Here is a 57,671-nt window from a genome sequence, read left to right as displayed (position 1 = left end):
ACCAGTTGATTATCCAACAAACCTTGGACCGACTCGATGGTTCCGCCAGAGACTTTGAGGTCATCCAACTGAGGCGATTGCGAGCCGAAGATGTGGCGGGAACGATTAAGTTCTTGATGGGAAAAGAAGAACCCAAACAAGACGATCGAAATCGCCGCATGTTTTTCGACCCCTTCGGATACTCGCGACAACAAGAACCGACCAACGAAGATACCTTCCGAGTCGGCGCCAATAGCCAAGACAATCAGCTCTTGCTTTGGGCCAACGAAGTGGAAATCCAAGAAGTGAACAAGCTGCTTGTGAAGCTCGGCGAGATTCCACCCCAGGGATTGCAAAGAAGCCGGGTTCGCACCATCGACGCTTCTCGCTCCGCCGAGACAAAAGAGTACTTGAAACGCCTCCAGGAAGCTTGGTCGAAGGTTTCTCCCAACCCGCTTGTTCTGCCCGACGAAACCGAGTTTGAAAAGAAGGATGCCCTCAACACGCCGCCGGAAACATCGGCAGAGGCCACGTCCGCCACCTCGCAGAGCAAAGCCAATTCCCAAGACAAATCCAACATCGAGAATAAAGTCGAGGGGGCAGGCAAAACGGAAGATGCGGGAAAAGCGGAGGAGACGGCCAAGCCCAATGCAGAAGAGAAGCCTGCCAAGAAATCAGACGCCGATGTCACCCTGAAACAACGAACCGCGAACGATGCCATCCCGGGAGGGCGGCTCTCGATTCATCAGGAATCCGAGGGAGAGACTCCGAAAGGGAGTGCAACGAGTTCCAAAGAGCCCAATTCGTCAGAGGTCACTACTGCATCGGGCACGCCCTCGAATGCATCGGGCACGCCTGCGGAAGCATCGGGCACGCCTGCGGAAGCGATCCGTATGCAATTTGACGAGCGTGGTAATCTAGTTCTTACCGGCAATGATCTCGACGCCCTCGACCGGCTTGAACAGATGATGCTCACCAATGCGCCTCCGCTCAAACGCTATGAGGTTTTCTATATCCAGAATGCCCGGCCATCCTGGGTAGAGCTGAACTTGAAGGATTACTTTAAAGACGACGAACCTGAGAAAGACTCCAACCCCTTCGCGTTCATTTTTGGTTTTGATTCCGGGCCAAAGAGCAAAACGGAAGATCCTCAGCTCGGCAAAAAACGGCAGCTGCGATTCATCAGCGACATCGACACCCGCTCGATCATTGTGATTGGAGCCGACGAACAGCAATTGAAAACCATTCGCAGCTTGATCAAGCTCTGGGACGTCCCCGAGAAAACGAATCGTCAAAAGTTGCGATTTACCAAATTGGTTCGGATCGAACATTCCCGTGCGGACTCCATTGTCGAGGCGATCAAGGACGCATACCGTGATCTTCTCAGCACAAACGATAAGGCCTTCAGCAAAGAAGCGGCTGGGGGCAACAAAGAATCCAAGCACGAAGCATCCACAGAAACGGTAAGCGACAGCGGTGGATTGAACTTCAGTTTTACGGGCCGCCTTTCGATGGGGATCGATCGCATCACCAATTCGGTTATCGTGTCCGCCGAAGGGGAAGATTTGCTCAAACTGGTGATCGAGATGATCAAGGAGTTGGATCAAGCGGCTCAGCCATCGGGGGCTGTTCAAATGATTGAAGTTGGTGGTACAAATTCGGAAGCGATGGAGCGGGCGTTGAAGGCTTTGATTGGACCGAAAGATGTCCAGCGCGCTCCGCAGCAGCCAGGTATGGAAGGGCAACAGCAACCCAACATGCCAAATCAATTTCAACCACCAGAATCGCAGGGAAATGCGAAGGGACGCAGTCGACGAAATGGGTAACAGCCAGGAAATTGCATACGGTCAATCCAACGCCCTCCAAGGGCAATTGGCCTTGGTTACAGGCGCCGCGCGCGGCATCGGGGCAGGGATCGCCAAAGCTCTGGCAGCAGCCGGAGCCGATGTGGCCATCAACGACATCAATCCTGCCGACGAAACCGTGGCAGTTTGCCAAGCCATGGGGCGCCGAGCGGGAGCGTTTCTTTGTGACGTGTCCGATCGTCAAGCGGTCGAGGCGATGGTGGATCGGGTCGAAAAGGAGATGGGACCGATCTCCATTTTCGTCTCCAATGCGGCGTATAGCGATCGAGAATTGTTTTACCAAGCGTCGATGGAGGGATTCCAAAAGACTATCGACGTGTGCATGTGGGGACCTTTTTACCTCACACGCGCTGTTGCCAACCGAATGATCTCGCGTTCCCTCGCGGCTGAACCCGATACGTTCCGCGGGAACATTGTCGTCGTGAGTTCGCCTCACGCTTACAAACCGATTCCTGGCGCGATGGCGTACAACATGGGCAAAGCAGCCATCGATCAAATGGCCAAAACCGCAGCCGTCGAATTGGCGGAGTATCGCATTCGTGTCAATATTATCCATCCTGGCTGGACCGACACCCCTGGCGAGCGCAAGTTCTTCCATGAAGACGAGCTGATGGAACGCGGCAAGTCGCTACCTTGGGGAAGGCTGGCCCAGCCCGAAGACTTAGGGCATGGCGTGGCGTTTCTTGTCGATCCTCGCAGCGATTACATTACCGGTGCGACTCTTTCCATCGATGGCGGTATCGTGCTTCCATTTCAAGAAATGTTCCGCGTCAAAGACCGACCCGCGGGAAACTCCTAATACGATCGCGTCCCAAAAATTTCGTCTCTTCGCAGAATCCCTTCCAAGATCTGCCTATTCCCTTCGAATCGCTGGCACTATGAATAACAGACTTATCCTCACGGCATTCGGTGCCCTATCGTTTTTCGGATCTTGGAGTTGGGCTCAACGTCCCACAGCTCCTCAGCTTTTCTCGGGAAAAGCGGTGGCGTATGCCCGCGTCAACGACACCCGAGAATTGAAAGACAAGCTTGCTGAGACTGCGACCGGCAAGCTCGCCAACGACAAGGACCTCAAGCCGATCCTCAGTTCGTTTTACGGCAGCTTCTCCCAACTCGTGCAAGGGATGCAGAATGAAATCGGACTCAATCTCGACGAACTCCTTTCGATTCCGAATGGGGAGCTCGCCGTGGCCGTTGTTCCGACAAAGACTCAGCCCGTTTTCTGCTTTTTGCTGGAAGCAGGATCGGAGATGCCGGCCGTCGAAATCTTGCTCAAGCGGGTCGAGGCCCGGGGGCTGGAACGAGGTAATCGAGAACGCTTGACCAAAGAAGTCGGGCGATTGGAAGTTGTACAATTCAAAACACCCAATCCGAGCCGGCAATTCGGATACTTCATCGACTCCGGTGTCCTCGTTGGATGCGCATCGGCGGATTATGTGGAGACCCTCGCTCAGATCTGGCAAGGAAGTGGCGTGGATCACACCCCGCTTGCCGAGAATCGCAACTTCACCGACATCTTGAGCCGCTGCGTCGGTACCGAAGGAGAACGGCCTCAAATTTCCTTTTACGTCGATCCCGTGGGAATCGCTCGCGAAACCCTCAAACAATCGAGTTCGGCATCGACCTTCGTTGCGTTGACTGCCATGAAAACACTTGGTCTCGAGGGCTTTAAGGCTCTCGGGGGGAGCGTCATCATGGCGACCAATGAGTTCGATTCGATTCTCCACATGCACATGCTCATGGAGACCAATCGCCAAGGCGTCCTTCGGGCGTTGCGTCCGAAAAGCGGATCGACAGAGCCTGAGGCTTGGGTTGATGATTCGGTCGTCAGCTACAGTACGATCAACTGGGATTTCCAAAAGACCATGCAAGCGGTCCAGGAAATCGTCGATACCTTTGGCGGCGAGAATGCGTTCGAGGAAAACTTTCTAAAGAACGCGTCTCGCGCGATGGGAGTCGATTTCCGTAAGGACTTCCTGGAAAACTTGGCAGATCGCTTGACGCTCACTCAAATGGTCCTCCCCGATAAGAAGATCAATAGCCAATCGAATTTGATCGCTTTGCACATCAAGGATGAAAGCAAATTCAAAAACGAAGTACTGCCGAAGATTTTTGAAAAGGCGAAGGGCTCTGATTCGCGATGGACCACCCGGCAAGTAGGCGAGTTCGACGTTCACTATTTGGAAATCCGTTCCAACAGCGCATCGATTCGCGCCCCACAACCTTCCTTCGCCTTGGTTGGAAAGACGCTGCTATTCAGCGACTCCTCCGATTCGATCGAACGCGCAATCGGCGTTTATAATAGCGGCGAAAATTTGCTTTCGGATTCGATCGAATTCAAACTGATTCGGGACAAGATCAAAGCCCAGCTGAAAGGGCAGGATTTTTCGATCATGTCTTACCAACGTCCCGATGAGCAGCTTCGCCTTTTCTACGATCTGGCAAACGATCCGAAGAACATCGATCGATTGGAGGAGATGTCGGAGAACAATCCCGTATTCCAGGCATTGGTTTCAGCTCTGAGGAGCCGACAGCTCCCTCCGTTTGAGCAGATCTCGAAGTACATCGTGCCTACAGGAGCCTTCATGACCGAGGAGGAAAACGGACTCCACTACACGGCCTTCTCTCTCAAACGCGAATAGTCACTCGCGCTCGGGCCGACTGGTCGATCCCAGTCGGCCAATTTTATTGGTGCTAGTAGTTCTGTCCTGTTTGCTACTTGCCAGATACCAACGTACGAATGCGGCAAATGTAACTGTCGGCGGTTACAAACAACGTCGAACCGTCTTCGCCAAAGGTGCAGTTGCTGGTGCGCTCACCCGTATTGATTCGCCCGAGAAGCTTTCCGTTCGACGCGAAAATCCATACGCCCCCCGGACCGGTTGCCCACAAGTTCCCTTTCTTGTCAACGGCGAGACCGTCGGGTAGACCCGGCATTTTGCCTACTTCCGCGGTGGCGTTGTGGAAGAGGCTCCCCTTTCCAAGCGTCCCGTCCGCTTGGACAGGAAAGCTCATCCAAATGGCATTCTTCGGATCGCTCTGGGCTACGTAGAGTGTCTTCTCGTCGGGGGAAAACCCGATCCCATTGGGACGCTGCAATTCGGTGGTGAGGAGGGTTACACTGCCGTCCTTTTTCGAGATGCGATAAACCCCATAATGATCCAATTCTCGGCGTGGATCGTTTTCGCGAGCAGGCAGTCCGTAGGGTGGATCGGTGAAATAGATATCGCCATTGCTTTTGAGAACGCCATCGTTGGGACTGTTCAATCTCTTCCCTTGATAATGGTCTGCCAGCGTTCTCTTTCCACCACCCGGAGTCAGTACCGAAACGCGTCGATCACCATGTTCACACAGAACGAGATTCCCTTGATCGTCGAGCAATAGTCCATTGCTTCCCGGCTCCAAACCGTAATAGGTGACTCCCGTGTAGCCAGAGGGGTTCATGAACAACTCGATGCCCCCTTTCGGCGTCCATTTGAAAATCGAATTACGAGGGATGTCGGAAAAGAGCAAATGTCCGGAGTCGGGCTTTCCAATCCAAACCGGACCCTCCGTCCAGGTGAAGCCATCGGCGAGGATCTCCAGTTTGGCATCGGCTCCCAAAAGCGAGTCGACTTGCGAATCGAAGCGTTCGATCTTTCCGAGGACTCGCGGGCTCTGCGCTTGCACGCTCATGGGGACACTCATACCCGATGCGAAAAGGGACAATGATATACAAAGGTTACGGAGCAAAACGCGACGGTTCATGATGCCTCAGCAAGAAGGGGGGAGGATGGATGGAGCCCCTTATGATAACGCACGAAGGAACGAAGTGGGGGGAACTACTTCTTGCCCGTTTTTGGCCCCGGAGCAATGGTCCACATCGCAAGGGATGCTAGCCAGACTGGCCCTAACAGGAGCCAAAGCCCGGTCCCAACTTTGTTAGGGTTCTTTTCGTCGGAAACGATATTCGGTTCGAAGGTCGAATGCCCATGCGCCATGGGATCGAGCGATGGGGGGGAACGAGGCTGGGTTGCCAAGGATGGGGGAGCGATCGGTGCCGGGGTACCTAGCGAGGAGTTGGGAATACTCGTGGCGATCGGCAACCCTCCTTGAGCACTTTGCCACCCCCCCGGCGGCACCCCATCTGGCCCCGGAGGGGACATGGTGGAGGGAAGATCGGAGTTCTTAATCAACTGTTGGGGAAACGAGACGACCCCCAGTGCGGGCAAAATCAACGCTAGCGAACTGGTCGCGCACAGGAGGATCAAACTTGCAAACTTCATCGATTTCATGATCTATTGCTCCTTCCGTCGAATCTCGGACGCTTCCAATTTTTCGGACTTTGCCGATCGCTCGAAGGCGATGGTAGCACAATCCTGCATTCCAGAGCGACACCGAGTTCCCCGTTCCTCTCCGAGAGCTATGGCATGCCAGCTATGAAAAATACCGTTCGACTCGCTTGGAAAGGGATTCTTCGCTTTCTTCCTTTCCGCTCCCCTTTCGTCTTCTTATTAGCAATCCATTCACTCTCGATTGCTTCCTCTTTTGCCGTCCCGCTCCGCGGTGCGGAGTGGGAGGATCGCGTGGCTTCGAGCCTGGCCTCAATCACTGAAAAATTTGGAGTGCCCGTCGTCATTCGCGATCCCGGTTTTCCCGTTCGAATTTCAACCGGTGTCATCGATGGGAAGGAGTCCAAACCGGAGCGAGCCATGCAATACGCATCCATCTTCGTGCCCGAGTTTTCCCGCTATCCCGTAGAGTTTGTTCGTCGCACCGGACTGAAACGGATCGTGTTATGTGAAGCACTGTCTTTTTCCGGACAATTGCGGACAGCGTTGCCTGATTTCGAAAACCAGACTCTCTACCTGGATATCGCACGCGGGGCGAACAACACGGTCTACGCGCGGACGGTCATTCATCATGAGTTCTTTCATCTTGTGGATTACGCAGATGATGGAAACGTGTATCGGGACGAGGAGTGGGCGTCGCTAAATCCAAGCTCGTTTCGATACGGTGACGGTGGTAAGAACGCTCAGTCGAATCGAAATACGTCCGTTCTAACCAATCGGTACCCTGGGTTTTTGAATCACTACTCGACGACAGGCGTCGAAGAAGACAAAGCGGAGATCTTTGCCAATCTCATTATTCGTCCTGCGTATTTAGAAACGGCAGTCCAAACCGATCCGCTCCTTGCCTCCAAAGTTACGCGGATGAAGCGACTTTTGAGCCGCTTCTCGAAGGACCTCGATGAGTCCTTTTGGACTGCCGCGCGGAATGCTGCAGCGCCCTAGCCAGTTCCCTAGCCAGTTCTTCAATTGCCAATCCTACCTACGGAACAACGACGTAGGGACGGATTTGGTCGAGGCGAGTTTGCTTGATACCGGGGACCGCGAGCAAATCCTCAACACGCTCGAACTTTCCTCGTTCGTCTCGAAGTCGAAGAATCTCTTTGGCTAGTTTTGGACCGACTCCCGGCAAGAGGTTGAGTTCAGACTCGGTCGCAAGATTCAGATCCACCACAAACGGTGCTGAGCTTAAGCTGTTTGCTTCCTTTCGCCGATCCCGCCACTCGACATAGATCATCCAGGGGATACACAATAACATCCCCATTGCAATCGAGACCGTGGCCCGCGCTAGCGGCCGAGGGTAGACCGTTAACGTCGGTGCATCGGCGTGTTTTTCTGTGGGGGTAGCTTCGGTGGGCGTCGGAGCGTTCATGCGATCTCGTCGCGATCAGCTGGGAGTAAGTTGCTGCAGGACTTCTTGTACGATTCGCGAGATGACTTTGTCGTCGATAGGTGATTGGATCCTCTGCGGTTCGGATTGGATGAACTCGAACCCTGAGAGTAATTGCTGGATCTTCGCTTGTGCCCGATCAGCAGCAGACGCTTGTTGCGCCGTGAGAGGAGTCCTCGACTCACCCAAATTCCAGCCCCGAACCTTGGCCCCTCTTCGGAATCCTTCCGGAAACTCGGAAGTGGTGAGCATTGCGTCGAAAAGAGGGAGCAGTTGGTACTGGAGCTTCATCGCATGGTCCCAGTCTTTGGCTCGGCAAGCATCGTAAATGGCTCGCGTCAATTCCGGCACCACACCACTGGTAGCGTTCGTGCCTCCGTCCGCACCGATCATAAGCATGGGGACCAAGGACGCATCCCAGCCGGTCATGAAGAAGAAATCGCTGCGAATGGGCCGAACCTCGGCGATCATGCGCATCATGTGTGGAATGTCACCCGAGCTATCCTTGATTCCGACGACGCGCGGACATTCCTCCGCTAAACGCTTGACCGTGGGTACGTCGATGGGAGATGCGAATAGTGGAATGTTATAAAGCGTGACGTCGACGCTCACACGATCGGCAATCTCTTTGAAATACGCATAAACTCCGTCGGGAGCGAGGCGGTAATAGAAAGGTGCAACAATCGCAACCGCGCGACATCCCAAGGCCCCGTAGGTGTCACAAGCCCGAATGGTTTCTTCGACGTTGGCCTCTGCAGCGCCGGCCAAAATGGGAACGCGACCTCGCGTCTGGTCCGCGACGATCTGAATAACCCGCTTCCGTTCTTCCGGAGTAAACCGAACGAATTCTCCGGTGCTTCCATTCGGATAGAGGCCGTGCACACCATGATCGATCAGCCAATCGACGTAGGCTCGCAGCTTGTCCTCGTCGAGGCGACCATGGACATCAAGAGGGGTGATATTAGGGGTGAAGATTCCGGCGAGAGGTTGCTTGTTCATGCTTCAAAAATACCACATTCTCGGCGCTTTGGGAAAATTGGGTTGAATTTTCCTCCAGGGAGAATGGGGGGGAGAGGTGTACGCGATTCCAGGAGTTTCAACGGACCTAAGGCTTTGGGGCTCGCTCGTACCGAACTTTGTACTTGTCGTACAGCTGCGTATGTTTGCTCGACAGATCGACCTTGCGCCCCTGGATCCACGCATGGGTGACCTGCGTTGGAATTTCGAGGATGTTGCCATCGGTGATGAACAAGGTGGCGTCTTTGCCTGCATCGAGCGAACCCAGGGAATCCGCCACCCCAAAAATCTCTGCAGCAGACAAGGTCACCGCGCGGAGGGCTTGGGACTCGCTCAACCCAAATGCGACCGAGGTCGCAGCATGGTAGGGGAGATTGCGGACCATCGAAGCGCCGAAGCGGCCATCGGTTCCAATGCAATAACGAACGCCGGCGGCTTCAAGCTGTGCGGGAAGTGCATAGATGGCGTCGTAGGGTGCGTCCCGGCGCGAGGGCAATCGGTAGACGCTGGCGATGACAACAGGAATGTTGGACTCTTTCAATAGCGGAGCACAGAGATGCGCATCAGCGCCTCCAACCAAGACCATCTTCAACTGGTACTGGTTGCAAAAGGCCACGGCGGTTTGGATTTGCTTTACGGTGTTGGCGATCACCAACATGGGCATCTCACCCCGGATCACCGGTTGCATGGCTTCCAGTCGCAGATCCACCGCTTCCACCGCTTCCGCATCCAATAGCTGACCATAGGCTTTGGATTCGCGAATCAGATTGTGAAGTGGAGCCAGCCGATCTCCACCTTCGGACGATTCCCCTTCTCCTGCGGCACCGCGTCCCGTTCTCACGGCACCAAAGCGAGGCCAATTCACAATCATGCCAACATCTGGTTTGAAGGTCATATCCTCCCAAGTCCATCCGTCGAGCATCATCATGGCAGCTCGCCCGGAGACCAAACCCCCGGAGGGGACCGTAACTGCAGAGAGGACTCCGTTCGCGCGGGCAACGGGAATCGTCTCGCTGTCTGGATTGAAGGCAACAACAGCTCGGACATTGGGGTTGAGATTCCCCACCTCGGTGGTATCGACGCTGGCTCGGATCGACTCGACTTCGACCAATCCGATACTGGAGAGGGAATCGATCATTCCTGGGTAGATGTGTTTGCCGGAAGCATCGACAACTTCCGCTTTTTCTGGAGCCTCGATGTCCTTCCCAATTTGCTTGATTTTTCCGCCATCGAAAAGGAGATCGCCTCCGACCACCACATCGCCGGAAATAGTGTGGATAGTGCCACCGCGCAACAAAACCGGTTTGCGTTGCGGTGCGCCAGGGATTTGATCGGATGCGATCGCACATGGCATCGAAGCGAGCAAGAGCCCGAGAATCGCGTACGAGCAGAACAATCTGCAAACAAAGAAATTCATCGTTCGAACCTGAATGAAAATTGAATTGGAATGGATGAAGAAGGAATTCGTCGTGGATTAATGATCGTGGTCATGCTCCTGACCATGATCATGGTCTTCATCATGATGATCGTGGCAGAACTCATCATGATGAGGCCACAACCGCGAAGGGTCGTCCGCGAGCAGACTTCGCTGCGACCCTGGCTCTCCAGACTCGATTACTTTTTGAACCAATGCTCGATGCAAAGTTGCATCGCGTTTTCGATCCTCGACGTCTTGCGAGCGGTCGAAGTACTTTCGACCATCGATCCATGTTTGTTCGCATCGGGACATGGGAGAAAGGGGAGACCCTGTCCAAATGGCCAGATCCGCATCCTTGCCCACTTCGATGGAGCCAACGTGTTCATCGATTCGTAGTTGAATCGCTGGGTTCAGCGTCACGAACTTCAATGCTTCCATCGGTTCTACGCCGCCATACTTCACCGCCTTAGCCGCTTCGTGATTCATATGGCGACCCAACTCATTGTCGTCGGAGTTGAAGGAGACGACGATTCCTCTTCGGTGCATCAATGCGCCATTGTATGGGATGGCGTCGAAGACTTCGAATTTGTAATTCCACCAATCCGAAAACGAGCTGGCCGTAGCGCCATGCTTGGCCATTTCGTCGGCGACTTTGTATCCCTCCAGGATGTGCTGGAGTGAACCAATCGTGATCCCGTATTCGTCGAGAACCCGTAATAGCCCCAAAATTTCGTCTTGCCGGTAACTGTGGCAATGAATCCAGCGTTTACCTTCGACGATTTCGGCGATGGTATCTAATTCCAGATCCCGACGAGGAGGCAATCCTTGTGGGTTTTGGCGATACCGTTCCCAGGATTGCGAGTATTGGCGCGCGGCATTGAAACGTTCTCGGAAGAGCTGTTCGACTCCCATTCGACTTTGGGGATAGCGAGACCGAGTGCTCAGTTCCCAATTGCTTTGCTTGACGTTTTCTCCCAAGGCGAACTTGATCCCCGCCGGAGCTTGTTTGAATTTCAAGTCCTCATAGGGGGCTCCCCACCGAAGCTTGATCACTTGATTCTGACCACCGATTGGATTGGCCGAACCATGGAGCACGTTTGCCGTCGTGAGACCGCCGGCAAGCTGTCGATAGATGGTTATGTCCCCTGCGTCGATGAAATCCCCGATCCGCACCTCGGCCGTGACCGCTTGGGTGGCTTCATTGATTCCACTGTCGGTTGCCATGTGCGAGTGGCAATCGATCAGTCCGGGGCTGATCTGCCATTTGGAAGCGTCCACGACGTGCGCGTTTTCAGGAATGTCTAGCCCCGTACCGATCGCATCTATCTTGCCGCGACGGACCAGCAAATCGACGTTCTTGAGCAGTCCCTCGGGCCCGCACGTCCACAGGGTCGTGTTCTTAAACACAATCGCTTCGTGCTGCTCCGGTATCGACTGTCTTCCCATCGTTCCGGGTGGGTAGAGCGTGGGCGAAAGAATCTTCGCGACGACAGTCTCCTTCGCTTCCTCCTTCTTCGGCTTCGAGTCGGATTTCTCGGAATCCTTGGCTAGCTCCGACGTCGAATCCGAACTGAATTCGCGTTTTGCAGAAAAGAACCCGGTCGTTCCATTGGGCCAAACGATCGATCCGAGCAGTCTTGCTTCGGACGGGGAATCGGAGTTCAGGAACGTGGCGCTAACGTATCCATTCCCCTTGTACGAATCGTCTAAAACTCCGGCCGCGATGACCCCGGTAAGCGTGTTGCTTTCGACCTTCAAGTTCTTCAGCTTGGATTCTTTTTTTGTCTCGCTGGACGCTTTTTCCTTTTGAGGATCGGCAGATTTCTCCGGTGCATCTTTTAGCTCTGACTTGGCGGGCTCGCTGTCGGACGAAGGAACTCGAACGAGAGCGTTTGCTTTGCCGAGCGAATCTTTGATTTCCAGTTGAAGCTCTAAATTCGGATGCTCCCCGCTTGCCCATGCAATCTGCCACTTGCCATCCATGGAATTCGTGGTCTTTTCTGCATTTTCAGGGCGTCGTCCGCGTGACCAAACCTCCTCTACCTTGCAGGCTTCCTCGAACAAATCGGCGGATGCCACGATGAGATTCGCCCACTGGCCTTGGCGAAGCGACCCGCAGGTGGCCTCGACTCCTAAGAATTTCGCAGGTTCAACCGTGATGGCTGCGAGGGCATCGTCTTTGGAAAGCCCTCGTGATACCGCCTTGCGAACATTGGGGAGAAACTCGCTCGGGTCCGTTAGGCCGAAGGAAGTAAGGAGGATCGGGACGCCGGCTTGACGAAGACGTGCGGGGTTTTCGGGAGCCAGCTCCCAGTGGGTGAGCTCCTCCAATTCCACGTCGATCGATTGCTCAAAGGATTGGACGGCGGGTGGTTTGGGGAAATTGACCGGGACGATCATTGTTCGAATCAATTTCGCGATCGGTTGGAGCAATTGGTACTCTTGCCCAGAACCTTTCAAGACTACCTGTAATCCGAATTCACGCCCGAAGCTGTCTGCGCGAAGGGCATATTGTTCATTCAACGTATCGAAAACAACAGGTTGCCCCGAAGCGATCGACTGAGTTAGCGCATGCAGGGCGGCGTTGTCGTCGGGTTTCGGAAGCCCCGATTGCGTGCGATAGGCTTGCTGCGCCGCTGCGTACCACTGGGCATCGAGAAATGTCTGTCGGGCAAGAGCGACGGCCCCCATGGGACTGCTCGGGTAGCTATCTCGTCCCCGGCCTCGGCTCACTGTAAGTCTAACGTGAAGCGCCGCATTCGAACGCAACAGAGCTTCTTGAGTTGGAAGGTCGCCAGTCGAGAAAACAGCGCTCTGTCCTTTGATAATTCCATCGCGTGGGGAGACCAGTGCGGTAGTGATCCCGGCTTTTCGGAGCTTCCCGAAAAGCGATTCGGTAGAGGCCGTGGTGATTTCGTTGGCGAGGGAACGCTCGGGGGTGATTTCTCGGCTCCAGTGCGCCACGCCGGGTGCGGTGGCTGCGGGGGGGAGATCCGCTTCGATACCTGCATCGACCAATCCAGGGTAAATGTGTTTTCCTTGGAGTTTGATCACGCGAGCTTCCGGCGGGATCGCGATCTCCGATCCCACATCCGAAATCTTGCCATCGCGAATAATCAACGTGCCATTCTCAATTTTCTTTCCGGGCTCGACGGTGATCGAGGCCCCGACAATGGCATAAATTTCGTTGGGATGCTCGCTGATTCCAGCTTCTGGAAGGGTCGAAGTGGTTTGTTGTGCTTGGGTCCAGGATGTCGCCGGGACGATCATCGCCGCGGCAAAAAGAAAGCCAAGAATTCGAGGGAGCTTCATGGATGTTCAAACCAATGGAAACGGATGAAGAATCAGAGCTAGGAGGCTGGCGAGGAGAGGTTGCTAGCCGGAATGTAGTGCCTACGAGGACCAGGCGCGGACGGAATCCGAGGAAAGCATCGTGCCATCCTGTTGGAGAGGAGCGGTCGTATCGGTTGTAGCGAACGCTGTGCGCATAGTAGTTGCGGTGTACAATTCGGAAAGGGATTGGCGAGTGAGAATTTTTAAATCCGAATCCCGAGCGGACCTCCCTGCGAGATGACTTCCTAGTTCGGAGGTACCTCTCCCCTCCAGTTCGATAGCACCACGAGCTCTTCTGAATGGCAAACGATTCTCCCTCCTCCAACACCCTACAAGAGCATGCCGACGAACTCCGTCGGCAGTACAACGAGCTGGCCGAGTTGGCCGGGTCCCTCGCCCATGAGATCAAGAATCCGCTGTCGGTGATTCATATGAACACGGACTTGCTCTGCGAGGAATTGGAGGAGTCCCCGTTCCCGGGGCAACGACGAGCGATCGCCAAAGTCGACATGATCCGGCAGCAGTGCAACCGCTTGGAGAATCTTTTGCGCGATTTCCTTCGCTTTGCGAGGATGCGAGATCTCGAGATGACCATCGGATCTCTCAACGATCAGATCCAGCGAGTCCTATCGCTCTACCGCGCGCAGGCGGACAAAACCGATGTCCACCTCCAAACCTATCTCGACTCCAACCTTCCCAATATCAAGCTACACAGCGACTCCCTGCAAGCCGCGTTGCTAAATTTGGTGAAAAACGCGTTGGAGGCCATGCCCGATGGTGGGGAGCTGTTGGTGCGGACCTACTCCACACCGGGAGGCGTCGCACTAGAAATGATCGACACCGGCTGCGGGATGGACGAAGTCACCGCGATGCGAATGTTCGAGCCGTTTTATTCGACCAAACACGGTGGATCCGGGTTGGGGCTGCCAACCGCCCGGAAAATCGTGGAAGCCCACGGTGGCCGCATTGCCGTCCAAAGCGAAGTTGGACGAGGGACCAAATTTGTCCTCGAATTTCCAACCCCCATTCGCTTGGCCGTCTAACCCGCCGCGTCAAAAATCTTTTTCGCGGATCCCTATGCTTGGTTATCTTTTCATCCGGATAGGCGGATGATATAGTGGTGACGGCTCGGGCGAAGAATCCGATGGATGCTCCGGGCCAGTTTTGTTGGAATCATTGCGGACAATAGTGAGCGGGAGTAGCGAAATGAGTACAGTAGCCAAGGCACCGAAGCAGCTGAGTGGCAGCGCGAACAGCGATCGTTTGCCATTCAAGGTGAAGGCTTTTGATTTGTTGGCGGATGGGAACCGAAGCGAAGCCGAGGCGTTGGCGAGCTTGGGCCGCAAGGAAATTCAGCTTGCCGAAGACGAGATGCCCGGCTTGATGGCCCTCCGCGCTCGCTACGGAGCCGAAAAGCCATTGGCCGGCGCCAAAATCATGGGCTCGCTTCACATGACCGTCCAAACGGCTGTTTTGATCGAGACGTTGGTCGATCTCGGTGCAGACGTCCGATGGGTCAGTTGCAATATTTTCTCGACGCAGGACACCGCAGCAGCAGCCGTCGTTGTCGGTCGCGGCGGCAGCTTGGACAACCCCATTGGAACTCCTGTCTTCGCGTGGAAAGGTGAAACGCTGCCGGAATACTGGTGGTGCACCGTGGAAGCATTGGTTTGGCCAGACGGATCCGGTCCCGATTTGATCGTGGACGATGGCGGCGATGCGACGATGCTCATTCACTTGGGTACCAAGTACGAAGCGACCGGAGTGGTTCCTGACTTCAACGCGGAATCCGAACCCGAAGAATGGGGAGTGATCCTCGATACCCTTCGAAAGGAACTCGTCGTCAATCCCGGTCGTTACACAGCGATGGGCAAAGTGATTCAGGGTGTATCGGAAGAGACCACCACGGGAGTCAAACGCCTCTACGGCATGGCGAAGACCGGAGAGCTTTTGTTCCCCGCGATCAACGTCAACGACTCGGTCACTAAGAGCAAATTCGATAACCTCTACGGTTGCCGTCACTCGTTGATCGACGGACTAAACCGAGCTTCCGACGTCATGCTATCGGGCAAAGTCGCAGTGGTTTGCGGATTTGGAGACGTGGGGAAAGGCTGCTGCCAATCGTTGCGTGGTCAAGGCTGCCGCGTCATCGTCACCGAAATCGATCCGATCTGTGCGTTGCAAGCGGTCATGGAAGGCTACGAAGTTAAGACCCTCGAAGATTATCTCGAGTCCGCTGATATCTTCGTCACGGCGACCGGTAACTTCAACATCATCACTGCCGAGCACATGGCAAAGATGAAGGACAAAGCGATCGTCTGCAACATCGGCCACTTCGACAATGAAATCGATATGGCAGGTTTGGAGAAGCTCCAAAAGACCGGTAAAGTCGAACGCCGCAACATCAAGCCGCAATTCGACCAATGGTACTTCCACGAAACCAAGCGAAGCATTCTCGTTCTCGCCGAAGGTCGATTGATGAACCTTGGTTGCGCGACCGGCCACCCCAGCTTCGTGATGAGCACCAGCTTCACCAACCAAGTTCTCGCACAATTGGAACTTTGGAAGGAACGCAAAAATGGTACCTACAAGAAGCAAGTCTACACGTTGCCCAAGCACCTCGACGAAGAAGTCGCGCGACTCCACTTGGAAAAGCTCGGGGTCAAACTGACCACGCTAAGCAAAGCACAAGCGGATTACATTTCGGTAGACGTTAACGGCCCATTCAAGTCGGACAACTACCGATACTAGGCCCGACTGCTATGAGGCCCGACTCCTACAAGGTCCGATCCGTGAGTGGACGGATCCAATAAAAATTGTGCACGATCCTTCGCACCCGCGAAGGATCGTGTCGTTTTATGGGGAAGAATCGCTCCTCCCGTCACATTTGCTCCTCCTTTCGCTCCGATCCCCATCCTGCAGCCACGTCCCTCGAGGAGTGAATCTATTCCTGAGAGACGCAGGTAGGTAGAATGGAGGCGTGCCACTGTTCAAACTTCACCATGCGCGGGGCATCACTCCCTCCAGTCCTGCCTCCCCTCCCTCCTAAAAGTCTTGATTTTCCAGCGTATGAATTGCCAAGCCTTGAATCGCCGCGGACTTTTGACACAGTTCGGCATCGGTATGGGGGCATTAGCTGCCCAGTCGATGCTGGGGGAAACCCTGTCAGCCGGCGAGATTGACCAAATCAACCCGCTTGTTCCCAAAGCTCCCCATTTCGCCCCGCGAGCGAAGCGGATCATCCATATCTTTTGCAACGGTGGCCCTTCGCACGTCGACACGTTCGACCCGAAACCGGCATTAGCGGAGTACGCAGGGAAGCCAATGCCAGGAGAAACGCCTCGAACCGAGCGTCCAACGGGGGTTCTTTATGGCAGTCCATTCAAGTTCCAGAAGTATGGCGAGTCAGGGCTGGAAATCAGCGACCTCTTTGCCAAAACCGCAGCGCACGCAGACGATCTGTGCGTGATTCGGTCGATGCACGCGAATGTTCCCAACCATGAGCCCTCCCTTTTGCTCATGAACACAGGCGAAGCGAGACTGGTACGGCCGAGCATGGGGTCATGGCTTACCTATGGTCTTGGGACAGAAAACCAGAACTTGCCTGCCTTTATCGCCATGTGTCCCGGCGGGTACCCCATTCAGGAATCCCAAAATTGGCAATCGGGATTCTTGCCTGGGATTTTTCAAGGCACTTACATCGATACCCAGCACAAAGAGATCGACAAACTGATCGAATATGTGGCCAACAAAAAATTGTCGCGAGAAGCCCAGCGTCGGCAATTGGATTTGATCCAAGCTCTCAACGACGAACATCGAAAATCGAGACTTGGCGACCCGATGATCGACGCGAGGATTCAATCCTTTGAACTGGCCTATCGCATGCAGGGGGAGGCGTCAGAAATCTTCGATGTCACGCGTGAACCACAACATGTGCTAGACAAATACGGTCCTGGCGTCCAGGCAAGGCAATTGCTTATCGCGCGGCGTTTGCTCGAACATGGCGTTCGATTCATCCAGCTTTGGCACGGACAAGGTCAACCGTGGGATAGCCATGACCATTTGGAGAGGGAGCATGGCAGATTGGCCAAGGAGAGCGATCAAGGCATTGCGGCTCTCCTGAGCGATCTAAAAGAACGCGATATGCTTAAAGACACGCTTGTGATCTGGGGTGGTGAGTTTGGAAGGACCCCCACCGTCGAGATGCCAAAGGAAGGCTCGAATCAAGGGACGATGACCGGTCGCGATCACAATCATTATGGATTCACCATGTGGATGGCAGGTGGTGGAGTCAAAGGCGGAACGGCCTACGGAGCGACCGACGAGTTCGGCTTCAAAGCCGTCGAAAACAAAGTGCATGTCCATGATCTGCACGCCACCATCCTTCATTTGATGGGGTTCGATCACGAGAAGCTCACTTATCGTTGGGCTGGACGAGACTTCCGATTGACCGATGTGCATGGAAACGTCGTCCATGACCTTATCGCTTAGCGTGATGGGAGTCTCGGCGAAATTTGCTTACCCCGCTATACTGCGGGGCGTTTACCACTGAGTTCGTGTCCGAGGAGAAAACGATTGAGTCGCAATGCATTTCGCACGATGGGGATTCTCGCGGGAATCGCATTGGGAACGATATCGGCGATGGCCTACAGGGCTTATCGCATCGTGAACGCTCCCCAACTGGCGCAATCGCAATCCGATGCCGAGTTGCATGCTGAAGAGGAGGAAGACCCTTGGGAGATTCGCCAGGCCGAGAAAGACCCTGGCCGCCGCAAGGCTCTCTCCAGCTTGGTGCAGTCGGCCAAGGAGCAACCGAAGTGGCTCACCGAATTTGAATACACGGACCAAAACGGGAACAAAGTCACCAGTGAGTCCCTTCGAGGGCAGCCCTATGTCGCTTGCTTTTTCTTCACCACTTGCCCAGGTAGCTGCCCACGGCAATCTTCGCAAATGCAGTTGCTGCACAACAAGTACAAAGACAAGCCCATCCGCTTTGTGAGCATCACCGTCGATCCGGAGATCGACACGCAAGAGAAGCTGGCGGAATACGCAACGTCATATGGGGCCGATCCAAAACGCTGGTTCTTGTTGTATGCTCCGATCGAATACACCATGCGTGTGGGGATCGAGAAGTTCTTTTTAGACGGCGTGGAGAAGCGAGGACACCCCGATCGGTTTGTCCTGGTGAACGCGGAGGGAGATGCCGTCGGCTCCTATGTCTGGCTGGACATCGAAGAGCGAGAATTGCTGCTGAAGCACATCGACGAAGTGCTTGGGGCGAGCGGGAATTAACTGGCCAGGGGATCGAACCTCGAACTCGATCCTTCGATTGGCAGCTATCGGTCGTTCAACCAAGTCGCTACATCGCACGCGAAGTAGGTGAGGATGGCGGAAGCTCCGGCTCGACGAAACGCGATCATGCTTTCCAAGACAACTTTCCGTTCGTCGAGCGCACCTGCTTGGGCCGCGAACTTGAGCATCGCATATTCACCGGAGACTTGGTACACCGCGAGGGGAACTGGAAAGCGGTCATGAAGTCGCCGGACGATATCCAAATAGGGCATGCCAGGTTTGACCATGATCATGTCTGCCCCTTCTTGGATATCCAACTCGACTTCTCGCAAGGCTTCGTCCGAGTTGGCGGGGTTCATTTGGTAAGTCTTCTTGTCGGCACCACCTAGATTGGACGCGGAACCGACTGCGTCGCGAAAGGGTCCGTAGTAAGCGGATGCGTACTTGGCGGCATAAGACAGAATGGGAATGTGTTGATACCCGTTGGCGTCGAGTGCATCTCGGACCGCCCCGATACGACCATCCATCATATCGGAAGGGGCAATCATGGTTGCACCCGCGCGGGCTTGATTCACCGCTTGGTCGCAAAGCACCGTGATGGTTTCATCGTTCACGACGTATCCATCCCGGACAATTCCGTCTTGACCATGTGTGGTATACGGATCGAGCGCAACGTCGCAAACAATTCCAATCCGTTCTCCAACGGCGGACGCGATACTGCGGGTGGCTTGGCAGATCAAATTATTGGGATCGACTGCGTGCTGTCCCGAGTCCGACTTGAGTTGGCTCGGCGTGACCGGAAAGATCGCGACCGCGCCGATTCCAAGTTCAGCGGCTTTGGCTGCAGCCGCGGTGGCCAAGTCGATACTCATCCGTTCGACACCGGGCATGGAAAGGACTGGTTCGCGGCGATTATCACCTTCAATGACAAAGAGAGGCCAAATCAAATGAGACGGAGCCAACGACGTCTCTTGCACCATATCCCGTAGCCAAGGCCACCTGCGATTTCGCCTGAGCCTTGTTCGCGGATAGGAAGCCGAATTCGCCCGATTCTCGCATCGGCTATTGAGAAAATCCGTCATGGCAATTCGTCGCATCCGCGAAAGGGTGGGAGATGGTTGGCTCGTAAACAAACGTTTTGTGGGGTACACTCCAATAACGTAGAGCGTGACTATTTCCTCGCTTGAGTCCCCAAAATCGTATTCCCCCACCTTCATCCCGTCGAGGACCTCTCCATGCAATTATCTCCCAGGCCAATAACGCTGCGAGCGAAGCTCGCGATTGCGATCGCCGCCTCTGCCATGACGTTCGTATTGGATACTGAAACGCTGTTCGCTCAAGAAGCAAAAGTCGTTCGAAATCAAGACTCCCCGGCCCCTGCGGCACCTAGTGGAGAGGGGTGGACACGATTGTTCGACGGAAAGAGCATCGCGGGTTGGACGCAAAAGAATGGTTGGGCAACGTACCGAATCGAAGGAGATGCTGTCGTTGGGAGAACGGCGACCGGCAGTCCCAATTCCTTTCTTTGTACGGAGAGAGTTTTTGGTGACTTCGAACTGCGGTTTGAAGTAAAGGTCGACAACGGACTCAATTCAGGCGTGCAGATTCGATCTAAGAGCTTGCCGGAAAAAGACAGCGGTCGCGTCCATGGTTTGCAGGTCGAGATTGAATCCAGCCCGGGAGAAGCCGGATACTTGTACGGCGAAGCGACGGGGCGTGGTTGGGTATCTCCTACACAACCTCCTCACAGCGAACTCAAAAACAACGAATGGAATCAATATCACGTGAAAGCGGTCGGTCCTCGCGTTCAAACTTGGATCAATGGCAAGTTGATTGAGGATTTAACGGATCCCATCTCCTACGCAGAAGGGTTCATCGGTCTTCAAGTGCATGGCATTGGAAAAGATCAAGGTCCATTTGAAGTCCGTTGGCGCAACATCGAAATCAAAGAGCTATCGAAAAAATAGCCGCTCCGCTCCAAGGAACTTATTTTCCCGCAGGATTTATCATGTTCAACACCGTTCCCAATAGATCTCGTCGCCATTCTCTCGCACTGCTTCTCGTAGGAGGACTGTGCGCGGTCGGTTGCGATCAGAGCGCCAATCGGATTGCTCAGCACGAACCGAACTTGCTTTACTCGCATTCTCTTGAGATTGCCGAGGATCTCCCGTTGGAGCAGCCAACCCGTGACGCGCAGGACTTGCTGATCGAGTGGTTTGGAACATTGAACGATCCCAAATTGCCACCGATTTTCGAATCGGACTACCCGGACCTAATTTCTCTTGAGAACCTCAAGATGGCGGCAGGTATGCCCCCCGCCTCGGCCGAGCCTGGCGCAACCGGACTGTATCGACAGCAATGTGCCTCGTGCCATGGCGAGAGCGGGCAAGGAAGAGGGCCAGTCGCCGCTAGTCAGAATCCCTACCCCCGTGAATTCCGACACGGCATTTTCAAATACAAGAGCACGTCACGCACCGGGAAACCTCTCAAGTCAGATTTGAAAGGAATTCTCTTGGAGGGGCTTGGGGATTCCCAAATGCCCAAGTTTACAAAGCTCTCGGATAAACAACTCGATGCACTGGTCGACTACGTTATCTTTTTGTCGATACGGGGCGAGTTCGAACGCAAGCTCCTTTATACGGCTGCCTACGATTTAGACTTGGAAGAAGGGCGACTCTACAACGCTTCGTTGAAGGTGGCCGGCGCAGAGTCCCCCAGCCCCGAGCTTAAGGAACAACTCGATCTGGCGGAAGAACTTCTAATCGATATTGCAGACTCTTGGGCCGAGGCGGAAGACAAAGTCGAAGAACCCGAGATGCCTGACTTCCCGCTCTTTGGAAGCGAAACCGACGAGAACAAGGCCCAGTTGGCAGAGTCCATCGAGAAGGGCAAAAAGCTTTTCGTTGGAAATGATGCCGCATGCGCGAAGTGCCATGGAGAGTCCGCAAAAGGGGACGGTCCACAGGCCCCCGATTACGACGACTGGACGAAAGACTGGACAGCAAAAATTGGGATCAAACCCACTGACACCGAAGAACTATTGCCCCTGCTCGCGCGAGGCGGATTGAAGCCCCAACCACTCAAGCCACGGAATATCGTCGCAGGTTACTTCCGAGGCGGACGCGAACCGATCGATCTCTATCGACGCATTCGCTATGGTATCCCCGGCGCGACAATGCCGGCGGCCGCGCTGTCGCAAGGTGAAGGTCTCCCAGGGCTCACGAACGACGACCTGTGGCACTTGGTCAATTACATTCTGAGCATCGCAGAAATCCCCGCCCCTGCCCCAGCGGAAGGTGCTGTCTCAGTAGCCCCTGAAGCACCTGCCACCACTGCGGCCAAGTAAGGCTACCGGATGGGAAAACAATGCCAGGGTTTGACTCGACAATACCCTGGCTCGCGTTTAGCCATTCACAAATTGAGCGATCGACTGAGCGGTTTTCTTGGCCAGACGAATGCATTGCGGAATCCCAACTCCCTCGTAGGCATTGCCCGTCAGGAAGACTCCAGGATGCCGCTGTAAGCCGTCCCGGATGCTTTGATTCAGCTCGCAATGCCCGACCAAGTACTGTGGCATCGCTTGATTCCATCGCACGAGCTTTTGCCATCGCGGCAAACTGGTAACGCCCAACAATGCCTGGATCTCTCGGCGGGCGATTTGAAGAAGTTGCTCATCTGTTTGGTCGAGCAATTCGGGTCGGATTGCTCCTCCCATAAATACGCGAGCCAGAACGGTATCATCCGTGCATCGACCAGGATACTTCTCACTGGATAGACTGATCGCTAACGCATCTCGGGACTCGGTTTTGGGGACCACCACGCCAAAACACATCGCCTCCGGACGAATCTCAGATTTGGGTATCGCCAAGATAGCGACGGCGGAAGAGGCATACGGGATGCGGTCTAGCAGGGCTGCGACATCCGGTGCCGTATGGATTAGCAAATCAGCGCTGACCCAACTGGGGGTCGATAAACAAACGGCGTCGTAGCACGCGTTCGGATCGGGCAGATTCTCGCCGAGAAGGGCCCAACGTCCATCGGTACGAACTTCAATTTCGGAAACGCGAACATTTAGATGCACCGAAGCCGTCAAGCGTTCGCGAAGGGCGTTCATCCACCAACCCATGCCTTGCCGAGGTGCTAGAAATTGATCGTACCGGGCCCCTCTCGCCTTGCGAGCAGATTGATCCGATTTGGCCTCGCTTCTTTTTTTCGCAAGGGCTCCCCGAATCAAACCGCCATGCTCTTTCTCCATCCGAAGAAACTGATCCATGGTCGCTTTCATGCTGAGGGTCTCGGCGCGTGCGGTGAAGATACCTCCGATGATGGGCTCCACCAATCGGTCAAAGCATTCTCGTCCGAGCCGTCGGACCGCAAAGGATTCCACGCTTTCGTCTTGATCGCCCGTTTTGGGTCGGATGAAGTACTCGCTGAGGACTCTTAATTTTCCTGTCCAGCTCAAGATGGGGGACCAAAGGATCGCATCCATTTGAGTCGGTTGCATCAGCGAAAACCCGTTCGGAATCGGTAGAATCCGCCCCGAACGCACGACTTGAGCAAATCGGTGTTCCGGATTGGGGGTGATGAAATCACCGCGCAGACCTAATTCTTGGACCAGTTCCAAAGCGTCGGGTAGGAGGGTGGCAATGTTGTCCGCCCCAAGTTCCGCCAGGTAAGGAGATTCGTTGTGGGTTTGGATGACCCCACCCACGCGGCTCGACGCTTCCAACACATCGACCTGTGCTTCGGGCGCCTCTCGCTGCAGATACCAAGCGCATGACAATCCGCTAATGCCTGCCCCGATGACGGCGATTCTCTTCACACGAACGCTTTCCAATAGGAGAAAGAAGATGGAGTCCGACCTGATAGTATAGCGAAATCATACCGCTATTCGGTCGTATGCCATCAATCCTTACCGTAGTGCTTCACTTGCTCCCAATACTCTTCGAACGCATTGTCCTTGTGAAAGTCAGGGCTGTTGTCGATGTCATGGCACTCCAAACATTTGTCGTGGGCTTTAGCCAATGGCAATTGCATCTCCTGTCGCAGTTTTGCCAAAAGCTCCTTGGTTGCCTCGATATCACCCGATTCCGCGTCCGCATGATTCTTTCCGGGACCATGGCAGTTTTCACACCCGTTCCCGGTCATGTGTGGCGTTTTCTCCAACGACTCGTACCCTGTCTTGTAGGGCAAGAAATCCTGAGGATTCCATCCGGTGGTGTGGCAGGAAATGCACTCCGGGTCGAAGTGACGGGGGAGGGATCGCTCAGGGGGTTCGACAATGGAATCGGTGGCATGGGCGTGCGGAGTGTTCTTCCAAATGTCATAGGCCGCGGTGTGGCATTCGCCGCATTTCTCGGAGCCCACGAACTCGCGCTGCGTCGGATGATTTTGGGGGCGCTTCCCCAAACGCTCCATCCCTTCGGCTTTGAGCTGGTCCTGGTACTTGCTGAATAACTCTACCATGCGTGGAGAATCCTCAAACTGGGAGCTCAAGGCCAGGCGTTGGTATCGCAGAGGCTCCTTTGCATCGTTGAAGAGGCCGACGAGCCCTGCGTACATCCCCTTGGTGCCTACCTGCACCATTTGGGTTTCCGTTCCCGGGATCAGCTCTGGCCTGTAAGTCGGTTCACCATAGCCCCCCGCTGTGATCACCATCGAGAATCCTGGTACGCTCTTCGCTAGGAGTCTCGACTCCTCAAGCGAAGCATGTGCGAGAAGGACAGTGAAGTCACATCGTTCCGCATCCAGCAATTTCTTCACCGCAGCCAACGATTCCTTTGCAGGTTTGATCGTCAACGAATCGGCGACTGTTTCGAGCTTCGACGCGTTCTCATCTCCGAGAACTCCGGTTATCCCTATCTTCTTGTTTCCAACACGAATGACTTTGTGTGTCGTATCAAGGTCCGGGAAAATGGAGACGTTGGCGGAAACAAAAAGAGGACCATTGCTTCCGTTCGAATCCCCTGCGTAGCTAACCAACTGATAAACCAGGGTGTCTTGACTCAATTTCAAGTCATCTTCACCGAACGTAACCGCCCCGTACCCCATCATGGAAAATGCTTTGGAAGTCCAGTCGAACTTGATTTCCGACTGCTTCCCTCGCGATCGGACCTGGTTTCCGGCGTCGAGAGGAATCACATTCCAACCTCGATTGCGAATCCCTTCGAGGAGGGAATCCCTTCTCATCAGTCCTCCCTTTTGATTCTCCAGCCCCGTACAGCCACACGGTTCCATATATCCAAACTGACGCCCGGTCACGAAGAAAACCGCCCAGGGATCTTTCCAGTCCGGTGCAATGACTTGATTTCGCTCCGCTTCCGTTGCGACATTGACAGGTGGCGCTGTCGTTGCCGATTCCTGCAACGAAGTCTGGGCGCGATCCACTTTATTGGTGGGGATCTGTGTCTGAGGTGTATTCACCGGAATCCCTACCGGCTCCCCCTCGTGAGATTCTTCTGAACGTCGCTCTCCCGCTTGGACAGTCTTCTCTCTCGCTATTTTCTCAGTCGACGAGTTCGGTGCGGACGGCAGATCGGGACGCTTATTCCCTTGCCACAGGTTTCCCAGCTTTCCCTTCCCAAGCCCCGGGAAGAAACGCTTCGGCGGATCACCGGCTGCAGTTAGGATCGGTAACCCCAGCGAAGCTCCGATAAGGAGCGAGAGAATTGCTGCACGCCGAAGGAATCGTCGCTTCTCGATGGATTGCTGTCGTTTTGCCATGGTTCGCTAGCTTGAGATCGGCGGAACGAGAAGACGATGCGCGATCGTCATAATCGATTTTACCGTTGCATCGGCTATTGACGCAAAAATCGTTAGGGGAATCGAATCCTTCGCTGCTATTGCTGCGGGAACGACGCCCGGAGGTCCCTCCCATCCAAGCATGGAGGGGCCTGATGCATACATGGAGAACGCTTTGCGACGAGACCGGAATTACTCCGAGATCTTGAATTGGAGGAAGATCGACTCCTCAGGGGAATTCTCCATATTCGTATCGAAAACGACTTTGCCAAAGTCCTTGCCGAACAACCCGTTCAGTTCCACCGGCTCGGTCCCCGCGGGGATTTCTATGGTGATCGGGAAGATCTTTTGAGACTTGGTCACCTGAGGCTCGCCGATCATCACCCGAACCTTATCCACAATGGCGTCCGGCGTCACCCGTTTGAAGGTGATGTTGGCATCGGGGTAGTCGTTGGTTTTCACCGCGAGCAAGAAACTCTTTTTGAGACCCTCTTTCTTTGTCCCATTTCCCATCTTCAAAACATCTCTCTCTTCGTCGTAATCATTGCCCGCGATGATTCGAATGGGATTGATGCATCGACCGATGATTTTCAACGGAATGGACTCCGATTCGCCATCTTTAAAATGCCGGACGAACATCAAGTTCGTATTGATATTTCCAGAGGGGACCCCTTTGTTGACCGTCACCTTGAATTCCAACACCTGTCTCGCTTCGTCGTAGTTGGGAAACTCGCCAGGTTCAGGTTTTCGGGGTTGCTCGAGCGAAACCGAAAACTTGGACGAGATCGCGGAATCACCGACCGAAGCGGTGGGTACATCCAAAGGGATTTCCTCGAAACTGAAAAGTCTCCCTTTGAACTCGTGCGACTCATTGGACATGAACTCGCCGAGATCCAGCATGGATGGTTCGAACATGAGGGATTCGCCCACCCGGCCCTTGATCGTCAGCTTGATCTCCTCTTGGTTGGGAGCCGATGTTCCGATCGTTGCAGTCTGGGCAAAGTCGCTGCTAATTCCTTCGACGATCCACTCGAGCTCAACCTCGGTCGTGTCTCCCGGCTTAAGGGTCGCTTTCTCGAATTTCCCGACCGTGCATTTGCAACTGCTCGCCTTGAACCAAACGTCCGCGGTGGATTCCCCAGCATTCTTGAAGACAAATTTATGGCTTCGGCGAGTCCCTTTTTTCATGGTGCCGAAATCGAGTTCCGTTCCGCCCACGACCTCGATTTTCGCAAGATCCGCTACTTCCACCTGCGTCGATTTGGCCAACGCGGCATCCATATCCTCCACAACGCCGTAGATGTGCTTCAGCCCGGCGGTTCTTCCGCTCAGTTCGCTCGTCGCGATTCCAAAACCGAGCCCAACGCACAATAGAATGAGGATCAACGCTGTTTTCATGGGTCTCAAGCCGGCAAAAGATCGGTCGATCAAAGTCGCGACGCGCTCCGGGCGTCAGCCAAACAAAATGCTATTCTGACAATTGCAGCGAACTACGCAACCTCGCGAAAGCCGGTTCAGCGCGGACAAACCCGCTCGGATCCCTCCCCCAACTCGGATTTCCATCCACGCCCCAACCCGCATGCAGCCTATCGGGCAAGTAAACGGTGGCGGCTGCCAACTTTCTGTCCGCATGGGGCGTGGTAGACTCGATCGCGTCGACTTGCCTCCATCCTTCGATTGCCCCCTCCACATCGCCATCGGAGAAGGCGAACAAGGCGTATTGCAATTGCACGGGAATGGACGAAGGGTACATGGCAGCCGTTTCCCGACTCGCAGCGCTAGACCGACTCACCAATGTCGCAGCCAACTCGGAATTCGCCTGACTCTCGTCGGCCAACATGCGGTTCCATATCGCGCTTTGATACGCAATATTCCAGCTCCGAGGCGACCGCTTTCTCATGGCGTCGTCTGCCTTGAGGAACAGGTTGATCCACTCCCGACGGGCTGACTCTCCCATCCGTCTGTCCATGGATTTGCCCAGCGCATGCTTGGCAATCTCTTCCGGTATCTGAGGTGCCCACGGATGAACTTCGAGCATCGTTTCCCACTCCGAGGAAGAAGCCGATTTCCATTTCCCCATGGCCAAATCGGTTTCCCAGGTAGCGAGCCGATTCTCAGGACCATAAAAGAAGATCAAGAACACTCCCACTAACCCAATCCACGCGACCAACGGGATCGATGGACTCCAGACATACAACTCTTCCCGTCTCATGGCACGACGAGTGGGACCGATAAAACCAAGCACGGCACCGATCACCGCTGTGTTCATGTTCCCCGGCTGCATCCACCCCCCGGAGAACAGAAAATGAATCCCGAGAAACGTGCAAAGGATCAACCCTATCTTCATGCCGTTCTCAAAAACGAACCGCTCCCACGTAGGGGACGCGAGGGTTAGATAGGTGTAAAAACACCCACCTGCAAACAAAAGAGCGGTCAGTTGGGTATCCAATTCGGGAGACAAAAAGGAGAAGGCAACCACCGATACTAAACCAAAAGATGCGCCGAAGTCCGATGCCTTGAGACGCCGAAGCCCCTTGTCCTCTTTGCGATCGTGGTTCTCGGCAAGTAGAGATGCTTGGATAGGCATCAAGGCGAATCGCTGCAGAAGACCAAATCCAATACCTGCTGCGATCACGAGGGTAGGAAGTCCCGCCCACACTCCGATCTCCATCCACATGTTGTGGGGATCCGCGGGGGTTTCGGAGGCCGAAAGTTCCTTGACCCGGACATACATGTCTTGGAATTGGAGTGGACCATCTCCTAACCAAGGCGATCGTTCGATCAATTGCCACGCGCCTCGCCAATACTCCATGCGATACGCCAAAGACTTTCCCGCCTCGGTGAGCAATTGAGGATCGCGCCAAAAGATATAAAGTGCAATCAAGAACAAACCCAAGAGCGACGGTGCTGCGATCGACCAATAACGACTGCCGCGATCCCAAGAACGACGTACCACGGGATGCGCGATCAATCCTAACAAAGCGCACGAAACCGCGGATGCGATCCAAGCCGTACGGCTTTTGGTCAGGACGAGCGTCCAAGCTGCCAGGACAACGAGCAACCAAAGTGTCAGAAAATAGGAAGGGAATCGCCGCGTCCAATGCCGACTCCGACGCTTGCCTCCACCTTCCGGTCCCGTGTCAGGAAGACATAGCCACACAATCGCACCCAGCGCGACCACGAGCCAGGGACCGATGAATCCTGCCAACGAATTCGTCAATGCAAACGGCCCCATTGGTTCAGTGCTCATCAAACGATTTGCAAACTGCATCGCTTCCCCTGTCCCGGGGACGATCCCTTTCCCCTGCAATATGGCATCGGGGTTGGCTGCAAACTGCTCTCGCAATCGAGGCATGCTGATCAAGTATTGGTACAAAGCATACAAGACCGTTCCAGCCGCCGTACCGAGAACCCACCGTAGATGGGACTCCATGCGTCCCGGCTTCGTGAACTGGTAATAGGCAGCGCTCGCTACCCCCAAGAGAGAAACGGATTGCCAAAATCCTAGCGTCGCGGATCGAAAATTCCCTCGATCAAACACTTGGTACGTAGCTAATAACAACCAAGCAAAGAATCCGGTGATTGCTAACTTCCAAGGCAATGAAATAGTGTGGCGACTCTCACCCAGCAATCGGTCGATCGACGTGAAGAAACCCAATGCCAATCCAATGAGGATCAGGTAAAGAGAGCTTCCCATCGATACACTCGTCGAATCGCACGGATTCCACTGCGACATGACCCAATAAAGCCCCAACAGAAATTGGGTCACGCGATCCGGGAGCTGAATGACCCAGTTTTCATGATTCTGCAACTCCTGGTTCGACTTCACGAATCACCTGGTCCTCTTCGCAAGATCCCTTCAATTTGGCTCACCAAAAACAACATGCAAATCACAATCAATAAAACCAACGACGCGCCCACCAGATCGGTTCTTGGCAAGAGCAATGCCCCTAATGAGCAAGTGATCGTAGCCAAGTAAATTGCCCAGACCGCTTGCTTCTTACTCAAGCCCAAGCTCACCAGACGATGCGAAAAATGCCGTTTATCGGCTTGAAAAGGACTGCGCCCTTCGCGCAATCGAATCAAAACCACACTGAGCGTGTCATAGATAGGTATCGCCAAAAAGCAAAGAGGCGCTAACACAGCATGAGGAGTCGACCCTCTTGCGTCTACATAGGTTGATAGCAGAGTCGTAATCGCGATCCAGTATCCGACAAAGTAACTGCCGGAGTCCCCCATAAAGATGGAAGCGGGAGGCCAGTTGTATCGCAAAAAACCAAGCAATGCACCTAAGAGCGTCAAGAGCATAGCGGAAACGAACAATTGAGGCTGTTTGGGCAATTCCCCACCCGGCAATAACAACATGGCGGTAAGCATGACGCAAATGATCGCCGCAACACCCGAGCTGAGCGCGTCCATGTTGTCGAGCATGTTGAACGAGTTGATCAACAAAACGATCCAAAAGACGCTCATCAAGGACGTAAGCCATGGAATCTGAATATAGGCGGTAAGCTGAAGATTCTGCCAGTACACGACGACCCCTGCCACCAGGAACTCGACCGCCAATCGGAGTTGCCAAGGCAATCCGCGGAGATCGTCGAACAGCCCCAGAACGGCCAACGCGATCCCTCCTCCCAGCAACACTCCAAACGCCCCAAGTCGGCTCACCAAACCAGGGAGATGAACAACGACCGATTCCGGCAACAACTGCTGAATCCCTAACCAGTCCCTATGCAGTCCCCAAACCGCGACAGCCCCGATCGCAAAGGTGAGAGTAACCCCTAACGCGATTCCGATTCCACCACCACGAGGGATCGGAACCGTATGCACCTTGCGATCGTTCGGTAAATCCATCAAACCCAAATTCAACGCACGCTTGCGAACCCAGCCGACTACCCACCACGAGATGATCGCCGCCGGAATGACCGTTCCCGCCACCAGACAAATCAAGAGCTTCCAGTCATTGGTCATGCGGTGTCGTGGTTGCGATGCGAAGGGAACGAGAAGGGTCCAATCCGGCGAGCGCCAGACCGGGCCCCATGATAGCTCGCAAACCGGAACCAGGGCAGGGTAGCCCTGCAAATCCAGCCTCCGACGACGCAAATCGCCTCACTTGCCCGAACTAGCCATCTGCCATTGCATCGCTTCAGCCCCGACTGCTATGAACCGATCGCGGACATGGAAAAACGCGAACTTTGCTAGCACTGCATGAGCCGAAACCAACTTCTCCACTATTTACTCAGAACCTGGTGTCGAGCGCCCGACTTGTCGTGCGTCCCGCTCCTTTTCTGTTTGGTGGGGATATTCTTCTGCGGCTGTGCGACGCAGAAGTACGTCACCATGCGTTCGAATCCGTTCAATCCACTGACCGAAACACTGCAACTGGCAGCCCGCTCTGGCCCCCAGATTACGGCGCGGACATCATCTCTGCTCCGGCACTATGCACTCCTCGACCTGTACGAAAAAGATCCAAGCGGCTGTTTGATCCAATTGCAGGAACTCGCAACCGATGAACGGGGAGCTGAGAAGGTCTATGCGATTGCGGAAGTCGCCTACATTATCGGGACCAAAGCCGAGCGGAGCGGGAACGAAGGGCAAGCCCTCGACATGTACAGCGTCTCGGTGAGCAACGCGTACCTCTATCTCTTTTGCCCCGATCTGGATGTCTCCCGAAACCCTTATGATCCTCAGTTTCGCGGGGCTTGCGATCTCTACAACAGCTCCTTGGAAGCCACACTGCGATTGGTCAGCCGGCAAGGGAATTTGAAGCCTGGCAACAGCTACCGCATCAAGACATCGGCCAAGGATTACGACGTGCAAGTCGTCGCACGAGGCTCCTGGCGCGATGCCGATTTCGCGCAGTTGAAGTTCTGCAGCGACTATCAAGTCAGCGGATTCGACGCCGCCAATGTGAGCTTCGGCGTCGGCGTTCCCATGATCGCGGTTCGCCGTCCGCATGACGGAAACGATCCGACCGAGAAGTATTACCCCGAAGGCCTTTCCTTTCCCGTCACCGCCCTGCTCCGCGTTACTTCACCGACTCTCCACACGTCTCGAGACAGCCAGCACCGCCATCCGTGCGTCCTCGAACTGCACGATCCATTGGATTCCACCGACATCCAACTGAACTCTCGTTTGGTCCCCCTGCAGTCCGATCTGAGCACCCCATTGGCCTACTTCCTGGATAACGAAAAATTTCGCGAACAAACCAATAGCACTGTAGGACTTTTCGATCCGAACAAAACGGAAAAGCTTCGGGGCATCTATATGCTCGAACCCTTTGACCCCAATCGCGTTCCGGTTGTGATGGTTCACGGGCTTTGGTCAAGCCCTTTGACGTGGATGCCCATGTTCAACGATCTGCGATCCTTTCAAGAACTTCGGCGCAACTATCAGTTCTGGTTTTATCAATATCCAACCGGCCAGCCCTTTTGGATCAGCGCGACGCAGATGCGAAGCGACCTTCATGAACTTCGCCAATCCTTGGACCCAACTCACCAGTACCCAGTTCTAGACAACGTCGTTCTAGTAGGACACAGCATGGGCGGTTTGGTCTCGCGAATGCAAACCATCGAAAGTGGCGAAGAATTTTGGCGAGTCCTGAGCGATAAACCTTTCACGACGCTTCAAGGTGACGAGACGGAATTGCGACGCCTGGCTGCCGCGCTCTACTTCCATCCCAATCCTTCGATCAAACGGGTGGTCACGATCGGGACCCCGCACCGAGGCAGCGACTACGCAAACGATGCTACCCGGTGGCTGGGCCGCAAGCTGATCAAGCTTCCCACGAGTGTGACCGAGATGGGGAACTCCCTCATCCGCCAGAATCCTGGAGTCTTTCAAAATACAGAACTGATTACGACCACAACCAGTATCGACTCCCTCAGCCCGCAATCACCGATCTTTCCAGCCATGCTCCGCGCCCCACGCGCGCCCTGGGTTCGCTACCACAACATCATCGGTCTGGTACCTCAATCGAGTTGGCTCCAAACATCAGACGAGCCTAGCGATGGTGTCGTCGGGGTGCAAAGCGCCATGATGGACGATGTGATCAGCGAAATCTTGGTGGAGTCGAAGCACCAAGACATTCACTCGAAACCCAGAGCGATCCTCGAAGTTCGCCGCATCCTGGTCGAACACCTCAGGGAACTGACGCAGTACCCGCAAATGACCGCGATCCTCGATCTTCCTCCCCATTGGAAGCAACGCCCGGAAGCATCCGAGCAGCACGTTCCATGGAATATCAACCAGCCGACCTCACAAGTCGTGCCGGCATCCGCTTTCGAGCCGCTCCCTTTTCCTGAGAAATCGAAGAAGAAGCTCCTGCCGATTCCGTTGATCAAGTAACCGATCGAGTAACCGTATCGCGTCTAGATGACGACAGGTTTATTCAACGCGCGGCGGATCGGCACAAATTGGCCTGCGTGCATCATCGCGTGGGTCGAGATCAAGATGCAAACGGAACCCATCGTAGGGAACCTGCCGCGCATACGCTCTGGACTCGGTTTGTCCAGATCGCTTTCGGAGAGTTGATCCAAGACGCGAAACGTTGCTTCTTGTACGTCCGCAAAGAGCTTCATGTATTCTTGGGTAGAGAGGAAGTCTGCTCGGTTGCTGCTCCCTGCATTCCCTTTTGCATGCTTCGCTTCGAAGCCTTCAGGCAATTTCGGAGCGCTCTCCGGTGCAACCATTTGTAGCAATCCGCAGCCGGACGAAATCAAATGGCCCAGTTGCCAAGCCACACTATTGCAGCCAGGGCCTGGGCATTGCATCAACTCTTCATCCGTGAAGTCGCCCACATAGGCCTGTAGGACCATCGAACTGAACTTGTAGGTTTCTTTCAACGTCTCGATTGCGTTCATATTTTCTCCCGGTTACCTGCGGTCCTGCCCGCCTTGTTATGTCTTGATCGTTAAACAAGGCAGCCAGTCTAGCTTCGAGGGCATGAACGGGCAATCGCGTGTAGGAGGTGCTCGTCCTACACTCCGTCTTCCAAGCTCGGCGCAGGCTTCTTCCTTCCATCACCTGCCTTGGCTGGCTGTGAAGGAGTAAAGCTATCCGGAGTGAAATAACTCGGGTTGCTGTTGGATTGCGGAACTCTCGGGGGAATCGGCGTGGGAACAGTGCCCCCGCTCGGATAGAACCGACTCGACGGGTACGAACCTGAATAATTCGGAGTCGCCATCATCCGCATACCAGGCATGCCCGTCATACCAGGCATGCCAGGTACCGGTTGCAAATGGTCTTGGTGAGGCAATTGATGAAACGCGGGTGGAAACCCAAGTCCGTTGCTGTCGTTTTCTAGCAAGGTCATTCGCAGTTCGACGATTTTCTTCATTTGATCGGACCGCTTGTCGACGATCGACTTGAGCTTCGCAAGCTGTTCCTCCAGCAGTTGGATTTGTTCTTTTCGAACGTCGAGATCGTGCTGAAACTGCGCGGCGAAGTAGCTGCGAAGCAAGTCCTTCGCTTCTGTCTTCTCCTGTTCGCTCCCTTTCTCGTTGCGAAGCATTTTCTCCGCCTCTCGCAACTTGGATTGGGCTGCCCGCTGGGCCGACAATTGTTCCGGAGTGGGAGGACCATCGAGTCGCTCGATTCGGAATTGATCATCTTCCCAAGTCAACAACTCTAGTTTCGGTGAGGCGGGCTCCCACCTTGCCATCCCTAGAACATGTGTCAGGGGGCCAGTGGATGCGACGGGAGCGACGGGAGCGATGGTCGCAACAGGGGAATTCCACTGTCCGGGCGACGACGGCCGCATCGGCACCTGTACCATCGGTGGCTGATTTATCGGCGGCTGCGCGATCGCAGGGCTTACCGCTTGGGGCTGCGAATCAATCGTCTGAGAAATACTCGGCAAACTGTTCTGAGGTGGCTGCTGCGCGTAGACGACCACACCCAAAGACCCCGTGAGCGCGAGACCAACCAGCGCCGCGTTTGACTTCCAACTAACTTTCATGATCCAACCTTTCTAAAAAGTGAATAGTCCATCCTCCGAACGGGATTCCATTCGTTATTTCCAAGCCTCGGTTTCCAAACGTTGATTCCAGATTTCTTGCTCCAATTCCATGAACAATCCATCCTCTTGCGACATCGGAATGGTCTCCGATGCATCCCACTCCAACTCGAGACGATGGAGTGATGAAGACAATTGTTGCACCTGGGCGTCGATGGACCGTTCTTCGGACAAAGTGGCTTCCCATTCCGATCGCAATCGCAATAACTCGCGAACGGTGATATCCGACATCTCGGGTTCGCTGACTACCATCGGGGGCGAACCGGTTTCTGTTTCCTCCCCGATCCATTCCCATGGTTTCCAAGCCCCGATCACGACTACGCCTGCGATCAACAATGCTGTCGACAGTGTTGGCCGAGAGAGTTGCCACCAACGCGGTTTGGGAATCCCCAAAGTGAGTTGGCCCGATTGAAGTAAGACGAGCAACCGATCGATTTCCAGCTCCACATGTTTGGCCGTTGCGAATCGATTCCGAGGTTCCTTTTCAAGCAATCGGCTAACCAGTTCGCTGACTTCGCGAGGAACATCGCATCGGACTTCATGCACGGGTCTATGGGGATCATGACAAATTCGGTTCAAAATCCCCATTGCGGTTTCGGCACGAAAAGGGGGGCGGCCGGTCAACATGAAGTAGAGGACGCATCCCAGTGAAAATTGGTCGCTGGCACACTGGATCGACTCTCCCCGTGCTTGTTCTGGCGACATGTAATGCGGTGTACCCGCCACGACACCCGTCCGTGTCATGGAGGCGTCGTCCACGGCTCGCGCCAATCCAAAGTCGCTCAGGAGGACGCGATCAACATTCTCCTCCATGAGAATATTGGCGGGCTTAACATCTCGATGCACCAAGCCTTGTTCATGAGCGGCCGAAAGACCCGCTGCCGTTTGTTTGGATATACGGAGGACTTCTTCCACGGACAAAGGGCCTTGCCGGTCCACTTTGCTTTGAAGGGAGGAACCGTGAACACATTGCATCACGAGATAAGGCAAGCGATCGTCGGTCTCGACGTTGTAGATCGGAATGACATTGGGATGGATGACTGCCGCCGCAGCTTGCGCTTCCCTTGCGAAGCGTCTCCGAGCCGATGCGTTGTTGGCCAAGTGATCGGAAAGGACTTTAATCGCTACAGGCCGATTGAGCTCTGTATCAAACGCCTTCAGAACCACCCCCATCCCCCCCGTGCCGATTACCCGTTCGACGTTGTATCGCCCGATGCGTCCCAACAACTCCGGATGGGAAGGAGGGGAAAGGAAGGCGAGGGAGACGCGTTCCGCCTCGATGTTGGTGTCGTGAGGTAGTTCGCTCCCCACTTCGATTGAAATCCAAGTCGATTCGTGGGGGGCCGAACTCGGAAGCTCCTCTTCCAACCAGGATTGTCGCGCCTCATCCCACCAATCCGATGGCTGATCCGAGGCCTTCTGCAGTTGCGACCGGCAGTCCTCACAGCCCTCGACATGCCGAGTTGCCTCGTCGATGGCCGTTTCGTCCAGCGAATCGGAAAGGAGACTTTTCCACGCGGCGGAGGTGCAGGGTTTGGTTCGATTAAAGGGCATCGCATGCCTCCCATTGGCCGATGAGCGACTTCAGTTTGGCCGTTACCCGACATTTGGCGATATACACAGCGCCCGGTGTAAGCCCTAGCTCCTTGGCTATCTCGTCCGCTGCGCGACCCAAGACCGCTGTTCCCCAAAACGCCTTCCAGGTGGTTTCGTGAAACGAATCACGCATCTGCGCGGCGGCGAGCCGGAACATTTCACGACGGTAGTCTTGGACAATCTCTTCTTCCCCCTGCGATAGATGCGGCACCCGTTGGAGGATATCCCACTCGGCAGTTTGCCCCGTCGCGCGAAGTCGATGATGCTTGGTGACGTAGTGAATCAACTGATTGCGTGCGATGCGAAAGAGCCAAGCCCGAAAGGGGCCTCGGCTAGGATCGGGGGTCCATCGCGGAACGGCATTGGCCACCGCCAAAAAAACGTTTTGAGCGATTTCACGTGCGTCCGCTTCCTGCAATCCGCGCCGGCGAGCGAAGCGAAAGAGGAGGGGCTCGTAAATCGTAACGAACTCCCTCCACGCCTGTGCGTCGGAGGCGGTTGGAAGTCGCAGAATCAAGCTTTCTCGCGTGTCAGGTGTCGAAGGCATTCTCGAATCGTCCTCGGGGCTGGTGTGACTGGAAATGTACACCAACCAACCGTCGATTCCTTTCACCACTCCCCCAAAAAATTTTGCGGTATCCCATTTGGATGGCCGAAAAGTGGCCCCCCATAACGGATCCATTCTGTGTTAGACTCGGTCCTGCGGCCCCATTTGAACGGGGCTACCTACCCTCCGTCGCCGCTCGCGATCATTACCCCCAAATCGAGACGACAACAATGCTTCCTTTGCTGTCCCTTTTCCGCACCGGGCATCTTTGGCCGTGTATCGCAATCCTTGTGTTCTCCGCCCCCAGTGCCGGTCAGGAGGCTCCATCGGATTCGAATTCGATCGCCAAACCAAACGTACCTTTTCCCGAAAAGGGAATCGCGGCCCGCTATCCGGGGGACCAAGGCATCCAAAAGGATCCGCTGGTCATCTTCGCAGAAGATTTCGAAATCGATTCTATCGACGATTTGCGATCGCGATGGGAAACTGTTCGAGATCCCGAAGTCATGACGCTGGACTCTCAAACCCCCGATGGAGGTAAGGGGGCCAAATCCCTGCTGATTGCTCAACGCCAAGAGCTGGGGACCGGCGCGGATCTCTATCGACGACTCGACGCAGGGTACGAACGTATCTTTGCCAGGATGATGGTGAGATTCGCCGACGACTGCGAGCCCATCCATCACTTTGGGACTTGTTTGGGTGGAAACTACCCCTCCACGGCGTGGCCCAGCGTCCGAGCCGGCGAGCCGACGCGCGGTGACAAAGCGTTTTGGGTCGGAATCGAACCATTTGGAAAATCTTGGCGATGGGACTACTACACGTACTGGCACGCGATGCGAGGAAGTCCTCCACGCGGTCAGACATGGGGCAACTCCTTCATCCAAGACCCGAAACTGACCATTCCCAAAGAAAAGTGGATTTGCGTGGAAACGATGGTCCAGATGAATGACATCGGCAAAAAGAATGGGGAAATGGCACTGTGGATCGATGGCACTCTCGTAAGCCATCTTGGGCCTGGTTTTCCTGTCGGCAAATGGGTCTTCGACAAATTCCTCCCGGGAGAAGGGGGCGAAGGGGTCCGCTGGAACCCGGACAAAGGGGATCGCGAATATCTGAAAAACCCACCCGAAGGGACCCCATTTGAAGGCTTCGAGTTTCGGACCATCGATCAACTCAACGTGAATTTTGTTTGGCTCTACGTTTACATCACCCAGGGGACCAAAGGGCATGCCAATCGGGTATGGTTCGACGATGTCGTGGTGGCCAAGCAATACATCGGGCCGCCTGAGAAGGGACCCGCGAAGGGACCCGATAACGGGAAGAAACGTCCCTGAGCGACTTGAACAGCTCTCTCCGACGTGCGAGCTGCTATCCGAATTACTTTGAATTGAGATACGACGCGGCGATCGCAAAGGCGATGAGCAAGACGATCCAAACCAAATCGAGGAAGTGCCAGTAGAGAGCGCAAAACTTTAGGCCCAAAGTACGCTCATGATCGTATTTGTCTCGGCAAGCCGAGAAGGCGGTGCGCACCAATCCAAGAATGCCAACAAGTACGTGCAATGCGTGGAGAAGAACCAGAACAAAGGTAAACGTGTAAGCACCTCTCCGAGCATTGTCGGAGACTTCGACACTCACCTTTTCGGAAAGAAGAATCAAACTGTACATCCCTTCGGATTGCAGCAGCATGAAGAGCATTCCGCAAAAGAGGGCGAGGATCACCGACGATTTGACCATCCCTTCCTTGTCGCGACGCGCGGCGCGGTACGCTAACTCGAGAAAGCCCGATACACCGATGAGGAAAATGCTAGATGGGATGAAACTCATCGGCAGTTTGAGAGAGATCGTGGACTCCCCTGGCGCGGGCTCAACACGAAGGGCCACGTAAATGACGTAGAGCAGGATGCTGGAGAAAAAAAAGACCCCGAGCGCGAGCAGTAGCAACCAAACACCTTGCATCGCACGCTTGTCCGCTGGCAGCATCGGTCGCAAACTCGTCATGAAAAAAGGTACGGTGATAGTAGTCCGGTTGGTATACCCGTTGAATGCACTCGATGAACAACTCATCGCTCGCGGACCGAATCATATCGGGTTCCACTCCAACTGACGAGCGCATGACAAATTGCCACACCGAACCCCTGTGAATTCAAACAGAAAACGCTCAAAAACAAATGGGCCCTTCTCCGCTCGTTTCCCCGCGAAGCTAAGATAACGAATCGAAGTGACCGAGAGGCATCTGGAAAACAGGAATTGATCAGCGCCGATGGAGAATGTCAGACTATCGCCTCATTTGCCGGAAGGCCCCGCCTTTCGGCTTTCCGTTCGATCGACTCTCTTGGTCGCTGCTTTCCTAACGTCTATCGTACCGGTCATCTTACTGACGAACGTCCCGTTTTTGATGGGGCAGGAGAGCATTGCCAAAGGCGACGATTCCACAGCGGCAGAAGACCCTTTTGTCGTGCAAGATGGGTTTGAGGTCTCCATCGTTGCCGGGGACCCGCTCGTCCACGATTGCTTTGCCATGACATTGGATCCAGAGGGGCATCCTGTTGTGTCGGGCCCTGGCTATATCAAAACTCTCTTCGACGATAACGGCGATGGTATCTTCGATCGGTCGGTGATTTGGAGTTCGATACCCAAGCAGGGAGCACAAGGACTTTGGGCAGAAAAGAGGCAGCTCTACTACGTCGGGGATGGCGGATTGTGGTTGAGTGAAGACACCAACGGAGATTACATCGGCGATCGAGCTCCTCGCAAGATTCTGAATTTGCCAACCGGGGGGGAACATGATGCGCACGCGATTCGGCGAGGCCCCGATGGATATTGGTATTTGATCGTCGGCAATTTTGCTCAAGGCATCGGAGGATTGTTAAACGATAGCGCGTCGCCGATCCAAAAGCCACGGAGTGGAACTCTTTGGCGAATCAGTCCTGACTTCTCAACACGGTCCGTTTGGGCGCACGGAATGCGCAACGGCTACGACTTTGATTTCCTGCCTGACGGGCAAATTGTCACCTTCGATAGCGACGATGAGCGCGAATCGGTTTTACCCTGGTATCGCCCGACCCGTGTCATGGTGCTTGGGCCAGGCAGTGACGCTGGTTGGTGCGGACAGACTTGGAAGGATGGCGATAAGCAAATCCTGATGCCGCAAGTTCTTGGAGCCATGGGCAGATCTTCCCCCACCGGAGTAGCGGTCTACGAACACTCGGCATTCCCCACTCGCTATCGGGGCGCCGTCTTTGTTTTAGACTGGACGTTTGGACGAGTCTTGGCCATTTACCCCAACGATAACCTGCCCGAGGATGCGAGAGCGCCCGGTCGATTGCCAGCGGAGATCTTCATGCAGACGACCGGGACGGTCGGTTTTGCGCCAACCGACATCTGTGTGGCTCCTGACGGTAGCCTTTTGATTTGCGTTGGTGGTCGCGGGACAGCAGGTACGTTGTATCGCGTTCGCTTCCAAGGCGAGGCAACCGCCGAAGAGACGGAGCAATCCCTCGCGCTGGCCCTTGAGAAGTCCGGAATTGAAAGGGAAACGGCGTCGCATGTCGCAGCTGCATTGCAGGCTCCCAATCCCTGGGAAACTTGGTCCGAGGCAGTTTGGACGGGGACATGCAAACGTTCGGAGTTCGACTGCCTGCTTCGCATTGTTACCGGGGAATTAAAGCTGGATAGGGGCGCGAACCCTGGCATTGCAACGACTCTTCCTCTACGCGCCGCGCAACTGTTAACGCGAATGGGAGTCGGAGTTCCAACGCGAGCCTTGAACAATGGATTTGGCCAACCCCATCACGATCGTTCAGGTCTTTGGTGGTTGGCTGGGCGCGGCAAATCGCTCTCCGATCCCAAGGAGCAATCTCGCGTCGCCTCGTGGATCGGGAGCGAATCTCAAACCACAGACCTTTCCTCCTGGGAAACGCATTTGGGGCCGAATGCAGAACGATTGAAGTGGGAAGCGATCGGCCTAAGGAGGATTTCAGTTCCGGTCAAGAACTCAGAGTTCGTCGACTCCGATGCGGATTGGGCACGCGTCCTGAGACGTACTTGGCTGTGGTCGGCTTCCAGAATCGCCCCTTCGCCGACGCGAGGGCCCGGCAACGTCGATCAACTCTTCGCAAAAAAGCTGTATTCGAACAGTGGCACGCTGGACACACCCTTGTTGGATGCATTGGCCAATCGAGTCCCCTCGGAAGAGCCCAATTGGAATCGCCGGCAAAGGATGGAGGTCCTTGCGATGCTCCAGTGGGCCCTCGGTGAACGACGCACATCGCTAACAGGTCAGCAGGATCCACCGAACCCCGATGTGCTGGACGGCTACCGATCGGTCAGCTTAAATCAGTTGCCTGCGAACGTCCGGTCCGCTTGGGTGCAGTGGGTTGTTTTTATTGGATCGAAAGCGCATCTCGACGGAGAGGACGAGCTTGAGAGCGAGGCGATTCGAACGCTGGCCATGTTGGAGCCGACGGACTTGAAGACATTGCGTTGGTTGCTTTCCCTCCCTGGAGATGAAAGTCACCCCACCTCGGATATTCATTTGCTTTGTTGCGTCGCGCGATGCACCGCGGCCCGCAGTGCAATCGATTCGGAACGAACGGCTGCGATCCTCGCCGGTGTGGTTCGAAAGGTACGGGAGTATGGCCTCAATACAGATAATCAATGGCCGAAACGGTTGCAGCAGTTGATCTCCTCGCTGCTCGCTCGCGATTCGACCCTTGGGAGTTCCTATGTCCGATTGGTGGATTCTTACATCCCAGAGGATCTGTCGATCTTGATAGGGTTTCCGTTGGATGTCCAATCCAAAGCCAGAAGTCGCATGACGGAATTGTTGTGGAAGTCGGACCCTGAGACTTGGGCTCCGGCATTGCTCAAACATTGTTTGCCCAGTGGTGAAATCGAAAAGGAGTGGGACGAACCGATTCGCAAAGCGGCGAAGGTGTCGAAGCTCAAAGCGATCGCCTTGGACGCGATCGCACGCAACCCACGGAGCACCGACTATGAACTGCTACTATCGACGTTGAACGAAGAGGATCGAAACCTCTGGGAACCAGCATGGAAGGGGCTTCAGAAGCTCTCCACTTTGGAGCCGAGTCGAGAATGGCCGATTCTTGCCAAGGTCGCTTTCGCGGCCGGGCAATCCAAAATCGGGATACCTTTTGCAGAAATCGCGATCCGTTGCAAGCGGGTCGGCGAGTCGTGCGAGATCCGGGACCTTCCCAAACAAATGGCGTGGGAACTCTGGCAGCCTATCTTGTCACGCTACGTAGCCGGTGAAGGTCCGAAGGTAGGGCATGATGAGTCTGCAAGCAGTTGGCGAAACAAAGTGAGCGAAGCCAAGTCGTTCGAGGGAGATGCCGAGCGAGGACAGTCCCTCTATGAAACACGATGTCTGAATTGCCATGGCGGTCAATCGGCGTTGGGTCCCAGTCTTGCGGGAGTGACGAAACGTTTCTCCTCGGAAGACCTCTTCGTTGCGATTTTTGAACCAAGTCGCGATATTTCCGACCGGTATCGTGCCCTCAAAGTACTCACGGTCGATGGCGACGTTCTGACGGGAATGTCGATCTACAAGGCCACCGATGGAACAACCTTGATGACACCAAAAGGCGAGACGGTTCGAATCAATCAGAAAGATATTGAAGAACAATCCTTTTCCAAGGAATCTCTGATGCCTTCCGGATTGCTCGACTTCGCAACTCCCCAGGACCTCGCGGATCTCCTCCGCTATCTCCAAACCCTGTAATCTGCGCGTGAAACGAAACCGCCTTGGATAACATGGTTTCCGGGCATGCGCTCTACGGCATGGGCGCGATGTAGTAGCGGTCAAATCGATTGTATCGAATCAACAGGGGGGTGAATAATACCTATTGGATTTGTTGAGATTCTGATGCGGTATCGGGAATCCACAATCAATTTCGGAGCCACATTACATGAGTCTCCTGCGGTTTGGGTCGCTCCACTGAGTTTCAGGAAGGCTTATTCGCCCTCTAACCGCGAACGTCGAACCTATCAACGTAGGAGTTGCTACGTGCTCACCGATCCCGCCTACACGATCGATACGAAGGACCTCCCCGTCGGAGCTCTCTTGCCATTTGACCTGCGTGACCCATCAGGACGATTGGTTCACAAGGCGGGACTCCCGATCACCGATAATCTCTTGCGGCGCCTGAGGTCGATGGGAGTTGCGACTGTCACGGTGCGCGGAGAGATGGGATCGGATTCGCTGGAGAGTTTGCCACGTCCCAGCTTTGATCCAGCCCTCATTGCAGAAATTCACCGACGTTTGGACGCCACCGTAGAAGTTCTCACCAAAACGTTCCGTGATCTTCACAACGCGGCAATCATCGATATCACACTGTTGCGAAACTGTATTCGCTCCTTGACGACCCATTCGCGTCGCGAGGCACCCGCAATCCTTAGCATCATTGCGCACAAAGCGGTGGGGGCATGTGCAGAGCTCGCCCAAGCCATTGCGGAACGATCGGCGCGTCTGGCATTCGTATCTTCCGTATGCGGTATCGGGATGGGGCTAGGTCACGAATCAATATTGAACATTGGGATAGCCTCGATGTTGGCGGACGTGTCCCATTTGCGACATGCCGATTGGTATGACGAGCGACTGCGATTGCGTCCCGAGGTCACGACAACCGATGGATATCTCCAACACTCTGTTGAAAGTGCGCAACTAATCGCCGAATCAACACGAGTGGACTACGAGATTGTCGAAACAATCAGTCAACTCCAAGAAATCGGGGACGGTTCAGGAGTTCCTCTCGGCATTCCGTCGAGTCTCATGCTGGACAACGCCAAGATCGTTCAGATCGCAGATATCTATCTTCAACTCGCCGATCCTCAGTTGCAAGATGAGCCCTATTTTGAATCCGATGTGCTCGGATACTTGATCCACCAAGCTGGAAAGGGAAGGTTCGACCGCGAGATTGTCCGCGGGTTGATCCAAACCCTATCCATGTATCCCGTCGGTGCTATGGTCCGGCTCAGCGACGATTCGCTGGCGGTGGTCGTCCAAGCCAACCCCAACAATCCGTTCCAGCCGATCGTTCGAACGCTCGAGTCAGGAGGTCGAGTTATCGATCTAAGCGTTTCATCGCTATTCATTCAAGGACCAGCGGCTACCGCTTCGAAGCCTCGAAAGAGAATAAGCAAGCAGATGTTAGACGTTGAATTGTGGCGACCACAAGTCTCCCTCGACCAGCTTCAACCAAATTAGCCGACGGCTTGCCGAATCTCTCGCGGTCGCATAAACAAGAGGAACCGGCGTATGCTTGTACCCGGTTTTCGCCTAGTTCCGTTCGAGCTAGTGTGACCCTGCCTCTTGGTTCAACGCCCGAAGTGCGAGCGGCTCATGCGTGGAAAACTTTGGAAGAGAATCTTACTGTCCCCCTGGGTCTTGCTCCCCGCGGCGGTGTCCGTCGTGTCGTTTTGGATCGGATATCCTTGGCTTGGCCTCGGTGCGAGTTTGGTCACGGCCGCTTCGTTCGCCGGGCTTCTGGCGTTTCGCTTCGACGCGTTGAAACGGTCGATGGAATCCGAGGCAGAAGACGAGCAGGCGCGTTTGCTCGAGCAAGCTCTCGATATGCTGGCGACTCGATTGCGTGCAGATCGCGACTACCGAACAAAGGATGCGTTGAGTATCGCGCGCGCATCCCGCGAGTCGTTTCGGAAAAGTAGGATGCAAAACGAGCTTCCAATCCAGTCGGTCGAACTGCAAAAGCAATTCGACTCGCTCTTCGAAGCCCTTATCGAACAACTGGAACGATCGCTCGAGTTGTTCGAACAAGCAGATAAATTAAGCGGATCTGCGAGAGACACCATCCTTCAGGCGCGAGAATCGTGTGTTGCCGAGATCACAACCGCTTCGATTCAGCTTCACAAAGCTGCCGAACACTTGGGAAATATTATTCGTTCCAGAAAAGAAGAGGATTTAGCGCCCCTGCAAGAAGAGCTGGAGGCCTCCCTTCGAATTGCCAAACGGGTCGAGGAACGATTGAGGGAATGGGATGAATCCATCTCTCCGTCCCTACGAGAAAACCAATAACACGGACTCTTCCCCAAAAATGGGGAGCTCGACCACTGTCTGGTATTTCCGTCGGTTAGAATGCGGTTCCAGACAGGTTTTTCATTTTGCATCTCCAATCATCACACGCTGAGGAGTCTTATTTATGTTCAGTGCGATCGGTCGATTCTTTCGCGCACTCAAGTACTTGTTCACCGGAAAGGTCGATTCGGCCGCCGATGCTATCAGTGCTAATCCCACGGTGATCTCGGCGACCTTTGACCGCGTGATCGAAGACAAAAAGAAACGCCTCAACGAGTACAAAGATGCCATCAGCGCGATGATCGCCCAAGAGGAGAACAAAAAGGAGCGATTGTCTGACCTGACCAAAGAAATCGAGAAGCTTGAGAAACTCAAAGCGGGGGCCGCTGCCCGTGCCAAGTCGCTGGTCGACAAGTACAACGGCGATGCGGTCGCGGTCAAGAACGATCCGGAGTATGTCAAGTGCCAGTCGGCCTTCAAGGACTTTACCAGCACCCTCGAGGAAAAGCGTCAGCGAGCGACCGAACTTGATGATGACCTCAAGCAATTGATCATCAATATCAGCGGTCACAAAACGCAGATTCAATCTCTCATGCGCGATCTAGAGAAGATCAAAGAAGAAAAGCACGATGCGGTCGCCGATGTGCTCTCGGCCAAAGAGGAAAAGCAAATCGCAGATATGGTCAATGGAATCAGCAACGACCGAACATCCGAAGAATTGCAGCGCTTGCGCGACATGCGTCAAAAGGCTGTAGCCAACGCGCGCGTCTCCCGGGAACTGGCCGGTATGGACTCCAAGAAAGCCGAAAATGAATTCTTGGAATACGCACAGAAGAATGCCGCCGACGATGAATTCGACGCGCTCATTGGGCTTGGTGCAAAACGAGAATCCGCCGAACCCGCCGCAAACGACACCAAGATTCCCGAGGCATAACCCCCGTGCTTTGCTAGCGTCCCCCGTCAAGCCGTCGTCCTCGACTGCTTCGCACCTTGGACCAACATCCCCAGGCCAGAAAACCAAATCCATTGGCCTGCTGAACTTTTAGAGACCTCAAGGCGATCCAGAACGGTCGAGGACTACCGTTCGACAATGTCGATCTGTTGTCCTCAACAGATCAGGATCGCCTGACGCGCCGCGCCAGGTAAGAATCTTTCCCTCCGGACGATTGGCTACGGAGCTTGGTGGGGAGAGGTGGTTTGGACGAAAGAGCGGTGGTCTATAGCGCAGAACGGTCGAGACGACCGTTCGACATGTCGATCTGTTGTCCTCAACAGATCAGGATCGCCTGACGCGCTGCGCCAGGTAAGAATCTTTCCCTCCGGACGATTGGCTACGGAGCTTGGTGGGGAGAGGTGGTTTGGACGAAAGAGCGGTGGTCTATAGCGCAGAACGGTCGAGACGACCGTTCGACATGTCGATCTGTTGTCCTCAACAGATCAGGATCGCCTGACGCGCTGCGCCAGGTAAGAATCTTTCCCTCCGGACGATTGGCTAAAGAGCTTGGTGGGGAGAGGTGGTTTGGACGAAAGAGCGGTGGTCTATAGCGCAGAACGGTCGAGACGACCGTTCGACATGTCGATCTGTTGTCCTCAACAGATCAGGATCGCCTGACGCGCCGCGCCAGGTAAGAATCTTTCCCTCCGGACGATTGACTAGAGAGCTTGGTGGGGAGAGGTGGTTTGGTCGACAGAGCGGTGGTCTATAGCGCAGAACGGTCGAGACGACCGTTCGACATGTCGATCTGTTGTCCTCAACAGATCAGGATCGCCTGACGCGCCGCGCCAGGTAAGAATCTTTCCCTCCGGACGATTGACTAGAGAGCTTGGTGGGGAGAGGTGGTTTGGTCGACAGAGCGGTGGTCTATAGCGCAGAACGGTCGAGACGACCGTTCGACATGTCGATCTGTTGTCCTCAACAGAACAGGATCGCCTGACGCGCTGCGCCAGGTAAGAATCTTTCCCTCCGGACGATTGGCTAGAGAGCTTGGTGGGGAGATGTGGTTTGGTCGACAGAGCGGTGGTCTATATCGCCAGAACGGTCGAGGACGACCGTTCGACATCCCGTCAAGCCGTCGTCCTCGACTGCTTCGCACCGTGGACCACTATCCCCAGGCCAGAAATCCAAAACCCCTTGGGCCTGCTGAACTTTTAGACACCTCTAGGCGATCCAGAACGGTCGAGGACGACCGTTCGACAGTGTGTAGCAGTCCTCCCATCATTCGCCGCTTGCCATGTAGGCAACATCAAGGTTTCCCGGCGGTCCTGGGGGTGGGGGTGAAGGTCTCGGTTCCAGTTACGTTTTCACTGAGGCGGGCGGAGTATTCCATCAAGCTTCCTGCTCCGGAGAATCCGACAACGCGTTTATCCCACTCCAACTCCTTCGAAATCATCCTCCCGGCGTCCAAATCAAACTTGATCGTCCCGTCGCTCAATTGCTGAAGGACCTGAGCTTCTTCTTTGGGATCGGAGATGATAGTGATCATTTCGCTTCGTACGGAAACGGTTGCGACGCCAGCGCTAACCTTTTCCAGTTTGAACAACTCCCGGAATCGCACCGGTTTCAGGGACCCGTCGTCGCGCATGATGCGCAGCTCACGAGGAGTTTCCCAGGTGGCTCCGACAGCCACAGGGTTCTCGGGCAGGGGAAGTGTGATATCCCCCATTCCCAGGTTAGGTGGATTGGAGTCATCACTTCGCGCGATGATCAAACCTTGCTCATCGATCGTCACTTTCGAAATAACGCGACCGATCGATTCGGCTGCCGCTTGGAATTGCGGCAAGGGTGGTTCTTTTTGGCTTGAGGTGTACCGAATCTCTGCCCCTCCGCCGATCCGTTGAGACATGTCGATATCGGTGATTCGATACTCGAATGTCATCTTTCCATCTTCCACTTTGAGGAACTCCCAAACCTTGTGGGAGACAGTTCTCGAACTGGAATCCTGTTCTGTCGAATCGATCTTGGTATTTGTCTTTGCTAGGTGAACGACTTCGCTAATAACGCGAGTGCCAGGTTCAAACCGATAGCGCATCAGATAGGTTTCACCGCTTTGTTCACTAGGATTTTCAACGATCGTTTTGCGTTCGACCTTCCGCATTCCTTCGCCGTCTTTCGAAGGTCGCGCAGGAGACGTTCCCGGATTGGAAACCGGTTTTGCTGGTATGCGCTTGGCAGGTGTTGCTGGTTCGGATTGACTGCCCGAATTGGAATTCAGCTTGCTCTCAATGGGAACCAAGAGTGAGCGTTCCCCGTTCGCGGAAGTCTTTTGTGGTTCTTGCGCAAAACCAATGCCTGCACCGATGACGAATACAAACAAACAAGTGGGGATTGTTTTCCATCGCATAGAATGATCGACTCTCGAAGACGGTCTGATTGAAAGACCGATATGGTTTTAGGGGACAAACGGACCTGGAAACGGTCCGTTCAATGAGAGATAGGACACAAACGGCTTGGCAATCGCCCTTGCTTCGTTTGAATTACTTCAGTGTGGAGTCCGGTTCCGCACTGAGATACTTTGCTTCTTGAGGTACTGGAATCATCAGCAGATTGCCGGTCGGTCTGTAGGGTTGTATGGTTTGACCGAGAGAGCTCGGTGCAAAGGGGACCGGGCTTTGTCGACGCAAGAGTCCGATTTGTTTGCGAATGTTGGAAAGGTCTTCTTGGATGTCTTGAATGACCTTGGAATCCTTTTCCGCAATAGGAGCGGCGGGATCATTTTGCATCGCCAACTTCAGTGCCTTCTCGGCTTTTTCTGCTAATTGTGCGTGGAGTGTTTCTGCGAGTTGTTGCTTCACTTCTGCAACGGCGACTTGGGCCACGAGCGTTGCGTTCTTTTCGGCCAGAGCGTGGATTTGCTCCAGTGCAACATTCCGTTCCGTCATTAGCTGTTCCGTCATCTCAAGTCGCGTGGCGAGATGAGCACGCTCCACCAACAGCCTTACAAATTGATTGGCGGAAACGGGGACTTCCATTTGCTTTAGGCCGCTTTGCTGAAGAATCAAATCCAGTTCGTCCTCGGGCTGAGCGTATTCCATACCAGCAAAGTGGGTTACCGGGGGAGCTGGCGGTGCCGCCGGAACCATCAAGATCGGTTCTTCGGTGGCGCTTTGGGCGTTTTCGTCCGAAGCCGCAGGCGTTTCCCCATCCTCGACGACGACACACTTGCTTTCGGTGCAGATTTTGTGTCCGCATTCGATCACGCCATCGACGAGTTTGTCCAGTCCTTCAGAAAGAGAGCTGGAAAAGGTGAATGGCTGCTGAATCGGGGCAGAGGTGGCGTCCGCTAAGTTCTGTTCCGATGCTTGGACCCATTTTGCTTGAACGGCAGGGACCCCAGAACCAAGTTTGCTTTCTGCGGTATCCGGGAGCTTGCTAATCTGGGCCGAAAGGGTGACGCGAAAACGAGGACGATCCATCAATCTCTTGGAGATCCTGCTCAAAAAGGTGGACGTCTCGTCTTCCTTCGCGGACTCTTTTTGGTCGCTCGCGCAAGCGGTTTGATCTGCTGCGGGCTCGGCGGTCACGCACGGGCAGGCCTTGGATTCAGGTTTGCAATCCTTTGGGCATTGCGTCGGACAGCCTTCGTCAGCGAATGCGACCGCGGGGAGAAGACTCAACCAGGAACCGATTGCATAGATAGATACTTTTTTCATCGACGCAGCCTCCGTGCTTGCATCCGCAAGAATCATGTAGAAATCCGATCCGCTCGGAGCTCACTTGCCGTCGACTTTAATGAATCTGGGGAGAAATTGAAAGATCGATATTGCGATCGATTTACGGCCCAACGGGGTAGAATTGCTGATTAGGAATGATGCGATTCAGTTCATTCCTTTTGGCTTCCGGCAAGGGATGAGCGAATTCGCGGGGACGTCCACCGACGACCTCCGGCCCAATATCGTTGAGGGGGTAAGGGTCAAAGTAAACGGCGCGATCCTTTTGCCTATTGATGTCACCCTGCCCGAATTGGCTCCCGCCCCATCGTTTCGAGGCGAACGAACTTCCAAAACATCCCGTGCCCAGCAAAAGGAGAGTACCAAGGAGTACTGGGAAAGATGCAGGAACAAGGCGGAGAGTGGATTCTGGAAAGCGTTGCGACATGACTCTTGCACCTTGGATGGACATCCGAGCGTGGCGAACGTCAGCTACGCTTCACTCGGAAATCTACTCCATCTCGGATCGAGGACGCCAGAGCACTCACCGATCTCACATGCTCGAGGGCAAATGGCAATCTCGTTTAGTTTGGGTGGGAAACCCAAAGTGATATCGGGGTTTCAATCCCGTCCTCCCATTCCCGGAGAAACCGTTTCAAAGAGGAGGGAAGCCATGGGGAGTCGGCCAAATGAAAGACTATCGGGTTCGGATTGGAAACAGCGAGCTCCCAAAAGCCACCGGCCCATCGGCAACCGGTCACCGAAAAGCCTGAATGCATGCACGAAAAAGGTTGGGCGACTGGCGATTCTCCGCCGTGCATCGTTTGGATGGAAAACGAATCGTCAAACGTAACGATGCCAGTGGTAGGGGACTCGAGAGCGAGAATTTTCCATTCGGTGGGGAGCACGCGACGTGAACCGCAAGCGAGTAATTGATCATGTCCCACTCCCGCGGCAACGTAATCCGACGCTTTCGAAACAAGCTCCTCGTAGATAACGCGTGGCGGTCCAATGAACTGGATCTGGCCCTCTTCCAGAACGACGATGCGATCCGCGAGTACCATGGCTTCATGAAGATCATGGGTCACGTAAAGCGTAGTTCGATTCCGCGTGCGATGGATCTTGGAGATCGCCGCTTTGGCTAGGGAACGAAACCTGGGATTCAATTGGGCCAACGGTTCGTCGAGGAGCAGCAAAGGTTTGGGGCTGAGCAAGGCACGGAGGAGCGATACGCGCCCTAACTCCCCTCCGGACAATTGAGGTGGACGACTCATCAGGAGCTTCTGGAGTTCGAAGGCCTCGATAAGCCAGTCGGCATCGTGGGCAACTCGTGGATCGATGACGCTTTCCAGGTTTTGCTTGACCGTCCAATGGTCGTAGCAAGCGTGGGACTGAAAAGAAAAAGCGCAGTCCCGTTTACTCGGCGAAAAATGCTTGGCGTCCTTCCCGTGCAACAGGATCGAGCCGCGGTCAGGTTCTTCGAGTCCGGCAACCATCTTGAGCAAGGTCGATTTGCCGCTGCCGCTCGAACCCAAGAAAACGACCCATTCCGTGGGTGCGATGTCCAAGCAAAAATCTTGTAGAACCGCGCGTCCGCCAAAGGACTTGTAGATCGATCTCAATGAAAGAATCGGATCTGTAGATGGGTGGACCGCCGAAGAATTGGCCGCCGAATTGGAGTTGGCCATAGCAATGCAAGGGACGGGCAAGAGAAAACGCGGCGTCCTGCCGCTGAATCTGTTCCTTCAGTCGCCGCATTGTTTGTCGAACGCAGGTCGTTGTCAATCATGCTAGCTAGAAATCGGTTGCGTCTATGGTAGACTTCTCACCCTGCGACAAGGTCGCGATTTCCTTTTCATCACGCAACCCTCAGGAGAATGGCAGAATGACTAACGGACCTCTCAATCGTAAGTTCAAAATGGGGCTTGTTGGAGGAGGCCAAGGTTCATTCATCGGGCGAGTCCACTCCATCGCCGCTTGCCTCGATAACCGTGCGACACTCGTGGCTGGCGCGTTCAGCAGCAATCCCGAGCGATCGAAGGCTTCGGCCGTCGACTACGATGTTTGTAGCGAGCGAGCCTACGGTTCTTACCAAGAGATGTTCGAGGTGGAATCGAAGAAGCCAAAGGGGGAGCGAATCGATTTTGTTTCAGTGACCACTCCGAACCACATGCACTTTGACGTCGCCAAAGCGGCGCTCGAAGCGGGCTTTCATGTTGTGTGCGACAAGCCGATGACATTCGATCTGGCACAGGCAGAAGAGTTGGCAAAGCTTGTTGACCGTTCCAAGTCGGTGTTTGCACTGACCCATAACTACACCGGCTACCCGCTTGTTCGCCAAGCTCGTGAAATGATTCAAAGCGGGGAGCTTGGAGAGATTCAAGCGATTCGAGTGCAGTACATCCAAGGATGGTTGCGAACTCGTCTGGAATCCGAGGACCAGAAGCAAGCCGCATGGCGAACCGATCCCAAGCAAAGCGGTGCAGCGGGTTGTTTCGGCGATATCGCGACCCACGCGTACAACTTGGGACGTTATATGTCGGGGCTACTCCCTGCGGAAATCAGCTGCCACTTGAAGGCCTTTGAGCCGGGTCGCAAACTGGATGATTACGGCACTGCGGTGGTCAAGTATCAGAATGGAGCACTGGGAACCGTGACTGCGAGCCAAATCAGCCATGGACGCGAGAACGACCTTTCGATCGAGATCGACGGGACCAAGGGCTCGCTCTCGTGGCGACAGGAAGAACCCAATGTGATGATCGTTCGTCAAAATGGACAACCGCATCGACTCTACACACGGGATCCAAACGCGCCGCACATGAATGCCAGTGGTCGTGGAGCATGCCGTCTCCCCAGCGGACACCCTGAAGCCTTCTTCGAGGCTTTTGCAAACATCTATTGCGCCGCCTTTGATGCAATGGTTGAAGTCGAGACTGGCAAATCCATCGAACGGCGCGATACGTTGTACCCTAATGTGCACGACGGGGTGGAGGGGATGTTCTTCATTCAGCAGTGTGTCGAAAGCAGTGCCAAGAATGGTGCATGGTTATCATTGAACCACGAACGCTGCCGCTCCTAGCAGTCGCTGTTTTCCACTTTCCATCTGTCATCCATCTGTTCGAATTGCCTAGAAAGCACTCTTGTGAAAGCTAAGATCGTTTTACTTCCTGGAGACGGGATCGGCCCTGAAGTCACCTCGCAAGCTGTCCGCGTCCTGGACGCTGTCGCCAAGAAGTTTGGTCACACGTTTCTGTTCGATTCCAAGCGAATCGGTGGGATCGCAATCGACGAAACGGGAGATCCGTTACCACAGGACACGATCGACGCCTGCAAAGCTTCCGATGCGATCTTGCTGGGGGCAGTGGGGGGACCGAAGTGGGACGATCCGAATGCAAAAACTCGTCCCGAAGCCGGTTTGCTTCGCATCCGCAAAGAACTCGGCTTGTTTGCGAACCTTCGCCCGATCGTCACCTTTGACGAATTGCTCGACTCCTCGCCGCTCAAGCGAGAGATTATCGAAGGGACCGATATTCTCTTTTTCCGAGAGTTGACCGGCGGTCTCTATTTCGGGCCTTCGGGAACCGAGGAGTTAGCGGACGGACAGCAGCGAGCCTACAGCACTGCCGTTTACACCACCAAGGAGGTGGAGCGAATTGTGCGCATGGCGGCCCTAGCAGCTCGGAAGCGAAAGGGCAAACTGACGATGGTCGATAAGGCGAACGTCCTCGAAGCATCCCGTTTGTGGCGCCGAGTCACCGCAAAAATGATGAAGGATGAGTTTTCGGACCTGGAGTATGAGGTCGTACTGGTGGATTCGATGGCGATGCATTTGCTGAGCCGCCCCAAGAGCTTTGACGTCGTTGTCACCAGCAACATGTTCGGCGATATTCTTACCGATGAAGCCTCAATGCTTCCGGGATCCCTCGGCATGTTGCCGAGTGCCTCGCTCGGATCCGATGGTCCTGGTCTTTACGAACCCATTCACGGTAGCGCTCCAGATATCGCCGGCAAGGGAATAGCAAATCCCCTTGCAACAATCCTTGCGGCGGCCATGTTGCTACGACACTCCCTCCAATTGGATGCGGAAGCCGCCGATATTGAAGCGGCGGTGAAAAAAGTTCTCGCAGCCGGGTACCGAACGGCGGACCTTGCTCCCAAAGGATCCTCCACGTTGGGAACGATCGCTATTACGGACAAAGTCTTAGAGCTTTTGTAGCGAGAATAAATTCCAGCCCGTCAATTATCTCAGGCAGGCTTCCGAACCTAGCGACCCCTCCGTCCCTCACTAGTCATGGGGCACCTTGTCCCCTGACGCCCGGACCATAGTCATTTATTCCAGGGCATGGGAGTAGGAAGATTACACCGGTGAGTATACTATTGGTGACCTTGTCGATTTTCGAGATCGTCAGTCGACCAATAGTGCAAGGGGCTCGGGATCGTCCGGGGCCCTCTTTTCTTTTCGCTTAGTTTAGAAACCAGCCGACGCATGGAGTCGGAGTGGTTTGAGGGATCAGCATGCGGTCAATTTGGACCAACATCATCGCGTCGATCTTGTTGATCGCGGCAGTGGGTGGCTCGGTAGGGCTCATCGTCTACATGCGACATCGTATGGATTCGCAACCGATCCAACCTCCCGCCGAGTCTCCTGAAATTGTCTCTTTTTCCAAAGCAGAGGTGGTGGAGACGCGGGCTTCCGCAACGGCGATTGGTACCGTCCTGGCAACCCAGTACATTCAATTGCGAACCGAGTTGGTAGGAACGGTAAGCGAAGTGAATTTCAAGCCGGGAGAAACGGTTCGAAAGGATCAGGTCCTAGTCAAACTCGACACTCGGGTGGAAGACGCCCAACTGGAGAGTGCGAAGGCTGCGCTCGGTATCGCGCAATCGACCTACGAACGCTCGAAACAAGCATGGCAGGCTAAAGCGATTAGCGAATTGGAATTCGAGCAGGCCAATGCACTCCTTCAGCAAGCCAACGCAGAAGTCTCGCGGCTCGAAGCCATCATTGCGAAAAAAACCCTGAGAGCTCCCTTTGACGCCAAAGCGGGACTGTTCGATTTGCAACCTGGTCAGTACATGCCAGAGGGTACCGTGATCACCATGTTGCAAGGGACCGAAGCTGCGGTTTACGTTGATTTCATGATGCCTCAGTCGGTGGCCGATTACGTGCGAAACGGGGATGTGGTCCAGCTCATCCATTTCGATAAACCGCTCCCAGCATCGATCATCGCCATCGATTCCCAAGCGGACAAAATCACTCGAAATGTCTTGGCTCGTTGTCTGCTTAAGGATCCACCGGAAAGCCTTCAACCAAACGACTCAGTCAAAGTAGAAATGGCTTACGGGCCCCTGATTCCTGCGGTCAAGATTCCTTATTCTGCATTGAGAAGTGCTCCTACGGGCCCTTATGTCTTCACAACCGAGCCCGATGAGAAAGAGCCCGAGAAGCAACGAGCAAAAATGCGGAGCGTGCAGCCCGGACGTTCGATCGATGGCTTTGTTACGATTCTCCGCGGACTCGAAGCAGGCGAAACGGTCGTCTCGGATGGTTCATTTAAAATCCGCCCCGCTCTTTGGGTTATGCCAAAGCCAGAAGAGGTCGCAGCACCATGAAAAACCTAACGGATTTGTTTATCCGCCACCCTGTCTTGGCGATCGTTGTCAACTTGATCTTGGTATTGATTGGAATACGCACCGCACAGTCGTTGCCGGTTCAACAATTCCCAAAGCTTGAAAGCACTTCGATCCAGATCACCACGGTCTATATCGGCGCCAGTGCCGAAACGATTCGCGGGTTCCTTACCACCCCCATTGAGAAGGCAGTTTCTTCGATTGCGGGTGTCGATTTCATCGAGTCGTCCAGCGTTGCAGGGATCAGCACTATTACGATCCGGTTGAAATTGAATCACAGCGCAACAGCTGCCTTATCCGAGGTCAATGCGAGACTTCAACAGGTACGACGCGAGCTCCCCGAAGAATCGGAACCATCGGTCGTCGAGATTCAACGGGCGGATCGTCCTTACGCGTCCTTCTATCTAAGCTTCACATCGGACGAGTATGAGATACCAGCGCTGACAGATTATCTCATGCGAACGGTTCAACCTCAGTTTTCGACCATATCGGGAGTCCAGCGAGTCGGCGTCGAAGGAGGAAGAATTCCGGCGATGAGAATTTGGATTTCTCCTTCGCGATTATCCGAATTGAACCTTACGCCCGGCGACGTCTATGGTGCCTTGAGGCGAAACAATTACCTCGCAGCGATCGGGCGAGTGAAAAACGACTCCGTGCAAGTCGATTTGCTAACAGACACGGATTTAAAGACGGTGGAAGAGTTCGAGGACTTGATCGTCTGGCAAAACGATGGCGCTGTGGTGCGGCTCCGGGATGTGGCTCGCGTGGAATTTGGGTCGGAGGAACCCAATATGGTCGCCATGTATCGCGGGCGTGAAGCGGTCTATCTTTCGGTTTGGCCATTGCCGGGAATCAATGAAATCGAGGTGGCAAATCAACTGAATGCCTCGATGGAAAAGCTGAGACCGTCGCTCCCCAAGCATATTGATATGCAACTGGCTTTCGACGCCACGAAATTTATGCGGGACTCACTTTACGAGATTTCTCAGACCCTGATTGAAACGATTTGCATCGTGGGGATCGTTGTTTTTCTTTTCATGGGTTCCATTCGCACCGCCATTGTCCCTTTGGTCGCGATGCCTGTTTCTCTCATCGGCGCATCCATATTGATGTACTTGATGGGCTTCTCACTCAATCTTCTCACGTTGTTAGCGATCGTGCTCGCAGTGGGCTTGGTAGTCGACGATGCCATCGTCGTGGTCGAAAATGTGCAGCGACACATCCAGGAGGGGCTCGGTAAATTCGATGCCGCCATCGTGGGGGCCAGAGAACTGGTAGGGCCGATCATCGCCATGACGATCACGCTGGCCGTGGTTTATGCCCCGATTGGCTTTCAAGGTGGATTGACGGGGATGCTCTTCCGAGAATTCGCGTTCACCCTTGCCGCGGCTGTGCTCTTGTCAGGTATCGTCGCAGTAACTCTGTCACCGGTTATGAGCGCGGTGATGCTAAGTGCATCTGGGAAAGAGCCCTGGTTGACGCGAAAGGTAAACTGGCTGTTCGACCGTGTGCAAGCCGCTTACGGTGTTATCCTCGAACGGGTCCTCGGCATCCGTTGGACTATTGCTTTGCTCACGATCGTCTTGGGAATGGCGGCGGTTCCCTTTTATCAGCGGTCCGGAAAAGAATTGGCGCCGATCGAAGATCAAGGAGCGATTGGAGTCATGCTCCAAGCGTCGCCTGACTCGACTTTGAAGAGCACCACCCAGTGGGCAACCCAGTTGGCAACTCAATTTGATAAATCCCCTGAGACGGACTATATGTGGGCCGTCATCGGATCGAACAGCGGTTTCGGTGGCGTGATCACCCATGACTGGCACGAGCGAAAAGAGCATGGGCAACGCAGCACGCAGGAAATGTTCGGAGAAGTCTACTATCTTGCTTCACAAGTCCCTGGACTTCGACCCCTTCCGATCCTCATGCCCCCGCTTCCCGGCGCGGGAAATTTCGACGTTGAGGTCATTCTTAAAGGGGATCTGGAGCTTTCGCGTATGATCGAGCTCTCCTCGAACATTGTGCAGAAAGCAATGGAATCCAACATGTTTTTGTTTGTGGATCCAGACTTGAAAGTGGATCTTCCCCAAGCCCAAGTGGTCGTCGATCGAGAAAAGGTTGCTGACCTGAAGCTAGATTTGGCTGCCATCGCTCAAGAGCTCGGCGTCTTGCTGGGAGGTGGATACGTCAATCGGTTCAATCACTTCAATCGATCCTATCAAGTCATCCCGCAATTGGCCGATGAAGACCGTAAATCGACAAACGAATTGATGGATATCAAGATTCGGACCCCAAACGGACAGCTTATTCCTGTCTCAACTTTCGCTAGCATCGAACCCAAGACGGCCCCACGCGTTTTAAGTCGATTCCAACAACAAACTGCACTGAAGTTCAATGCGGTGATGATTCCCCCTTTCACGAAAGAGGAGGGATTGCGAACCATGGAGAACATCGTGCGCGATGCGGCTGGGGACGATGCGAGTCTCGATTATGCCGGTGAGTCGCGTCAGATTCGTCAAGAAGGCTCCGCCCTAACGGTCACGCTGGGGATCGCCCTGGTGTTGATTTACTTGGTGCTGGCCGCACAGTTCAAATCCTTCCGCGATCCCCTTATCGTTCTCATCGGTTCGGTGCCTCTCGCTATCTCCGCCTCCCTTTCGATTACGTACCTCGGTCTGACGACGATCAATATTTACTCTCAAGTCGGATTGATCACCTTGGTAGGTCTTGTCGCCAAAAACGGAATCTTGATTGTGGAGTTCGCCAACCATCTTCAAGAGCAGGGGCTGGCGAAGCGAGCTGCAGCATTGGAAGCAGCCCGA

41 protein-coding genes (2 of these 41 running past the window's edge) are annotated in these 57,671 nt (G+C 54.5%); 20 read left to right on the top strand and 21 right to left on the bottom strand.

The genetic code is table 11. The features are described from left to right. The 3 genes from VN12_RS03580 to VN12_RS03570 all read left to right on the top strand — a co-directional run. Nucleotides 1-1,805, top strand: partial view of a secretin N-terminal domain-containing protein gene (locus tag VN12_RS03580; protein ID WP_205855178.1) — the 3' portion only. 1,414 nt of this gene lie to the left of the window's left edge; the window shows 1,805 of its 3,219 coding nt (coding positions 1,415-3,219); the start codon falls outside the window, past its left edge; its stop codon occupies nt 1,803-1,805. After that, on the top strand, nt 1,774-2,643 hold the full coding sequence (locus VN12_RS03575) for an SDR family NAD(P)-dependent oxidoreductase (protein ID WP_240491311.1): 870 nt from the start codon (nt 1,774-1,776) through the stop codon (nt 2,641-2,643). Before VN12_RS03580 ends, VN12_RS03575 begins: the two co-directional genes overlap by 32 nt. Nucleotides 2,644-2,722: 79 nt before the next feature. Continuing rightward, entirely contained in the window at nt 2,723-4,486 is a 1,764-nt protein-coding gene (locus VN12_RS03570; RefSeq protein ID WP_168164198.1) for a DUF3352 domain-containing protein, read from the top strand. 73 nt (nt 4,487-4,559) lie between these two features. Here the strand turns inward: VN12_RS03570 and VN12_RS03565 are convergent, their stop codons facing one another. Beyond that, complete coding sequence (locus VN12_RS03565) at nt 4,560-5,519, bottom strand: SMP-30/gluconolactonase/LRE family protein (protein ID WP_315850185.1); 960 nt, start codon at nt 5,517-5,519, stop codon at nt 4,560-4,562. Nucleotides 5,520-5,665: 146 nt separating this feature from the next. Next, a complete protein-coding gene (locus VN12_RS03560) occupies nt 5,666-6,118 on the bottom strand; it encodes a hypothetical protein (protein WP_146675541.1) in 453 nt (150 codons plus the stop codon). 135 nt (nt 6,119-6,253) lie between these two features. Between VN12_RS03560 and VN12_RS03555 the strand changes: the two genes are divergently transcribed. Then, complete coding sequence (locus VN12_RS03555; protein ID WP_146675540.1) at nt 6,254-7,117, top strand: hypothetical protein; 864 nt, start codon at nt 6,254-6,256, stop codon at nt 7,115-7,117. A 37-nt stretch (nt 7,118-7,154) separates the two neighbouring features. Here the strand turns inward: VN12_RS03555 and VN12_RS03550 are convergent, their stop codons facing one another. The 4 genes from VN12_RS03550 to VN12_RS03535 all read right to left on the bottom strand — a co-directional run bounded on the left by VN12_RS03550 (nt 7,155) and on the right by VN12_RS03535 (nt 13,308). Further along, nucleotides 7,155-7,544, bottom strand: coding sequence for a ComEA family DNA-binding protein (locus VN12_RS03550; protein ID WP_146675539.1), 390 nt, complete (start codon nt 7,542-7,544; stop codon nt 7,155-7,157). Between the two features lie 15 nt (nt 7,545-7,559). After that, the gene (locus VN12_RS03545; RefSeq protein ID WP_146675538.1) at nt 7,560-8,561 is read right to left on the bottom strand and encodes a dihydrodipicolinate synthase family protein; all 1,002 of its coding nucleotides are present in this window, start codon (nt 8,559-8,561) and stop codon (nt 7,560-7,562) included. Nucleotides 8,562-8,667: 106 nt separating this feature from the next. Continuing rightward, entirely contained in the window at nt 8,668-9,996 is a 1,329-nt protein-coding gene (locus VN12_RS03540; protein WP_146675537.1) for an amidohydrolase family protein, read from the bottom strand. Nucleotides 9,997-10,053: 57 nt separating this feature from the next. Further along, on the bottom strand, nt 10,054-13,308 hold the full coding sequence (locus tag VN12_RS03535; protein ID WP_146675536.1) for an amidohydrolase family protein: 3,255 nt from the start codon (nt 13,306-13,308) through the stop codon (nt 10,054-10,056). Nucleotides 13,309-13,628: 320 nt separating this feature from the next. Here VN12_RS03535 and VN12_RS03530 point away from each other — a divergent pair, with 320 nt between their 5' ends. The 4 genes from VN12_RS03530 (at nt 13,629) to VN12_RS03515 (ending at nt 18,621) form a co-directional block, all read left to right on the top strand. Further along, nucleotides 13,629-14,372, top strand: a complete 744-nt coding sequence (locus VN12_RS03530; protein ID WP_146675535.1) for a sensor histidine kinase — start codon at nt 13,629-13,631, stop codon at nt 14,370-14,372. 163 nt (nt 14,373-14,535) lie between these two features. Next, complete coding sequence (gene ahcY, locus VN12_RS03525; RefSeq protein WP_146675534.1) at nt 14,536-16,080, top strand: adenosylhomocysteinase; 1,545 nt, start codon at nt 14,536-14,538, stop codon at nt 16,078-16,080. Between the two features lie 318 nt (nt 16,081-16,398). After that, entirely contained in the window at nt 16,399-17,820 is a 1,422-nt protein-coding gene (locus tag VN12_RS03520) for a DUF1501 domain-containing protein (RefSeq protein ID WP_146675533.1), read from the top strand. An 84-nt stretch (nt 17,821-17,904) separates the two neighbouring features. After that, nucleotides 17,905-18,621, top strand: coding sequence for an SCO family protein (locus VN12_RS03515; protein ID WP_146675532.1), 717 nt, complete (start codon nt 17,905-17,907; stop codon nt 18,619-18,621). A gap of 44 nt (nt 18,622-18,665) precedes the next feature. Here VN12_RS03515 and hemB read toward each other — a convergent pair whose 3' ends face one another. After that, nucleotides 18,666-19,703 (bottom strand): porphobilinogen synthase, encoded by a 1,038-nt coding sequence (gene hemB / locus VN12_RS03510; protein ID WP_146675531.1) that lies wholly within the window; start codon nt 19,701-19,703, stop codon nt 18,666-18,668. A gap of 153 nt (nt 19,704-19,856) precedes the next feature. Between hemB and VN12_RS03505 the strand changes: the two genes are divergently transcribed. Together VN12_RS03505 and VN12_RS03500 are read left to right on the top strand one after the other, a co-directional pair. After that, entirely contained in the window at nt 19,857-20,588 is a 732-nt protein-coding gene (locus tag VN12_RS03505; RefSeq protein WP_146675530.1) for a DUF1080 domain-containing protein, read from the top strand. A gap of 41 nt (nt 20,589-20,629) precedes the next feature. Further along, nucleotides 20,630-21,967 (top strand): cytochrome c, encoded by a 1,338-nt coding sequence (locus tag VN12_RS03500; RefSeq protein WP_146675529.1) that lies wholly within the window; start codon nt 20,630-20,632, stop codon nt 21,965-21,967. A 57-nt stretch (nt 21,968-22,024) separates the two neighbouring features. Here the strand turns inward: VN12_RS03500 and hemG are convergent, their stop codons facing one another. From hemG to VN12_RS03475, 5 genes are all read right to left on the bottom strand, one after another. Then, nucleotides 22,025-23,443 (bottom strand): protoporphyrinogen oxidase, encoded by a 1,419-nt coding sequence (gene hemG / locus VN12_RS03495; protein ID WP_168164197.1) that lies wholly within the window; start codon nt 23,441-23,443, stop codon nt 22,025-22,027. 83 nt (nt 23,444-23,526) lie between these two features. After that, complete coding sequence (locus VN12_RS03490; RefSeq protein WP_146675527.1) at nt 23,527-25,344, bottom strand: multiheme c-type cytochrome; 1,818 nt, start codon at nt 25,342-25,344, stop codon at nt 23,527-23,529. A gap of 210 nt (nt 25,345-25,554) precedes the next feature. Continuing rightward, entirely contained in the window at nt 25,555-26,760 is a 1,206-nt protein-coding gene (locus VN12_RS03485) for a DUF1573 domain-containing protein (protein ID WP_146675526.1), read from the bottom strand. A gap of 70 nt (nt 26,761-26,830) precedes the next feature. Continuing rightward, nucleotides 26,831-29,191, bottom strand: a complete 2,361-nt coding sequence (locus VN12_RS03480) for an O-antigen ligase family protein (RefSeq protein WP_146675525.1) — start codon at nt 29,189-29,191, stop codon at nt 26,831-26,833. Next, the gene (locus tag VN12_RS03475) at nt 29,188-30,333 is read right to left on the bottom strand and encodes an MraY family glycosyltransferase (RefSeq protein WP_146675524.1); all 1,146 of its coding nucleotides are present in this window, start codon (nt 30,331-30,333) and stop codon (nt 29,188-29,190) included. The genes VN12_RS03480 and VN12_RS03475 overlap by 4 nt, the downstream gene beginning before the upstream one ends. A gap of 369 nt (nt 30,334-30,702) precedes the next feature. On the opposite strand from VN12_RS03475, the gene VN12_RS03470 reads away from it, so the two are divergent. Further along, complete coding sequence (locus VN12_RS03470) at nt 30,703-32,709, top strand: esterase/lipase family protein (protein ID WP_168164196.1); 2,007 nt, start codon at nt 30,703-30,705, stop codon at nt 32,707-32,709. 23 nt (nt 32,710-32,732) lie between these two features. Here the strand turns inward: VN12_RS03470 and VN12_RS03465 are convergent, their stop codons facing one another. The 4 genes from VN12_RS03465 to VN12_RS03450 form a co-directional block, all read right to left on the bottom strand. Continuing rightward, nucleotides 32,733-33,224, bottom strand: coding sequence for a DinB family protein (locus VN12_RS03465; RefSeq protein ID WP_146675522.1), 492 nt, complete (start codon nt 33,222-33,224; stop codon nt 32,733-32,735). A gap of 116 nt (nt 33,225-33,340) precedes the next feature. After that, complete coding sequence (locus VN12_RS03460; protein ID WP_146675521.1) at nt 33,341-34,321, bottom strand: hypothetical protein; 981 nt, start codon at nt 34,319-34,321, stop codon at nt 33,341-33,343. 54 nt (nt 34,322-34,375) lie between these two features. Next, the gene (locus tag VN12_RS03455; protein ID WP_146675520.1) at nt 34,376-35,932 is read right to left on the bottom strand and encodes a serine/threonine-protein kinase; all 1,557 of its coding nucleotides are present in this window, start codon (nt 35,930-35,932) and stop codon (nt 34,376-34,378) included. Further along, complete coding sequence (locus VN12_RS03450; RefSeq protein WP_168164195.1) at nt 35,922-36,521, bottom strand: RNA polymerase sigma factor; 600 nt, start codon at nt 36,519-36,521, stop codon at nt 35,922-35,924. Before VN12_RS03450 ends, VN12_RS03455 begins: the two co-directional genes overlap by 11 nt. A gap of 230 nt (nt 36,522-36,751) precedes the next feature. Between VN12_RS03450 and VN12_RS03445 the strand changes: the two genes are divergently transcribed. Beyond that, nucleotides 36,752-37,855, top strand: coding sequence for a hypothetical protein (locus VN12_RS03445; RefSeq protein WP_146675518.1), 1,104 nt, complete (start codon nt 36,752-36,754; stop codon nt 37,853-37,855). A 43-nt stretch (nt 37,856-37,898) separates the two neighbouring features. Here the strand turns inward: VN12_RS03445 and VN12_RS03440 are convergent, their stop codons facing one another. Then, entirely contained in the window at nt 37,899-38,522 is a 624-nt protein-coding gene (locus VN12_RS03440; RefSeq protein ID WP_168164194.1) for a cytochrome c oxidase subunit 3, read from the bottom strand. 262 nt (nt 38,523-38,784) lie between these two features. On the opposite strand from VN12_RS03440, the gene VN12_RS03430 reads away from it, so the two are divergent. The 4 genes from VN12_RS03430 to VN12_RS03415 all read left to right on the top strand — a co-directional run bounded on the left by VN12_RS03430 (nt 38,785) and on the right by VN12_RS03415 (nt 45,511). Next, nucleotides 38,785-42,264 (top strand): c-type cytochrome, encoded by a 3,480-nt coding sequence (locus VN12_RS03430; RefSeq protein ID WP_168164193.1) that lies wholly within the window; start codon nt 38,785-38,787, stop codon nt 42,262-42,264. A 285-nt stretch (nt 42,265-42,549) separates the two neighbouring features. Further along, nucleotides 42,550-43,749 (top strand): HD-GYP domain-containing protein, encoded by a 1,200-nt coding sequence (locus VN12_RS03425; RefSeq protein ID WP_146675514.1) that lies wholly within the window; start codon nt 42,550-42,552, stop codon nt 43,747-43,749. 135 nt (nt 43,750-43,884) lie between these two features. Next, nucleotides 43,885-44,577, top strand: a complete 693-nt coding sequence (locus VN12_RS03420) for a hypothetical protein (protein WP_146675513.1) — start codon at nt 43,885-43,887, stop codon at nt 44,575-44,577. A gap of 124 nt (nt 44,578-44,701) precedes the next feature. Beyond that, entirely contained in the window at nt 44,702-45,511 is an 810-nt protein-coding gene (locus VN12_RS03415) for a PspA/IM30 family protein (RefSeq protein WP_146675512.1), read from the top strand. 1,309 nt (nt 45,512-46,820) lie between these two features. Here the strand turns inward: VN12_RS03415 and VN12_RS03410 are convergent. From VN12_RS03410 to VN12_RS03395, 4 genes are all read right to left on the bottom strand, one after another. Next, nucleotides 46,821-47,918: a hypothetical protein gene (locus VN12_RS03410; protein ID WP_146675511.1), complete on the bottom strand. Its 1,098-nt coding sequence runs from the start codon at nt 47,916-47,918 to the stop codon at nt 46,821-46,823. 133 nt (nt 47,919-48,051) lie between these two features. Further along, nucleotides 48,052-49,227: a hypothetical protein gene (locus VN12_RS03405; RefSeq protein ID WP_146675510.1), complete on the bottom strand. Its 1,176-nt coding sequence runs from the start codon at nt 49,225-49,227 to the stop codon at nt 48,052-48,054. A 121-nt stretch (nt 49,228-49,348) separates the two neighbouring features. Further along, entirely contained in the window at nt 49,349-49,672 is a 324-nt protein-coding gene (locus VN12_RS03400) for a hypothetical protein (protein WP_146675509.1), read from the bottom strand. Between the two features lie 136 nt (nt 49,673-49,808). Next, nucleotides 49,809-50,912 carry an ABC transporter ATP-binding protein gene (locus VN12_RS03395; protein WP_146675508.1) on the bottom strand — a complete coding sequence of 368 codons (1,104 nt, stop codon included), beginning with the start codon at nt 50,910-50,912 and terminating at the stop codon, nt 49,809-49,811. 197 nt (nt 50,913-51,109) lie between these two features. Between VN12_RS03395 and VN12_RS03390 the strand changes: the two genes are divergently transcribed. The 4 genes from VN12_RS03390 to VN12_RS03375 form a co-directional block, all read left to right on the top strand. Beyond that, nucleotides 51,110-52,303 (top strand): Gfo/Idh/MocA family protein, encoded by a 1,194-nt coding sequence (locus VN12_RS03390; protein ID WP_240491310.1) that lies wholly within the window; start codon nt 51,110-51,112, stop codon nt 52,301-52,303. 63 nt (nt 52,304-52,366) lie between these two features. After that, nucleotides 52,367-53,440: a 3-isopropylmalate dehydrogenase gene (gene leuB / locus VN12_RS03385; protein WP_146675507.1), complete on the top strand. Its 1,074-nt coding sequence runs from the start codon at nt 52,367-52,369 to the stop codon at nt 53,438-53,440. A 299-nt stretch (nt 53,441-53,739) separates the two neighbouring features. Then, nucleotides 53,740-54,837 carry an efflux RND transporter periplasmic adaptor subunit gene (locus tag VN12_RS03380; protein ID WP_146675506.1) on the top strand — a complete coding sequence of 366 codons (1,098 nt, stop codon included), beginning with the start codon at nt 53,740-53,742 and terminating at the stop codon, nt 54,835-54,837. After that, on the top strand, nt 54,834-57,671 hold the 5' portion of the coding sequence (locus tag VN12_RS03375; RefSeq protein ID WP_146675505.1) for an efflux RND transporter permease subunit. It continues 288 nt past the right edge of the window; the window shows 2,838 of its 3,126 coding nt (coding positions 1-2,838); its start codon is at nt 54,834-54,836; its stop codon lies beyond the right edge, outside the window. Before VN12_RS03380 ends, VN12_RS03375 begins: the two co-directional genes overlap by 4 nt.

Source organism: Pirellula sp. SH-Sr6A (genome assembly GCF_001610875.1).
GTDB lineage: Bacteria > Planctomycetota > Planctomycetia > Pirellulales > Pirellulaceae > JBKCUI01.
Note: the sequence above shows the minus strand (reverse complement) of the source record. Positions and strands in the feature narration are given on the sequence as shown.

Bases quoted from the DNA above. Each gene is read 5' to 3' on its own strand.
- VN12_RS03445 (WP_146675518.1), top strand. From the start codon at position 36,752: ATGCTTCCTTTGCTGTCCCTTTTCCGCACCGGGCATCTTTGGCCGTGT.
- VN12_RS03535 (WP_146675536.1), bottom strand. From the start codon at position 13,308: ATGAAGCTCCCTCGAATTCTTGGCTTTCTTTTTGCCGCGGCGATGATC.
- VN12_RS03470 (WP_168164196.1), top strand. From the start codon at position 30,703: ATGCGTTCGAATCCGTTCAATCCACTGACCGAAACACTGCAACTGGCA.
- VN12_RS03410 (WP_146675511.1), bottom strand. From the start codon at position 47,918: ATGCGATGGAAAACAATCCCCACTTGTTTGTTTGTATTCGTCATCGGT.
- hemB (WP_146675531.1), bottom strand. From the start codon at position 19,703: ATGACGGATTTTCTCAATAGCCGATGCGAGAATCGGGCGAATTCGGCT.
- VN12_RS03415 (WP_146675512.1), top strand. From the start codon at position 44,702: ATGTTCAGTGCGATCGGTCGATTCTTTCGCGCACTCAAGTACTTGTTC.
- VN12_RS03395 (WP_146675508.1), bottom strand. From the start codon at position 50,912: ATGGCCAACTCCAATTCGGCGGCCAATTCTTCGGCGGTCCACCCATCT.
- VN12_RS03455 (WP_146675520.1), bottom strand. From the start codon at position 35,932: ATGCCCTTTAATCGAACCAAACCCTGCACCTCCGCCGCGTGGAAAAGT.
- VN12_RS03465 (WP_146675522.1), bottom strand. From the start codon at position 33,224: ATGAACGCAATCGAGACGTTGAAAGAAACCTACAAGTTCAGTTCGATG.
- VN12_RS03390 (WP_240491310.1), top strand. From the start codon at position 51,110: ATGACTAACGGACCTCTCAATCGTAAGTTCAAAATGGGGCTTGTTGGA.
- VN12_RS03490 (WP_146675527.1), bottom strand. From the start codon at position 25,344: ATGGCAAAACGACAGCAATCCATCGAGAAGCGACGATTCCTTCGGCGT.
- VN12_RS03460 (WP_146675521.1), bottom strand. From the start codon at position 34,321: ATGAAAGTTAGTTGGAAGTCAAACGCGGCGCTGGTTGGTCTCGCGCTC.
- VN12_RS03520 (WP_146675533.1), top strand. From the start codon at position 16,399: ATGAATTGCCAAGCCTTGAATCGCCGCGGACTTTTGACACAGTTCGGC.
- VN12_RS03565 (WP_315850185.1), bottom strand. From the start codon at position 5,519: ATGAGCGTGCAAGCGCAGAGCCCGCGAGTCCTCGGAAAGATCGAACGC.
- VN12_RS03545 (WP_146675538.1), bottom strand. From the start codon at position 8,561: ATGAACAAGCAACCTCTCGCCGGAATCTTCACCCCTAATATCACCCCT.
- VN12_RS03555 (WP_146675540.1), top strand. From the start codon at position 6,254: ATGCCAGCTATGAAAAATACCGTTCGACTCGCTTGGAAAGGGATTCTT.
- VN12_RS03570 (WP_168164198.1), top strand. From the start codon at position 2,723: ATGAATAACAGACTTATCCTCACGGCATTCGGTGCCCTATCGTTTTTC.
- VN12_RS03400 (WP_146675509.1), bottom strand. From the start codon at position 49,672: ATGTCGCAACGCTTTCCAGAATCCACTCTCCGCCTTGTTCCTGCATCT.
- VN12_RS03500 (WP_146675529.1), top strand. From the start codon at position 20,630: ATGTTCAACACCGTTCCCAATAGATCTCGTCGCCATTCTCTCGCACTG.
- VN12_RS03550 (WP_146675539.1), bottom strand. From the start codon at position 7,544: ATGAACGCTCCGACGCCCACCGAAGCTACCCCCACAGAAAAACACGCC.
- VN12_RS03450 (WP_168164195.1), bottom strand. From the start codon at position 36,521: ATGCCTTCGACACCTGACACGCGAGAAAGCTTGATTCTGCGACTTCCA.
- VN12_RS03405 (WP_146675510.1), bottom strand. From the start codon at position 49,227: ATGAAAAAAGTATCTATCTATGCAATCGGTTCCTGGTTGAGTCTTCTC.
- VN12_RS03380 (WP_146675506.1), top strand. From the start codon at position 53,740: ATGCGGTCAATTTGGACCAACATCATCGCGTCGATCTTGTTGATCGCG.
- VN12_RS03440 (WP_168164194.1), bottom strand. From the start codon at position 38,522: ATGACGAGTTTGCGACCGATGCTGCCAGCGGACAAGCGTGCGATGCAA.
- VN12_RS03540 (WP_146675537.1), bottom strand. From the start codon at position 9,996: ATGAATTTCTTTGTTTGCAGATTGTTCTGCTCGTACGCGATTCTCGGG.
- VN12_RS03530 (WP_146675535.1), top strand. From the start codon at position 13,629: ATGGCAAACGATTCTCCCTCCTCCAACACCCTACAAGAGCATGCCGAC.
- VN12_RS03485 (WP_146675526.1), bottom strand. From the start codon at position 26,760: ATGAAAACAGCGTTGATCCTCATTCTATTGTGCGTTGGGCTCGGTTTT.
- VN12_RS03420 (WP_146675513.1), top strand. From the start codon at position 43,885: ATGCGTGGAAAACTTTGGAAGAGAATCTTACTGTCCCCCTGGGTCTTG.
- VN12_RS03475 (WP_146675524.1), bottom strand. From the start codon at position 30,333: ATGACCAATGACTGGAAGCTCTTGATTTGTCTGGTGGCGGGAACGGTC.
- VN12_RS03560 (WP_146675541.1), bottom strand. From the start codon at position 6,118: ATGAAATCGATGAAGTTTGCAAGTTTGATCCTCCTGTGCGCGACCAGT.
- VN12_RS03505 (WP_146675530.1), top strand. From the start codon at position 19,857: ATGCAATTATCTCCCAGGCCAATAACGCTGCGAGCGAAGCTCGCGATT.
- VN12_RS03575 (WP_240491311.1), top strand. From the start codon at position 1,774: ATGCGAAGGGACGCAGTCGACGAAATGGGTAACAGCCAGGAAATTGCA.
- ahcY (WP_146675534.1), top strand. From the start codon at position 14,536: ATGAGTACAGTAGCCAAGGCACCGAAGCAGCTGAGTGGCAGCGCGAAC.
- VN12_RS03430 (WP_168164193.1), top strand. From the start codon at position 38,785: ATGGAGAATGTCAGACTATCGCCTCATTTGCCGGAAGGCCCCGCCTTT.